The sequence below is a fragment of the Kitasatospora sp. NPDC059146 genome (genome assembly GCF_042786665.1).
GTDB lineage: Bacteria > Actinomycetota > Actinomycetes > Streptomycetales > Streptomycetaceae > Kitasatospora.
On the sequence record NZ_JBHZCY010000024.1, the window covers coordinates 46,341 to 89,488 of the forward strand.

Below are 43,148 nucleotides of genomic sequence, written 5' to 3' on the forward strand. Positions count from 1 at the left end.
CGGGCGATGGCGGGGTCTCGGTGTCGGGGGTCCAGGGCAGCTCGGGGGGCGGGGGGGAGGTTGTGCCGCCGGGCCGCCGGCCTCGCTGGTGCGGGCCGGCGGCCGGGCCGGGGTGAGAAGCGGTTCAGCGCGCCTGCGGGTCCTGGCCGCTGCCGGGCAGGGCGTCGGCGACGGCGTCCTCGTCGGCGCCGAAGACCAGGCCGTTCACGTCGCCGGCCTGGATGACGAGGCCGCCGATCCGGGCGGCGCTGGAGATGCTGTTGACGACGTCGCCGTGGGCGCCCAGGACGGTGGTACCGCCGGCGGTCTGGATGACGGTGCCGTGGATGACGGCGCCGGGCCCGATGTGGTTGGTGATCACGTGCTTCTCCTGACGGATGTCGGACTCCCGGGCCGTTCGGCGCCGGGAGGCTTCGTTCGGGTGGCCTCGGGTCCGGGGTCCGGTGCGCACCGTTGATGCGGTGGGCACCGGACCGGCCCGGCTCGGGGCGCGGGGGCGCTCGCGGCCTGGCTGGCCGTCCGGAGCGCCGGGGTGGAGCAGCGGGTTCACGGTGGTGCGGGGTGCGTGACGGCCGGGCCCTCGTGCCGAAGGAGGGCGGGTCGGCCGCTCACCGCCCGGCCGGGTGCCGGGTCGGACGCGCCTGGATTGAGCGGGGCGGCGGTGTCCCCGTGCCGAAGGTGCTGCGGAAGCAGTTGGGTGGTGCACCCCGGGGGCGGCGTCACGCTCGCGGGCCTCGGGGCCGTTCTCTGCGTTGTTCTCTGATGTCGCGCTGTGGAGTTGTGAAGCAACGGGCACTTCCTTGGCCTGGCCCCCTCGGGCCGGACTTCCGGGTGCTGCTGGTCGTGCGTCAGGTGCTGGGCCCCTGGGGGCCCGCCGCACCACTCCCGGCCCCGTCCAGGCATGGGCATGCCAGTACGGTTCCGGTGGCAGGCGGCGGGAGCCGAACTGCGAGAGAAGGGGAAGGGGTGGGACTACTCGCCGGAGCCGCCGGCCTTCGCGGCCTGCGCCCTCTCGTAGGCCTCACGAGCGCGCCGGAGCTGCTCGTCCTGCTGCTGGCGCTGCGCTTCCTCGGGGGTCACCGGCCGCCTCCCCCCTTCGGGGTGGCGGGCGGGGTCTGCGGCGGGGTGGGGGCCGGCGTTCCGCCGCCGGCGTAGCTGCGGCAGAGGTGGGTGATCGTCACCGCGCACCCCCGTCCGGGCTCGAGTACGGACGGCCGAAACCGTCCGCGCTGCTCGTCGTCCGGGGAGCGAAGAGCCGGCGGCCGTTGGCGCGGGCCTCGTCGTAGTCCGCGCCGGTCCACGGCCGTCCGCTGGCGTCCGTGTGGTCCGGGGTGTCGGTGCGCGTGCTGGGCCGGGACTCGGACCGGCGGGAGAACAGGCCCATCAGGCACCCCCCGCCAACTTCGCGCGGAGGTCCTCGGCCTGCCGGCGGGCGAGCTCGGTGGCGGCCTGGGCCTGGCGGATCCCCTCCAGGCGGCGGGCCAACGCGGCGTCGCCCAGGTGCTGGCTGCTCACTCGGTCACCGCCTGACCGGCCGACGGGTCCTGAGTGCGGGCCCTGTCGTCGGCAGCCGTGGCCTGGCAGATCTCGCGGATCTGGTCCGGGGTGCGAGCCTGGTGGATGGCGGTGTGGAACCGCTCCGCGCGCTCGGCGATCTGTCGGACCTGCTCGGGCGTCTGCGGCGTCATGGTCAGCACCCCACCGTCTGCGGCTTCGCCGCCGGCTGGACGAAGCGGCTGATGGCGTCCTGGATGAACCAGCTGATGTGGGTCCAGGTGGTGTTGGCGGTCTTCACGTGCTTCTCGGCCTGCTGCCAGACGTCGGCAACGAGCTTCATCACGACGCTCTCGCCGGCGGCCGGGGCGACGGTCGCCAGGTCGTGGATCACGAGCGCGAAGACCTTGGCCTCGTACTGGCCCTCGAGGCCCATGATCAGCTGGTGGTTGATCGTGGGGGCGGTGTTCCGGGCCCCGCGCAAGTCGGTCATGCTGGTCATTGCGGATCTCTCCTTGACGAGCTGGTCCGTGGAGGCCCCGGTGGAAGCTGTCCAGGCACACCGGGGCCTTGCCGTTTTCACGAGCACTTCCGTGTTGGCTTAGCCAGCTTAGCTGATACAGTTCCGACTGTGTCAACTAAGTCGGTGAAGCTATCTATGGCGGGGAGGTGCCTCTACGATGTGGCTCATGACTGATCAGTTCGCTCAGCCCTACCAGCGGATCGTGGAGGACGTGCGCGATCAGATCCGTCTAGGCAAGCTTCGACCGGGCCACAAGCTGCCCAGCACTCGCGAGCTGGCTACGCACTACGGCGTTGCCCACGGAACGGTGCAGCGGGCGCTCGCAGAGCTCCGCTCGGCCGAGCTGATCTACTCGCACCAGGGGAAGGGAAGCTTCGTACGGCAGTCGCCGGACGAGGGTCACCAATCCTCTGAACTTCAGGAGCTGCAGCGGCAGGTTGCGGACCTGACTGCTCGCCTTGAGCGAGTCGAGCAGGCGCTCTTCCAAACGTGATCAACAGGCACTCCCTTCAGCCGGTTCTTGATGCTTCGATCAAATCCGACTCCCAGGTGAGTGACCATCACATCCCCGTGGTGAGATCCGTACCCAGCTCCATCAATACGTTTTCAATGTCCGCGTATACATGAGTTTTCGGACTCGAGTCCTACGCTCCCGAGTATGAAGACAGCGGAGGTACAGGCCATGGTGAGGGCTCGGCCCGGATGGCGGCCGGACAAGCTGCGCGACCAGCGGGAAGCTCATGGCCTCACGCTCGAGCAGGCCGGCGAGCGGCTGCGGATCGTGGCTGAGCAGGCCGGGCTGAAGAGCGTTCCCGCTGCTCACGCCCAGACGATCTGGGGACATGAGCAGGGTGAGATTTACCCTGGCCCGGACTATCGGCGCGCGTACTGCGCCCTCTATCGCGCAACCGAGCCCCAGCTCGGCTTCCGGAACCCTCTGCCAGGAGAGGATGCTGCGGCGTTCGTTCTGACGCCGACTTCAGAAACGCGTAACGGCGCGCACGTGCTGGCAGTCGAGCGGGCGCTTCATCGCATCGCACCGGGCACCGCGGAATCCGACAACATGATGCTGCAGCAGCGGATCATGGACGCGTGGCGCCGACGGCACACCGGCGGAGACCCGCACCGTCCCACGATCGTGCTGGTCGGAGGTTTCGCTGGCTCTGGGAAGTCTGAATTCGCGAGGTTTCTGACGCAGCTGACCGGGTGGCCGCTCCTGGACAAGGACCCTCTCACCAGGCCGCTGGTCGAACAGCTCCTGATCTCTCTCGGCTCGGATCCGAACGACCGGCACTCCGAGGTCTACCGGACGCAGGTGAGGGGGCTGGAGTACGACTGCCTGATGCAGGCCGCCTACGCCAACATCGCCTGTGGCATTTCCACCGTGCTGACCGCCCCGTTCATCGCTGAGATGACGGACGAGGGCTGGATGACCCGCTTCGCCAACCGCTGCCGCTCCCAGGGCGTCGACGTCTCGCCGATCTGGGTGCAGTGCGATGCCGAGAGCATGCGCGACTACATCACTTTCCGCTCCGCAGCCCGCGACGCGTGGAAGCTCGCCAACTGGGGGGAGTACATCGCCACCATCGATGTCGAAACCCGGCCCGTGGTCCCGCACCTGGTGGTGGACAACCGCATGGGCACGGCAATCTCACTTGCCGACCAAGCACGCCTCGCGCTCGCCGAGGTACGCACATGACCAGGACACAGCGGGGAGTGCTGCTCTACGGCCCGCCGGCCGCGGGAAAGGACACCGTCACCCAGGCCCTGAGCTGCCTCGACCCCAACTTCCAGCTGTTCTCGCGATTGAAGGCCGGGCCCGGCCGATCCGCTGGCTACCGGATGGCCACGCAGGAGCAGCTGGACGAGCTGCGACGGGCGGGCTCGGTGGTGTACGAGAACGCCAGGTACGACAGCACGTACGTAACGGACCGGCCGGGCCTGGACGACGCCTTCGCGGCCGGGGTCCCGGTGATGCACCTGGGCCAGGTCGACGGAGTCCAGGCGGTGCTCTCCGGCTACGCAGCTGGCTGGCTGACCGTTCTGCTGTGGTGCCCGCGGGAGGTGACCGAGGCCCGCTCGATCGGCCGGGGCGACGCGGACACCCCGGCTCGGCTCGCCGCGTGGGACGCCACACAGGCCGACCTCAACACGAACCCAGACTTCAGGTTCGACATGGTGATCCGTACGGACGCCACCTCGCCTGAGCAAGCGGCCGAGCAGATCAACCGGGCGCTCACCGCTCCACGCGGGCAGATGCTGATGATCGACCTAGACGACACACTGATCGATCGGCTGACAGCGGTAACTTCCTGGGTGGCCCAGTACTGCACCGAACACTGCCTGGGACCGGAGCCCGAGCAGCGGATGCTCGACGCGATGCGCGTCCGCACGGACCTGAGCGTGTTCGAGATCTTGTGCACGGAGCTCAGCCTGCCGGAAGCAGCCAACGAACTCTGGGCACGCTACGAGAAGGAACTCGCCGAGTTGGTGCGGCCGTTCCCTGGCGTGCCGGAAGCGTTGGCCGCCGCACGAGACTCCGGCGACCAGGTCATCGTCGTCACCAACGGCGGCGGACCGATCCAGCGCGCCAAGATCGCCACATCCGGCATCGCCGATGTCGTGGACGCCGTCTGCATCTCCGAGGAGATCGGTACCCGGAAACCGCACGCCGGGATCTTCGAAGCGGCTGCAGTAGCCGCCAGCCGGGACCTTTCCCAGGGCGGGTGGATGATCGGGGACAACGCCGAGCTGGACATCGTCGGCGGGCGTGGCGCAGGGCTGCGCACCATCTGGATCTCGCACGGCCGACCCTGGCCGGGCGGGCCGGAGCCGGACTTCATCGCCGAGACCGCCCTGGACGCGCTCGCGCACGCTCGAGGTGGACCGCGGTGACATCGGATCAGCCAATTCTCGGAGTACTGCACCCAGGGAGCATGGGGGCGGCCGTGGCAGCCTGTGCAGCGTCGGCTGGCGCGCGAGTGCTGTGGTGCCCGGCCGGACGCAGCGCGGCCACCGTTCGGCGCGCCGAGCAAGCCGAGCTCGAGCCGGTGGGCATGCTGCCCGAGCTGCTGGCGCAGGCAGAGGTCGTGCTGAGCCTGTGCCCGCCGGCTGCTGCCGAGGACGTCGCCCGCAAGGTTGCCGAGCACCAGTACACCGGCGTGTACGTCGAAGGCAACGCGATCAGTCCGGAGCGGACCGATCGCATCGCTGACCTTGTGGGCCACAGCGCTCGGGCGGTCGTCGACGGCGCGGTGATCGGATCACCTCCAGTCGGCGGCAAGGCCACCCGGCTCTTCCTCTCAGGCCCAGCCAGCGCGACCAGCCTGGTTGCACGGTTGTTCGCCAGCACCTCGGTGTCGACGCCGGTCCTGGGCGAGGAGATCGGTCAGGCCAGCGCGTTGAAGGTCGCCTACACGACATTTCAGAAGGCGAGCCGGGTCGTCGCCGCGCTGTCCTACGGCCTGGCGTACCACCATGGCGTAGACCAGGCGCTGCTGGATGTTGCCCGCGCGCGGCCGGGCAGCTACCTACTCGAGACCGACTACATCGCCAAAACCGCAACGAGGGCGTGGAGGTGGGCACCCGAACTGGAGGAGGCCGCCGACACCCTGATCGCGTCGGGCCTGCCGGACGAGGTGATGCGCGCAGTTGCCAGCACACTGCGGTGTTGGACGGATGCGAAGGACACCGTCGGGCTCTCGGTGGAAGACGCTCTGGAGATGCTGCGGGACTCCACCGGATGAGGCGCCTGTCGGGCCATCGGATCGTTGGCGCGTCAGATCGACACGGTGTGCTGGCGGCTACGCTCAGCGTTGTCCACAGGGGTACGCTTTGCCATGCAGTGATCAAAAAGCTTTGCCGTCCGGGCCTTGGACAAGCCCGGACGGCATCAGAGTGGATCGGCGCCCCTGGCCGGGGGCCCGTCCCGGTCGACCACGCGGAAGGTGGTGACGCAGTGAAGGGTACCCGTACCCAGATCCAGGCACACGCGCGGCACCCCGCCGTGGAGGCGACCGGTTCAAGGTCGCTCCGGCGGGGTGCCGTCGTCGTATCCGGATACACCTCTCCCCCGGAGGGGGTTGGCGTGGTGACTTAGACCATCGGGGGCGCCGGCCTTTGGCGAGGCCAGCAACCCCAGGGCCGCTGCAGTGGGTGAAGCCACGAGCAAGCGGTCTTACGTGATCCGTCCGATTTGGCGATCGGACGAGGGCCCGGAACGGGTCTCGGCTTGGCGGCCGGGACCCAGGAAGGGCGGCACTACAGGTTCTGCGCGAACCCGGACCCCCGAGGGGGCCCGTCTTGCTGTACCGGCTCCCGGCGGGAGCCGTCTTGCCGTACCTCCGCGAGGGGGTGCGGTTGCCGTTCCTAGATGCGAGTAGGAGGGCTCTGTCATTTTGCAGCAGCTCACAGCCCCGTTCCAGTCCCGCCGTGTCCCCGTCGCGGCGAGTGGTGTCCCCGGTTTGAGCTCGGACGATGCGATCCGAGAGGGGGGCGATCTCTCCTCCCCCGGTCCTGCCTTGGGTTCTGTCCGGGGACCGGTTGGCGGACCGGTTGTCGAATCCGCCGCGCGCGCCATCAGTAATGTGATGCACATCACTCGTTCGGGTGAGGCGCCGAGTGTCACACAGTCGGGTCCGGACCGTGTGGTTCTGGCCGCTCCGGCCGTTCCTGGCCAGCGACACAAGCCGGTCGACGTCCCGTCGGCGGGCGGTGCGGTGGTGCCGAAGTCCGTCCAGCGGTTCGTGCCGTGCGTGCCGGTGCTGCCGCGGCTGCTGGTGCCGGCGGCCGAGCAGTGGGTGACGACTACCCGCGGCCGGGTCGCGCTGGACCCGTACAGCTGGATGCAGGCGGTGCACTGGGTGGCCTCGTCGGGCTGCTACCGGCCGTCACGCTCGCACGGGCCCCGGGAGATGGGCCGCACCGCGATCCGCACCGCGCAGCTGCTCATGGAGTTGTCGCCGTGCCGTCCGGGTGTGGAGTACGTCGCCCGGCGCCTGGGCGTGACCGAGCGGACCGCGCAGTACCAGCTGGACATGCTGCGCGAGGCCGGCCTGCTCGCCTACGTGGCCAAGGGCACCCGGGTCCGCGGCGAGAGGGCCAAGGCGTCGGAGTTCGTCCGGGTGATCCCGGCCGAGTTCGACGTCGCGCTGGGCGTGCGGACCGTGGGGGAGAGCACCGGTCGGCGGGTGGTCGGGATCGCGGAGGCCGGGCGGGCGGCGATGGCGCTGCTCGGCAAGCGGGCCTCCCGCAAGGTCCGGGCCGCCCGGACGAAGACCTCCGCGAAGGCCTCGGCGACGGCCGCTCAGGCCGCCCCGGCCGGTGCCTCGTCCCAGGTGTCACAGGCCGCTGACGGCACCTCAGCGGCCGACAGCCGTTGCACCCCAATGGGGGGTGGTTGCTGTACTGCTCTTGCTGACCGCTGTACTCACCTCCCCTCTGAGACAGACGTCGCGAGCGGGAAGCCGAAGTCCACCACCGCGAAGAAGTCCACGAAGGGCCGGGGCAGGCGCACCGTCAACCGGGTCGGGCGCCGCTACCAGCTGGCCGCCGAGCTGGTCCGCCAGGTGCCGTGGCTGCGCCGCGCCCTGGTGCCCCGGATCGCCTGGGTCGTGCAGGAGGTCGCGGACGCGGGCTGGACGGCGGAGGAGGTCATCTCCTGGCTGTCCACCCTGGAGGAGCCGCAGCGCGGCACCTTCCGGCCCTCCGGCCTGCTGGCCTTCCGGTTGCGCGGCATGACCCAGGTGCCCGGCTGGCGCACCCCGGCCGAGCGCGCCGTCCAGGTCGAGCACTGGCGCGAGTCCCGCTCCGCCGAGAAGGCCCGCCACGACCGCACCTCGGCGGAGTGGACGTTCACCGACTGGCAGGACCCGGCCACCCGCGTCGCCGCCCGCCTGGTCGACGACGCCTTCGCCCAGGTCCGGCAGGCCGGAGGCCAGGGCGCCGAGGAACTGGCGCTCTTCGCCCAGGACCAGGACGGCCTGACCGACCTGCACCAGCTCACCCGCGAGGACCTCCTCGAGCTGCGCACCCTCGGCCAGAAGGACCCGGAAATGGTCCTGATGGCCATCCGGGACTGCGGCGAGGCCTACGCCCGCCAGCTCTACACCCACGGCCTAGTCGACCAGGTCCTGCGCCTGCGGCACACCGGCCGAATCGTCATCCACCAGCCCTGGAGGTCCGCGTGACTGAGACGTCCACCAGCGGTGTCGACATCGCCCGCGTCGCCCTCAAGGCCGCCCGCGAAGCCGCCCGCAACCGCGGCGCCGACGCCCCCGGCGGCCGCAGCTCCACCACCCGACCGACCCGCCGCACCATGGTCCGCACCGGTGGCCGCGACCCGATCGGGCTCGGCGCCGCCCTGGCCGGCCTGGTCGCCGACCGGGCCTGGGACGCGCCGACCGCCGGCGGCGGCGTCCTCGACCAGTGGGCCGAGATCGCGCCCGAGCTCGTCGGCAAGGTCGTCCCCGTGCGCTTCGACGCGCGCACCGGACGGCTCGACCTCCAGCCCGCCTCCCCGGCCTACGCCACCCAGCTGCGCCTGCTCGGGCGCCAGCTGGTCGCCCGGATCAACGGCAAGATGGGCCGGACGGTCGTTCGGGACCTGCGGGTCCTGGCGCCCCGCGCCATCGCCGCCGGCCCCGGCCAGCGGACCGAGCACCACCAGGCCGTCGAGCAGCCCGAGGCCCCGGTCCGCACCCGCGACGATGCGAGCGCCGGCTACCACCGCGCACTCGCCGAGATCCGCCGCACCACCATCGTCGTCGACCCGGCCATCGCCGCCGCCATCGCCCGCCAGGAGCAGGCAATCCTCAAGCGGCGCGAACCCGAGGACCAGTTCGCCCAGGGCCTCGCCGAGAAAGCCAGCCAGGAGGAAGCCGCCGCCCGCACCGCGGCCGCCACCAGCAGCCAGGCCCTCGCCGAACGCCGCGCCCGCCAGGACAAGGCGCTTCGCGCCGGCGCCGTCCCGCTGCGCCCGGCCCGCCCGCCGATGACCCTCAGCGGTGCCGCGTGACCGGTGCTGCTCCGCCTTGGGAGAGGGCCGGCCATTCCACGCATTCCCCGGACGCCATGGCTGACGACACGTCAGCCTGATCAGATGCTGCCGCGGCCACACCGCTTCACGAGAGGACTGCATGTGACCACTGACCGGGAGAGCATCGACCCCAAGCTGCTGAGCGCGCTGGAGAAGACCTTCGGCGACTACCTCGCCGACGTTGCCGAGCTGCTGCTCACGGCCGGGTATCCGATCGGGACGACGCTCGTGGACTTCTACGGCATCGAGTGGACCGACACGCCCAAGGACCTCTCCGACATCCTGGACGAGGGCCGGCTGGTCTTCCCGTGCGACGTCGCTCGCCGGTTCGGCGGCGGCAAGGGCTTCGAAGACCTGGGGCTGTACTGGTCGGCCATCTCCGGCTGGAACGTCGGCGGGACGTTCGACGACACCGAGACCACCCGCTGGATGAACGCCGGCCTCACCCCGGACCCCAGGGCCGTCGCGGAGTTCTTCACCGAGGCCTCGACCGACATCCTCGCCGCCGGACACCCGGACCGTCGCCTCTACCGGCGCCCGGGAACAGACCTGCCCGGCCTCGTGAAGCAACTGCAGGCGGTGGTCGGCCTCGAATACCGGAGCGGCAAGTACCGGATCAGTGACCTGCGCCGCGACGCGTGCTGGAGCAAGGCCAGTCGGGCCATCCTCGCCGAGGACACGAGGACCCAGATCACGGTGACCGGCGGCGAGCTGAAAGCCCTCCAACACCTTGTGGACTACTACGTCGCGCGCGAGCTGGGCGAGGACCACCTACGGGGCTTCGCCGTGTCCCTGGTGCGGGACTTCCAGGCCCGCGCCGCCACGAAGGGCGCCGCCGTACCGCTGCGGGCCAACGCCCAGGCGTACGCCCGCCAAAGCCGGGGCTGAACAGCAAGCGGCCCGACAGCGACGAAGCCAGCAGAGGCACGAACTGCGTCTCCGCCGGCTTCGTCGCTGCCGAGTGGTCAGGCCCTCCCAAGATGGAAGACGGTTACGGTCACCGTCTGGTCATGGACCTCGTACTGAACGCGGTAGAAGCCAACCTGGATGCGGTAGATCCCGCTGCTCCCGACCGTGAAGTCCTCGGCCAGCGGCACTGATCCGCGGGCGCCGGGTCAAGGGCGCCGTCCTTCGGGAGACCCTCACACGCTTCGCCCGGCAGGGACTCGCCTGGGTGTGCACCCGTGCGCCGAGTCGAGCGCGGGTGCTGAGGGATTCGCCGCGCTCGGCCCCGCGGGCCGAGGAACACCGTCGGCACCGCCCAGGAGCATGCCGACTCCGCCGCTCCGACCCCGCGGTGGGTGGCGCACTTCTGCCCCGGACGGCCTGTCGAGGGCTTGTCGAAAACCGGGACGCCACGGCGGGAGAGCTGGGAGGATCCAGGTGACATCACTCTCGGGGAGGTATCGGTGACGCTGCGTCGAGACGCATGGGTGATGCTGGAGGCCGTCGCCGTCCAGGGGCCGGAGGGCTGGCTGACCGGCAGTCAGCCCCTGGAGACCCGGAACGCGGAGGTCACCGTCGTTCGCAACCTCGTGGACGCCGGCCTGTGTGAACTCGCACCGGCCGACGTTCTCGGGTGCCTCCCCCTCGACGAGGCACGCCGGACCTGGGCCGCGCGGATCACCGCGCTCGGGCAGGACGCCCTGCGCTACCGGCACCACCAGGAGAACCCGACCGAGCGCCTGGCCGGGTCCGGGCCCGACCTGGTGCTGGACACCGCGATCAGCATCCGCGGCACCGACCTCGACCTCCTGCGCCGTGCCCTCGCCGATGCCGAAGCCGGCGCCCTCACCGGCATCGACACCGTCGCGCTGGGCACCGCGATCGCCAAGGCACGCCCCGTCGACGGCTCCCGCCGCCACACCGTGGACGCCACCGACGCCGAACTCGCGGCGATCATGCGGGTGCTGTACCTGGAGTCGCTGTACCGCGACGCCTCCGGCTACCACCACGTCCTGCGCCACTCGGAGCGGGCGCACGCCCTGCGCTTCCACCAGGTGAAGCCACGGCCCGTTCCCGCCGCGCAGGCGATGGCCGGTGCCCGGATCCCGGCGTCGGTTTCCAGCCCTTGACCGAGTCGGTTGGCCTGGGCAACCAGGCTGCTGTGCCACAGCTCCGGGGGCGACGACAACTGGAACGGCCTGTTTGCCATCGCCGTCCACGGCCTGCACCGTCCGTCGCATTCCGCGCATTCCCGGGATACTGAGGGTGATGGTGCGTCAGCCTGGTCGGAAGCCGCTGCTGCCCCTGTCCAGCAGCGGTTCGGCCGCACCGGTCGCCGGCTACCGGAGGGAACTTCATGCGCAAGATCGTCACCGTGGCTGATGACGCCGACCTCGCCCACCTGGTTGACCTGATCGACATGCTCCCGGGCCCGGACACGCGGAGTTTCTGGGGCGAGGGATCGAACAGCATCGGCTCCAAGGTCGGGCACCGCCTCCGCGAGATCCTCAGCGGCCGGGGCGACTCCTCCGACGTGGACTACCTGGCCATCTACGTCCTCAAGTACCTCGGCCGCGGCAACCGGCACATCCCCGAGGACCGGATCACCGCGAACCTGCGCGGCGCGAGCGGCCTCCCGGCGGCCGGCCACGCCTGGGTCGAGGACGCCACCCGCACCGCGTTCACCCTGGTCACCCGCTACAGCCTCCCGGTCTGGAACGGCGCGCACCGCACCCGCGGCAGTGCGTGGCTCCAGGGGTGACGGGCCGCCGACGGCGTTTACGCAGGTCAGCAGGTGGGGCTGGGCAGGCTAGGCTGAACAGTGGACGGCTCGGCGAGGGAGGGACCTGGACAATGGCGGATATGAGCGAGATGGACGACCTTCGGGGTCGGCTGGCCGCGTTGGAGGCGGAGGTCGACCGGCTTCGGGAGGAGTCCGCGGCCACGCGCACGATGGCGGCCATGGCCGACCGGGACAGCGCCGAGGTTCGCACCTCGTTGCGTGGGCACACCCAGGTGCTGAACGCGATCCGCGAGGACCAGATCGAGCAGCGCCAGGCGATGACCAGCCTTGCCGAGGCCGTCGGTGCCCTGGTGGCCGGGCAGGTGGAGCACGGCCGGATGCTGGAGGAGCAGGGTCGGGCGCTGGAGACCCTGGTGACGGGGCAGACGGCGGTCCTGGAGGAGCTGCGCCGCCTGGGCGGCAAGCAGTAGATGCAGGCGTGAAACGGCGAGGAGGCCCCCGACCGGGGGCCTCCTCGCCGTTTCAGCGCGCGGTGCGAAGGCGGTCCTGCCGTTCGGTGACGAGGGCGCGCCAACGGTCCCGGACGGCCTGGTCGCTGTCGAGCCAGCGTGCGGGGGATGGGTACTGGAGGTCGCGGCCGGCCATGAACGCCGCGATGTCGGTGTAGTAGGCGTAGTCGCGGTCGCGGGTGAGCTGGTCGAGGTCGCGGATCACGGTGTCCAGGCCGTCGTTGTCGTCGAGGACGGCGTGGTGGAAGCAGCGGGCGAGGGCGAGGGTGGTGCGGGCGGCGCGGACGCCGGAGGCCCTGACCTCGGCGTCGAGGACGCCAACACGGTCGGAGAACTCGTCGCCGGGGGTGCCGGCGTCGCGGATCAGGGCGGCGATGCGGGTGGTGAGGGTGGTGGCGCGCAGGTCGAGGCCGGTGAGGAGCTGGGCGGCGAGGTCGAGGTCGTCGCCTGCGGTCTCGGGGTCGGTGAAGGCGCGGGTGAGGGCGAGCTGGGCCTGGCTCGTGGCGCGTTCGCCGGCGACGGCGTGCTGTTCGGCGTCGGCGCGCGCGGCCTCGTAGTGGGCGGTGGCCTGGTTCATCTCGGCGTGGACCCAGGCGAGGTCGCCCAGGACGCGGTGCTGGCGCCCGGCCCAGCCGAGGGTCTGCGCGGCCTCGTGAGCAGCGGGGAAGTCGCCGTCCAGGCGGGCAAGGTGGGCCAGGCCCCGTTGGGCGGCTGGGGCCAGGCGGGTGGTGCCGGCGGCTACCTGCCGCATGCCCTGGCGGGACGCGCCGGTGCGGCCGAGGTCGCGGTGGGCCTTGGCCCGGTAGTAGAGGGCCATGTCGGTCAGGTCCTCGGGCAGCAGGGCGCTGTCGATGACTCGGGTGAGGCGGTCGGCGGTGTGGGTGCGGTGCTCGCGCTGGCGGGCGGCGAGCGTGCTGAGGGTCTCCACCAGGGCGTCGGCCGGGGTGCCCAGCACGGCGGCACCACCCGGCCCGCCCGCAGGGGCCTGCCCGGCAGGGCGGGCGGGGGCGGGCGGGGCGAGGGGCTCCCAGATGCTGTCGGAGACGTAGGCCCAGGCCGCGGCGGCGAGCCAGCCGAGGCCGAGGCGGTGGTCGCGGGCGAGGATCAGGCCCTGGCGCAGGCAGGCGACCAGCAGGATCCGGCTGCGGCTGGTGCTGCTGGTCCACTGGTCGCCGAGCGCGTCGAAGGCCCGGACGGCGGCGCTCGCCCAGTCCTGGTCGGACCAGCGGTCGTCGGTGTGGTCGTCGGCCCGGCGGATCGTCGAACGCACCACGGCGTGCAGGTGGTAGGGCCACAGGGCGAGCGGGTTCTCGCGGACGAAGGGCCGCTCGGCCAGCCGAAGCGCGGCGGCCTGGTGGGCCATGCCCGAGGCCTTGGCGGCGAGCGGGATGTCGAAGGCGTCCAACAGCGACACGGCGCGCAGCACGTGCCGCTCGTCGGGGGTGAGGTCCTGGAGGGTGCGGGCGACGAGGGCCGGGAAGTCGTGGTCGAAGTCGGCCGGCTCGGGTTCGCGGGTGCGGCGGATCTCCAGGAAGCGCATCACGGCGAGGTCCAGGTACAGCGGCAGGCCGTGGGAGCGGGCGGTGATGACGTGGCGCAGGGCGTCGCCGATGAGGGGCTGGCCGTCGGCGGCGGTGAGGCGGCGGGTGAGGTAGTCCTCGCAGTCCTCGGGGCTGAAGTCGCCGATCAGGACCTGCCGGTCGTCCGCCGTTCCGGTGCCGGTCGGTGCGGGCTCGGGCTCGGCGGCGGTGCGGGCGGAGGGGATGTGGGCGGCCAGCTGCGGCCAGGCGGCGGCGCCGGTGTAGTCGAGCTGCCCCTGCAGCGCGTCGTCGGCCCATTGCAGGCGGGAGCGGCCGGTGACGATGAACAGCGCGTTCGGCATGAGCCACACCACGCGCTGGATCAGGCGCTCCAGGTCGCGGTTGGTGCGGTCGCCGGTGTCCTCGAAGGTGTCCAGCAGCACCACCGGCACGACCGCCTGCTTCGCTGGCAGCCGGTCGACCTCGTAGGCGAGCAGGTGCGGGTAGTAGGAGAGCGCCTCCAGGTCCGGATCCGCCTCCAGCAGGTCCGCGAGCCGCGGGCAGCCGGCCAGAGCGCGGGCGGTGGTGCGGCGCTCGCGCACCGCGCGCACGACCGCCGTGGCGACCTGGCCGACGGCGGAGCCGACCGCGCCGGGCAGCGCGAGTTCCTCGGCGGCCTTCGACAGGGCGGCCTGCACCTGGCCGGGTAGCGCCTTGGCGAAGCGGCTCACCAGCCCGGCACGGCGCAGGTACTCCTCCAGGCTCTCGCCGGGGTGGTTGTGCTCCCAGTACCGGCCTAGTGCGATGTCGAACGCGGGCAGTGCACGGTCGAGGCCCGCGAGCGCCAGGCGGAGGGTGAGGACGAGGCGTTCGAAGTCGCCGCCGGCGGAGCGGGCGAGGTCGATGCGCACCGGCAGCAGCCGGGGCGCCGCCGGCCAGGCGGGCTCGCCCCACTGCGCGGGCCGGTGCTCGGCCGCGGTGAGCGCGGCCTCCAGCTTCCGCGACAACGTCGTCTTGCCGACGCCGCCGATGCCGTGGAACACGATGATGTTGTGCCGCGCCGCCTCCAAGTCCTGGACGTCGAAGCCGGGAGCGGTCACCCGGGCCAGGTGCTCGGCGAGCGCAGCCGCGACCTGCCCCCACTGGCCTTCCCGGTTGGTGAACGCCTCCCCGGTGCCCAGGCTCCGGTCGTTCGAGCCGAACAGCGCCCGCAGATCCCGCCCCGCCATCGACGACTCCCCCTCCGCACAGATCTGACCGGGTATCAACCTACGCCGTGGCGCCGCCGAGGGGCGCAGCCCGTCGGCGTGCACATGAATGTGCTCAGCCAGGTCGGCCAGGTACGGGTGTACGTGCTCGGTCCTGGGCACCTGCCCGGGGTGGCGCAGGGATGTCCGATGCCGGCGAGTGGGGTGCGGGCGCCGCCGGCAGGCCGTCCCTGGCTCACCAGCGCGCTGTTCGCCGGCATCACCGAGTAGCTGGCTGCGGGACTGACGTTATGCTGTCAGATGGTCTACGGACCGTATCGGGGGATGGGGGAGAACTATGGGTAACGATGGTGTCGGGACGGGGTTCAGCGCTCACCCGGAGAAGCTCGGGGACGCGGGCGACCGGCTGATCACGGCCAGTGGGGACGTGGGCGGGATCAAGGGAACTCTGGACAAGCTGAACATGTCCGACCCGGCGACCTTCGGCGAGTACGCCGGTGACGGGGCGAAGGCCTTCTGGTCGGCCTGGCAGGACGAGCTCCAGGTGAACATCGACGCGCTGTCCGACCTCGGCGGCAAGGTGCACACCACCGTGGCCAACTACGCCAAGGCGGACCACGGCGTCCAGCAGCAGTACCAGCAGGGGGCCTGACCGTGCCGGACCATGACGCGCACCCGCTCGGCCAGGACGCCGGCAGCCAGCGGCAGCAGGCCGAGAAGCTGAAGAAGACCATCGACGAGTCCCACGGCATGTGGGGCGCCGGCGACCTCAAGTACGCCGTCCACGACGCCCTGCAGCTGCCCGCTCCCAAGGGCGACTCCGGCAAGCTCGGCGAACTCGCCGCCGCCTACAACACGGCGAGCAGCCAGGTGGACCAGGTCCAGATGAAGGTGGCGCAGGTCAGCTCCCAGCACCTGCCGGACGCCTGGACCGGGCAGGTCGGCGAGAAGGCGGCCGAGGTGGTCAAGGCCTCCGCCGACGACCTGACGCGCTGCCGCGACATGCTGGGCAAGGGCCGGGACCAGCTCAAGGCGCTGGCCGGCGCGCTGAGCGAGGCGCAGACCCTGCACGGGCAGGGCGCCGCGCCGCTGAGCGAGGCGCTGAAGCTGCTGCACGACATCACCGTCGCCGGCGCGCCGGACCCGATCCACTGGGACGACGACAAGATGCACAGCGCCCACGCGAAGGCGAAGGAGGGCATCAAGTCGATCTACGACGCCGCGGTGAAGGCCGAGAGCGCGGGCCGCGCCGCCGCACGGGAACTCAACGCGCTGGCGGGCAAGGCGCTGGCCGGCAAGTTCAAGAACAAGGGCCTCGGCGCGGAGGACAAGCTGGTCATCGCCGATGCCGCCCTCGACGGCAACCCGGGCAACGGCGGCATCCTCACGGCCAACGACGTGACGCGGGCGGGCCAGTTCATGGACAAGATGAGCGACGCGGACCGGGCCCGGTTCGACCAGCTGCTGGCCGGCAGCAAGTCCGCCGAGGAGCGCGCCTACCTGATGAAGGCGCTGGCCGCCGGGCACAGCTACGACGAGGTCAAGGCCTTCGACGACCAGATCCGCCCGCATGCCGACGACCCCCGCTGGCTCGCCGACCGGATCTCCCCGGTGCAGCTGGAGGCGGTCTCGGCCCAGACGGCGGGGACGGGCTACAAGGGCGTCAACTGGGACCAGGGCCAGCACGAGACCTGCGTGGCGGCGTCGACGGTGACCGCCCGGGCGATGGTCGACCCGCTCTTCGCCTTCCAGCTCACCACCGGCGGCCACCCGGACGACCCGGCCTACGACAGCGGCCCGGCCTCGAAGGAGCGATGGGACAAGGAGACCAACCGGGTCTACGACACCCGCTCCGTCATGCACTTGTGGAATGGCGGGATGTGGGACTGGGAGTCCAACGACATCGCCGACGACGAGATCGCCAAGCACACCGGCGCGGACTACCACGACGTGGACCTCGACAGCCACGACAAGCGCCAGAACGCGCTGGCCGAGATCGAGCAGAAAGTCGACGAGGGCAAACCCGTCCCACTGTCCGTCCACGGCGGCACCCTGCTCGACCCCCACGGCCACCAGATGATGATCATCGGACACCGCGGCGACCAGCTGGAGATCTACAACCCCTGGGGCTACACCGTCTGGGTCAGCGAGAGCGACTTCATCAACAACCACATGCAAGGCGCCTCCGACGACCGGCACCCCGAAGTCCGAAGCGTGCGAATGCCCAAGTGAGGCCCCAGATGAACACCCCACACCCCCAGAGCGACAGCCTGCTGGCCGAACTGGACGTCGAAATCCTGCTGCGCTTCGGCCTGCCGACCCCGGGACCGCACCGCTCCACCCTGTTCGGCGACGGCGCGGTGGCCGCCGCGATCACCGCCGACCGGCTCGGCGTCCTGCCGCGCGCCCTGGTCTTCCTCGGCGAGGTGGTCCGCTCCGGCGGCACCCGCTTCGCGGCCGAGCTGCCCGAACCGCTCCCCGGCCCGGCGGCCGCAGCAGCGCGCGACTGGCTGCAGGCAGCCGCCATGGTCGTGCAGGACCCGACAGGCGACCAGCTCGTCGCCCGCTGGCTCGACGCGGTCGCCGCCGTCCTCGCGCTGCGCGTCACCCACCGAGAGGCGACCCCATGACGAGGCGGTGGCGCCGAGTCCTGCTGACGGTGGCCGCGGTGCTGGCCGTCGCGGCCACCGTGGGCGCGGTGGCGGTCCACAAGATGACCACCGGAAAACTCGACCACGGCACCGTGTTCACCCAGACCTCGGGACAACTCGCCGTCAAACCCGGCGAACTCTTCTCGATCGAGGTGTTCGCCTACCGGGAGGCGGGCGACAACTGGACCATGGCCACCCCCGCCCCCGACCCGGCCGTCGCGCAGTCCACCGGCGACGAGTACGTCGACAACTTCGGCATCAAGGACTTGCCCGGCCTGGGCGGCACAGGAGCCCTCGGTACGGGCGGCCACTACTACTTCACCTTCCGCGCCCAGACCCCCGGCCGCACCACCATCACCCTGCACGTCGGGTTCCGGGACCACGAAGGGATGTCGTTCTCCGGCGGGCCGGACCAGACCAAGCGCCAGTTCACCATCGACGTCCGCTGAGCCGCCTCCGGCAGGCAGCCCGAGTCCGGGGCTGCCCGCGGCCGGCGGCTCGTCGGTGCGGGCGATCTCCCGCATCGCCTCGACCCCGGCGCCGTCGAGCCCGGCGAGCGCGTCCTTGACCGCCGTCGAGGTGACGCCGTCGACATCGGTGGTCGTGTAGAAGCCGCTCTGGACAGCGAGGTTGATCGGGCTGGTGAGGTACGGGGCCCTGCCGCCGCGGCGCCGGACCCGGACCTGGGTGCCGTCGCCGAACCGGGCGAGGTAGGCGCGCGGGACGAAATGGTGGCGCTTCGGCGATGACATGCCGACGAGGGTATGGCCGAGGCCGCATGTGACACTTGCAAACGCAATCTCTGTCCACTACCCAGGCGGTGTCCCCGTGCACGACCCTCGTCCCGAGGAAGGCCGCACCGAGTGCTCCGGCACGGCCGGCGCCGCCGGCCCGCAGGAGCAGGCAGACCGGTGGCAGCAGGCCGAGCAGGCCGAGCGGGCCGTTCGCGCGGTGGTGGCCTGGTACAGCTCGGGCATCCGTGACCTTCGCCGCGCAGTCCGGGAAGGCGCCGGCACGGCGGACCTGGACGTCCTGCTCGACGCCAGGCAGCAGGCCATGGCCGATCTCCAGCGCTTGGAGGACGGCGTGGACGCCGATGAAGCCGCCCGGCTGGCCGCCCACTACACGGCGGCCCTTCGGGAACTGACCGCCGGGAACTGACCGCCGGTCAGGCGACCGGCCCGGCGGGCACCGGCCCGACGGGCGGCACCTCCAGAGAACGGGGCCGCAGCCGAGGCGGCAGGAGCGGGCGGGCCAGCGCCGAGATCTCCTCCAGCTCCCTGCGGTGCTGCGGCAGCGCCCGGCGCACATCCGCCTGGACCGCGAGGAAGCGCAGCGCCTCCGCCTCGGTGTAGGGGCGGGTCCGCTCGGCGGCCAGCGCCCACCCCGGCGCGCCGTCGGAGAAGCCCCGGCGCCACAGCGCCCGCCCGTCCCGGCCCATCACCACCAGCTCGTCCACCACGCTGGAGAGTGAGGCATCCTCGACCACGGCGGCCACCGCCTCGAAGCACCGGTCGTGCCCGCCCGCCGTCGTGAACCGCGCGGAAGTGCCCTCGCGCTGGGCGTCCGCGTAGCGGCTGGCGGTGCCCTGGCGGCTGTCGGCGGCACGCACGGCCAGGGCCAGCACCTGGACGCGGTACCCGGCCCGGTGGAAGGCCCCGGCCTCGGCCAGGACATCCTGCACGCTGCCCGGCGCGGTCTCGACGACCACGTCGCCGCGCCGCTCGCGCACGTACGCCTGCGCCATCGAGAACCACGCCTTGTAGTCCGCTCGGATCGCCGCCCCCGCCTCGCGCGCGTCGCCGCGCAGCAGGTCGGAGTAGTCGGGGTGCAAGATCTTGAGATTGTCACCGACGAGGCGGACCGTGCCCGGGCGCATCGCGCGCCTGACCATGCGGGCGGCCCCGCTCTTGCCCGCACCCGGCTGGCCCACCACGAACACCGCCACTGGGCGTTCCTGGGCGACGGTGCCACGCAGGAGCGCGGGCACGATGTCGAGGTCGAAGATCTCGCGGTGCTCGGCCGGGGACAGCCGGTGGAAGTCGACGCCCGGCGGTCGGCGCAAGGCCTGCGCGATCCGGCGCACCGGCTCGGACAGCGCGGCGGCACGGCGCGCGTCCCGGGCTACCGCCAGCACGCGGTCGGCCGGAACCTGGTCCTCGGCGCGCACCAGCGCCCGCTCGGTCTGGGACAGTTCCCGCTGAAATTCCGCGCTCTCCGCCGCGCCCCACCACCGGACCCGCTCCGTCTCCACCGCCCGTGCCGCACCCGGAGTCCTCGTCCAGACACCGTCGACGAGCTCGTTGCCGTACAGCGGCACCATGCCGCGCCGCACCACGGTGACGCGGTCGGCGAGCATTTCCTCCTCGACCACCCGCAAGGTGTCGACGAGTAAGGCCGAGCACCTGTCGTGGTTCTCCCAGGACACGTACCGGCCCGCACCCGTCGCGACGGTCTGCTCGATGTACCGGCTGAGGACACCGAGCTGACTCCACGCCGGAGAGCACGCCAATGCCACCACCTCGACCCGGTACCCTGCCGTCCGATAGGCCGAGGCCTGCGTCCGGGCCTCGTCGGCGTCGGCGAACGCGGTCTCCACCAGCGCATCGAACCGGTGCTCGCGCACACGCTCCTCCACGGCGGCCTGCCAGCGGCGCGTGTCCGCCCGCACACCCGCACTGGCGGTGCGCACGTCCTCGGCCAGCAACCCGGGGTAGCGCCGGTGCGCGGCCTTGTACAGGTCGGCGCCGACGCGCACCGCCCCGCCCCGCAGATCGAGGACGGCGTGCAGCAGGTCTCCGAGGGTGGTCTTGCCGCTGCCGGGCTGCCCCGCCACGAGCAGTACCACCGGCTGGTCCTGCGGTACGGCGTTTCGGGTCCAGGCCGGAAGGATGACGCTGTTCAGTACGTCGCCATGCTCGGCGCCGGACAGGTCCGCCGTGTCGGCGTCCCGCTCCTTGTGCACTGGGTTTTCCGCCTCGCACTCGGTGTAGGAAGCCCATTGGGTCAATGGGACAAATCTAGTATTGATTCGCGATGTGACGGCCGTCAAATAACGCCTACAGTTGTCCCATGGATGATGAGCCGGGGGCCGAACCGACCACCGCCGAGCAGGCGGAGCTGATCCGCGCGGTCGAGCAACTGGCCCGGGACTGGGCTGGCATGCAGAACCCGTCGGCGACCGGGGAACCTGACGGCGAGCTCCGCCTCCTGGCCGTCCTCAAAAAGATCGACGAGGCCTGCCAGGCCGCGGCCGCCCGCGCGGCCGTCGCCGCGCTCAAGCAGGGAGCGGGCTTCGAAGACCTCGGTGAGGCCTGGGGATTCAGCTGGCAGGCCGCCTCCAAGCGCTGGGGCCACCTCGCCCGCGGCGAGCGGGTCGCCGTGGTCATCTCCCGGCGCAACCGCGTCCACCGCGACGGCTACGGCGAAGTCGATGGCGACGGCCAGTACGACATGGACCGCGGGGCCTGGCCAGTCGGCGACGAAGTCCGCCGCAAGGCCCGCTACGCCGTCATCGCCGTGGACGGCACCGTCCGGCGCGTCTACAAGATCACGGACGGCTGGGAGCCCGACCAGCACTCCCCGAAGTGGCACTTCACCGGTACCCTCCTTGACGACCCCGAGATCGAGGCCGCGCACGCCGCCGGCGACCTCCCCCTCAAACCCGGTGACTCCTGCCCGACGCAGCGCGGCCGGGCCTACCGACCGCACTGGTTCTGACCCACGCCCTCATCAGGAGATCCGCCGGAAGTCGCGCCTGGCGTGCTCGCGGCTGGAGAACCGTCAGGCAGTGCCTGACGCTCTGACAGCCACGGGCCGGCAGGATCGTACGTTCGAGCTGCGTTCGTCGGGTGGCCGGAGCCAAGGGGCACTGACCTGGGGGATCCGGACGTCAGCGCAAGGCCGGGCCCTTGGTGCTCACGGCTGCTCGGTCGGCGGCTCCGGCTCCCGGCCGTCCTGGTCTTCGGGCTCCGTCACGGTGACGCCGCCTCCGGCGGGCAGCAGGCCGGCGGCGAGCAGGGGGATGCCGAGCCGGCGGGCGGCGGCCGTGCACAGTGCGTCCGGCATCGTGAGGTCGACGCCGCCGTCTGCGGCCTGGGCGGTGAGCTCCAGGGCGAGAGCGGTGTCGGCGGCCAGGGTGGCGCGGTGCTTGGCGGGGCCGGGCTGGCGGACTCCGACGACGGCGAGCTCGGCGAGCAGGGTGTCGGCCTGTTCGTGGGCGCCGGCGCGGGCGAGGACGGTGACGAGTTCGGTGACAGCGGGCTCGGGCAGTACGGCCTGGTAGAGCCAGGTGTTCGCCCGGGAGCCGGGCCCGCCGCCGATCCAGGCGAGGATGGCGCCGGCGGTGAAGACCACCCGCTGGTCGCTGGCGGGCGAGATCCGGATGCCGTCCGACAGGGGGAGAAGTGCGGTCGGCAGCGGGCCGGAGGCGTCGTTCTCGGGCAGCGGGTGGCCGCCGACGAGCATCTGGGCCGGGTCGGTCGGCAGGTAGCCGGCGAGCAGCGGGGCGAAGCTCTCCCGGAGCCGGTCGCGTACGGCCCAAAGGGGCTCGATGGTGACCGTGCCGTCGCTGGCGGTCCGCAGGGCCACCAGGGCGCCCTCGGTGATGTGGGCGGCGCGCTGGATCTGGGTGGGCAGGACGAGACGGCCTCGCTGCCCGACCCTGGCCGTGGCGATGACGGGCTCCGTGGTGGTGGTCATGGCCGGCACCGTAGCCCGCAGGTGTCGCCGGTGTGGGCGGTCTTCAGATCTGCTCACCCAAAAGCGTGGTGAGCCCTATAGAGAGGATCGGCCCACACACCGGACCCCGGCGACCACCAGGGCCGGCGATCCCGCCCGTCGTCTGAACGTCTTCCGCGCCGCCCGGCATGCTGAACCCTCGAGCGGGGCACGGCCCACGACCGGCTGAGCCATATCCGCGGTGCCCCGCTGACTTCCTGACCCTTCGCATCCGACCGCCAGCACGCCCGCACGACCCATCAAGGGCCCGTCACCCCCGACCGGGGGCGACGGGCCCTTTCGCATGCCCTGACGAAGGAGACCGATGCCGACGCTGCACTACACCCCCGCCGCCGCCCGGACCCTCGCCCGCCTGGAGAAGGGACGCCGCGCGGACCCGCGCTGGCTGCACCGGGTCCGCCAGGCGCTGGAACGCCTGGCCGCCGACCCGCACCACCCGGGCCTGCGCAGCCACCGCTACGCGACCCTGCCCGGCCACCGTGGCACGGCGGCGTGGACGTCCTACATCGACCAGGGGCCAGGTGCCTGGCGCATCCACTGGGCATGGGGGCGCGACGGCCAGGACGGCGGCGCGGTCACCGTGCTGAGGGTGGGACCGCACCTGTAAGCGGGGCGCTTCCTGCCCACGAAGCCGTCCAGCGACCATAAGTCGGTCGCGCCTGGGTGGTCGGGCACCGGTGTCGACGCCACCACGGCGTCGATCGTCCGGTCCTCACGGCACGACCGGCCCCGACGTTGCTACCGGGGGGAAACGGGTGGCTGCGGCGGGTGTTCAATGGGCCGGTCACCGCACGCTGAGCTGGGAGGGCACCAACAGTGGGACGCAAGAAGCCGGGCAAGCCGCGCCGGGAGCGGGCCGCCGCCGAGTACACCCTGCAGCAGCTCCAACCGCCCGGCTACGACCAGTGGATGACCCTCGCCCCCGACGCCGCCACGAAGGCCGCCACCGATCCGCGCCTCAGCCCCGAGACCATCGACATGACCCGCCGCCTGACCCAGCTGAGCCCCGTCTACGGGCCCAAGATCCCGGTCCAGGCACTGTGGCTCGACCTCGCCGTCGACCAAGGCGCCCTGCGGCTGCGCCGTCCGGACGGCACGGTCGGGCGGCTGCCGGTCGCCGAACTCGCCGGCATGCTCGGCGGCCGGAGCGACGGGCAGGACGTGCGGGCCTCGGTGCACGAGCTGCACGCCATCGGCATGCTGCTCGTCGAACCGGATGGCGAGGAGGACTGCGTGCTTCGGGTGGTCATCGGCAAGCCTGCTCGGCCCGGCGACCCGTGGCTGTTCGGCGGCGACCTCGCCAGCGACCTGGTCCCCAAGACGTGCATCCCCGGCGGCCCGCAGACCCTCGGTACGGAGGAGTTCGCCGCGCTCGGCTACCTGCGCTCCCACCTGGCCGAGGGCACCACCGGCACCCCGGAGGAGTACGCCGGCTTCGAGGGCGTCGGGTCCGTCGAGCGCGCCCAGGAGCTCTTCGACGCCGTCGCCGACCTGGTCGACGTCCGCGGCTGCCCGGCCTGCCCCACCGCCCACCTGTGCACCCGCGACCCCGAAGCACGGTCGGCCCTCTGACACGGCCCCGACCTGCCCGCGGCCATGCACCCGGCCTCGGCCTGGCATGTTCGCGGCCGAAAACTCGCAGGTCACAGCCCTGTTCACCACCGACACACGGGTCTACCATTCCCGGCACGGCAACCCCACCGTCCCCAACACCGGGGCTGCCGAGCAGAACGGCCACGCCCACGCGCGGCCGAAGCCTCCCCCGGCCGGGACCCCGGGCAACCCCCCTGCCCCCGCGGTCCCGGCCGGCTGCGCGCCGCCACCCTGTGTGGGCCTGCAGCTGGCTCTGCCAGCCCGCAACCGACTGAACCACCGGGCGAATCGGTGCCCGGAGAGGGGGCGACTCGTTGGTATCGGCATGGACGAGGACACGCTGGACCTGGAGAAGCTGCCCACGATGCCGTGCCTGTGCGGTGCGAAGGACATGGTCTGCGACGAGTGCGGCGGGTCGGGTAAGGCCGAGGAACCAGTTGACCCGGACGACGACGAGTGCGACGAGTGCGAAGGCGAGGGCATCGTCTACGGCCTCCACGACGAGGACTGCCCGGCGAACGAGGAGTTCTTCGAGGCCCTGTGACGCCGCGCCGATGATCGCCCGGCAGCCTCAACCGCTGCCGGGACACCGAGCGTGCGGTGGTCACCTGCGAGGTGCGCGGGCGCTGAACCGGGCGAGGTAGGCGCCCGGCGTGCGGTCGCCAGCCGCGCGTTCCTGCGGGGTTATGGCGCGGCGGGCGCACCCCTCGCTGGCGGTCCCCGCTGTACAGCTTGCTGGTGGAGGTGTACCCGTCGGTCGGCGCGGCCGGCACGTTGTAGCCCACCCGGTGGGCTGTGTTCCGGCCATACAGCCTGCCTGGGTATGCCCGTTTCGCCCTGTGGGGTCTGTGTCATTGGAGGTGTGTTTGCCCTGGTGGAGGGGCCTGCTTGTAGGGGATGTGTTCCCTGTAGGACGGATCCGGGTGATGCGGTTGTCCCGTGACAAATGATCTTGACCGTTTGCCATTCGATCTTGACCACCGAGGCTGGCGCCGCCAGCCCTTGACATGGCCTGTACGGGAAGGGCCGCTCGTGGATACCGTCGGTTCGACGGGAGCAGGTGCACGCCTGCCCAGGGGGAAGCGGTGAGCGATGCTGGTGTGGCAGGCATGCCTGTGGGGGCTGCTGGGAGTGGGATTAGTCGAGGTACACGGCCTATGGTCGGCCGCACGCCCCAACAGAGCTCCGAAATGGCCATGGGTGGACAGCCGCGGACGGCCCCAGGTCTGGGCCTACGCCGTAGCAGCAACCTGCCGCAGCGTGATGGGCGTCGGCCTGAACGCCGTCTACGCCGCCTCGGGCCAGATCGCGGGCCCGCTGGGTGCGCTTACCTTGGGCATAGCCGCACCGTTGATCATTCAGCAGATGGCCGCCCGGGCTGACGTTTCTCCCCTCACAGCGCCGGACGTCCCCGATGGCCAGCCCATCGGGCTGGCCTCAACAGCCGCCTCCGACGGTGACCAAGCGCCACAGGGGAGCACCAATGCCCGCTGACGCTGACGGCACGAGTGTCCTGCAAGACGCCCTCCACCTCCTCGGTGCTGCCCGCCCGCAGGCGCTGCCGCCGCAGAAGACCACTTGGGGCTGGATTCGGGCCGCGCTGGCATTCCAACCCGCTCACCCTGCCCCGGACCCGCAGGCCCAGCTCCGGTCAACGCCGTTACCCGCTCCTGCGGTTGCGCCGACGTGGTCGCACGCCGCAGACCGTCCCAGGAGGACACGGGCACGACGACTGATTGGGGTGATCGTCGCCGCCGTTCTGATTGGTGGGCTCGCCACGACGATGCTTGAGTCGAACGGACAAAACGAAAAAGCCGCCCCGCAGAACCATCACCCGGCCTTGGCCGCCACCCTGGCCGCGGCTCCCGGCATGGGCAGCAACATTCCCTCCTACGCCTACCCCGACAAGCCGTCGGTGCCTTTGCAGAACCAGCCGGTCAGCGCATTCTGCACAGACACTCGGATTTTCCCACAGTCTGGGGGGCGGCAGGACGAAGACGCCAAGGCGGCTCTCGTGCGGCTGCGGGGCACCGACGATTTCCGGCTTGTCCCCCTGGCCAGCGTTCAGCTGCAGGAGGGAAGTTCCACGGCAGAAGCCCAGTTGCCAGCATGCGGGCCGGCGGACTACACCTTCTGGGGCATCAACGTGCGAGAGCTGGTTCTGCGGCTGATTTGATCAGGAGCCAGCGATGCTCCAGGCGCGGGGCAGGGCCAGGGCGCAGGCCGCACACCAGGCGGTCGAGGTCGCCTGTCAAACGGTCAAGATCATTTGTCGGAGGACAGCGGTCGTGACCCGTCTCAGCGGAGTTTGACGAGTCTCGCCGAAGTTTGACCGGCCGGTAGTTGTCTCACTGGAACTCGAACGCCGTGTACGAGGGGTGGTGGGCGTCCAGGTCTCGGATGGGCGGAGGCTGTCGGAGGCAGTTCGTAGGGTGCCCGGGTGAACATCGATGATCTTTCTTGGCAGGCGCGTCACCATGGTGGCGTCTACCCGCGGATGGTGCAGGCCCTCCTCGATCTGGGGCGGGTGGAACTGCTGGTCCAGGCGGCGCGGGAGCGCGGGGACTGGAACTGCGCGGAGGCGTCGGCCCGGGAGTTGTGCGCGGCCGGGGACTACGGTCGGGCGTTGGCGCTGATGGACCCGTTCACGGACATCGGCTGGCGGGCCGCCGAGTGGATCACCGCCGAGATCATGATCTATCAGGGTGACGGCGACGAGGCGCTCGCGATGGTGCGCCCGGACGCGACCGAGCTGGGCGACGGCCACGTGTGCGCCCGCTACGCCGAACTGCTGTCGAAGGCCGGCCGGGTCGAGGAGGCCGTCGACCTGCTCACGCCCCACCTCGGGGAGTACTGGCTCCGCTCCCGCCTGGTCGACATCACCGAGGGGCGGGGGTACGACGACCTGGTCCTGGAGGTGCTCACGCGGGAGGCGGAGCGCCTGGAGGCCATCGAGAGCGCTGCGTGCACGCGGTGCGGCGGGTCCTGCGGCGCGGGCCGGGCCGACCGGTGGGATGTGCTGCTGCTGATCTCCCGGGTGCTGGAGCGGGCCGGGCGTACGGGCGAGGCAGTCGAGGTCCTGCGCGCCGAGCGGGCCTCGGGTCGGCGCCACCCCGGCAACTTCCCGGAGTACTACGCGGAACTCCTCGCCCGGCAGGGCCTGATCGAGGAGCTGGGGGTCCTGGCCGCCGAAGACCACCGCTCGGCCCTCGACGTGTACGCGAAGGCGCTGGAGGACGCGGGTCGGGCCTTTGAGGCGGAGACCGTCCTGCGCGACGGAATCGAGGCCCATGACCATCCGAAGGAGCGGGCGGCGCTGATGCGCCTCCTCGTCCGCCAGGGGAAGGTCGACGAAGCCGTCGAGACCGGCCGGCCCACCTACGAGTACTACGACTGCTGGAACCTCCTCCACTGGGCGCTGGAACTGCTCGTTGACGACGGCCGGCCTGGCCGGGCACTCGAGCTCCTGGACGGGATCACCGACGAATACGTCAAGGAACACCCGGACCAAGTCCACCGCCTGCGGCTCTGGCTGCTGGGCGAGGCTGGCCGCTGCGAGGAGGGCATCGCGGAGGCCACCGCCCTCAACGAGCGGGAGCCCGGCGAGTGGGACACCGAGCTGGCCCGGCTACTGGAGCGGGACGGCCGGACGGAGGAAGCCCTCGCACTGCTCCGCTCCTCCACCCACTACTCGGCCCACATCGACTTGGCCGACACGCTGATCAGGCACGGCCGCCCGGCCGAGGCTCTCGACGCCATTCCCACGATCGCCGAGGGGCGCGCGGCCGCCGAACGGCGGGAGCGGCAGCGGGAACGAGAGGCGGCGGAGCGGCGGGAGCGGGACGAACCGGGGGCCGCTGCGGGCTGGTTCAGCGTGGAGCCCCCGTTCTAGCCAGGGCGCCGCGGTCAAACTTCGTTGAGAATCGTCAAACTCCACTGAGACGGGTCAGTCGAACGGCGATGGGACGGCACCGGTCGAGAGGCTGGGACAGAGGTTGTCTCAGGTATGTCCCAGCCCTCTCAGCCTGTCCGGTTTTGACCGTTTCGCTAGGACGGTCCCAGGCCATTTCCCCTGGTGGCGGTGTTCTGCGTGCGGGCTGGGACAGTGCTGGGACCGGGTCGGCCGGCTACCGGTCGGGTGCGGCGCCCTCGATGGCGGCGACCAGGAGGGCATGGACAGCGGCGGCGGCCTCCTGGGTGGCCGGGTCCGGGTCCTTCAGCTGGGGGGCGATCAGCTCGGCGGCTGCGGCGAGGACCGGCACTGGCACGGTCGCCTCGCGCAGGTGGAGAAGCTGAGAGGCGGCCCGTTCGCCGGGGGTGGCCTGGGCGCGGGCGTCGGGGATCAAGGAGGTGAGGCCGCGGGGGAGGGGCTGATTGCTGGTCACCTGTCCTATTCTTCCGTGCTTCGGGGGTCGGTGATCACCACGGCCGGTTAGCCAGCGTCCGGGAGGTCAGGATGCCGTGGTGGTGACGGGCGACGGCCTCCAGCAGCGCCTGGCGGGCTTGGCGCCAGCGGACGTCCTCGGTACGGCCGGCGTCGGCGGCCCACTCGGGCAGTGGCCGGTCCTGCGCGGCCGCGGTGAGCGTACGGCCGAGCTCGCCGATCGCATGCTGCCAGTGGTCGAGCTGCCCGACCAGCCCGTGTACCAGCTTGTCGACGGCGCCACCCGGGTCGGCCCCGAAGGAGCGTGCCTCGGCGGCGGCCTCGGCGAGGACGTCCTCGTCCAGCCCGTCGAAAGCGTCCCGCCACGGTTCAGCCCGCTGCTCGAACTCCTCCAGCACGGTGCGCAGCGCGCCGTCGACGGCGGCCGGTGACCACGGCGGCGGAGTGCGGGGCGCGCGGACGGTGTCGGCCAGCACCCGGTCCGCGCCGGGCCCGAGCGCCCGGCGGGCCCGGCCCGGCCACTGGCCGGCGCTGCTGCGATTCACCGGCGTGGTTCGGCGGCGCGGCCGGCGGCGATCGCGTCGTCCATCACCTGGGAGAGGTGGGGCAGCTCGCGCTCGTACCAGGTCACCGCGGTGCCCGGCATGGCCAGGGCCAGCGCGGCCACGGCGGCCAGCGCGATCCGCTCCCCGCGGGTGAGCTCCGGGAGCGTCTCCAGGTTGGTCGCGCCGAGCAGCACGCCGCCGTCCAGGCGGTAGCGCAGCTCCGCGGCGAGGTCGTCGTCGTTGCCGGGGATGATCTCGCGGGTGCAGGTCTGCTCGATCGCCTCGGCGGTCAGCTCCAGCACCCGCCCGTGCACCTCGACCGGCTGCCGGCGGGCCAGCTCGCGAACCCAGGCCGCCGCCCTCTCCCCGGCCGCCGCGGCCAGCTGCAGTCCGGCGCGCTCCTCCTCGGTCAGCTCCTCCTCGGGCGCGGGCTCGGAGTCGAGCGAGGAGGGGATCGGCAGCCAGGACAGCGGAGAGGGCGTCATACCGGTGCAACCCCCGCAGCGTCCGCCCGGTCACGGGTGCAGCAAGGGTGGCCTTGCTGCTCTCCGTGTAGCAAGGCGGCCCTTGCTGCACGCTGCTGCTGCGACGGCCCCGTGCAACCGCCGGCTGCGCAGCGGCCCGCCCGGACTGCGACGTCGCGACCCGTGGTGCAGCCAGCCACGCGAGGGCGGTGAGTTTGCCGTGCAGCGGGTGCGACGGAAACTCCCCACCGCAGGTGGGAAGCGGTGCGACCGGAGTTGCAGGCCCGGGTGCCGCAGACCCCGGCCGCCCGCCCTGGCGGGGTCGGCGGCGCACGGGTCGGGCTCCGGGGACGCGCATGCGCACCACGGTGTGCGGGCCGTTGCACATGCGCAAGAGCGGGTGTGCAGCGCTGCGCAACCGGCGCTGCACTGCTGCGATGGGCCAACGCTGCCCGTCGAGGGCGCGGCGTTTCACCCCGGGGTAAAACCCCAGCTCACCGCAGGGATAGCATCCCGATCATGAGTTTCTCCCCGGGGCAAAAGGTCATGGCCGAGCCGATGCTGTTCGGCGCGCCGACCTGCACGGTGTGCGGCAAGGAGATGGAGCCGAGCGGTACGGGCCGCCCGCGGAAGTACTGCTCGAAGGCGTGCTCGTCGAAGGGCGACCGCATGCGGGAGAAGGAGAAGCGCGCGCAGGCGCTCACCGCGGCCACCGAAAACCCCCGGGGCGAAACCCCGCCGCCCGTCGGCCTGCCCGTCGGCGACGGCGAGGGGGCAGAGCTGCTGGAGTTCGGCGAGGCGCTGCGCCAGCACGACTCGCGCTTCCTTCTTCAGCTGGAGCGCGCGGAGCGCGAGGGCGGCGGTGTCCTTGCCCGCCAGGCCCTGGACGACCTTATCCGCGCCGTCGACGGCCTGGTCGTGCGTCACCGCGAGGTCGCCGAGCGGATGCTCGCCGCCCACCCCACCCAGGTCGCCACCCCGGAAGAACCCGCCCCGGAGCCCCTCGTTTCGCCCCGGGGTGAAACGAGGGGTCCGCTCGGCGACGCCCAGGATCCGGTGCCGGCGGCTGCGACCGCACCGGCCGCGGCGACCGGCGTTCCCGCCTTCGAGGATCGGCCCGCGCCCGCCGCGCCCCGGGGCGAAACTCCGCCGACTTCGGACCCTGCCGGGGACCAGCCGCAGGCCCCGCCGGCGCCCGTTCCTCCCCGGGGGGAAACCGCGCCCTCTGCGCGGCCCGCCGCTGCGGGGCCTGTTCCTCCTCGGGGCGAAACCCCGCCCGGCGGCGAGTGGCTGCGCGAGCTCGTTGGCCAGCGCCTCGCCCAGCAGGGCCAGCACCGGCCCGCCCCAATGCCGTCCGCACCGCAGCGCCCGCCCGTCGAGGTCGAGGTCGAGGTCCCGGTCCCGGCCGATCCGATGCACCGGCGCCTGCCCCCGAGCGACGCGCGCATCGTTCTCGACCCGAAGCTGTTCGGCGACTGGTGGGCGCTGGCCGGCTGGACGGTCAACCCCGACGTCTACCTCGTGACGGGCGAGGGCCATCAGGTCGGCTGGGTCGAGCGCGGCCTGCCCGGCATCGGAGACCGGTGGGTGGCGGTGTGCGAGAACTACTTCATAGGCGACCCGATCACCCAGGAGGCGACCTTGCACGACACCCCCGAGCAGGCCGCCTTCACCGTCCACACCGCATACCTGCAGAACCTGTAGCGGCCTCCTGCCGAGCGTTCCGGTCCCCATCGCGGTACGGGTCGGCGAGCAGCGAACCGTCCGGACGTCAGCCATACGATCTCGTTATGCACCCGGCATCGGACGGCTTGCGAACAGTTCCGGACAGTGGTCGTGATGCGAACGGCGCAGGCGCGCGAAGCATGGATGGATGTTTGTAGGCGGCCGCTGGGGCCGCCGGGGGAGGGACCACATCATGCTTCGCAAGCTCGCGACAGCGGCGGCCGCAACGGCGCTCGCCGCGTCGGCCCTGGCCGCAACCGCACCGGTGGCGGCGGCCGACACCGCCACGCCACAGCCGTCTGCCGACCGCATCGAGGTCGGGATGCTCTTCAAGGGCTACGACAAGGCGGCAGCCGAGGCCAACGGCCACACCATCAAGACCAGCCCCCAGGGCTTCGAGTACTCCGTCAAGAAGAACGCCACCGAGACGGAGGACGCCGCCGCGCAGCAGCTCGCCGCCGCGCGATGGGGCATCAAGCCGGCCGCCAAGCCAGGCCACGACGTCGCGGACGACTACAGCGACTACTACAACCCGCAATGCGGCACCGTCTGGCTGTCCGGCAACGCGGTGGGCAACCTCAGCGTCGACATCTCCACCGGGTTCACCCTCAACCCCAACCAGCGGGCGATCTTCTACTACTGGGAGGTCGGCCTGTCCGACTCCGGCGGCGTCAGCCACATCCCCTTCGGCCCGAGCGGCCTGTTGGAGCGCCAGAGCTGGAAGGGCGACAAGCACGTCCCCGGCCTGTCGCCCAGCAACGGCCTGGCCTGGGTCGAGAACACCAGCTACGCCACACTCGACGACGGGTCGGTCTGCTACCCGGCACCGAACTCGGTGATCGTCCACTACGCCATCTTCTGATCCGGCAAACCGCCATCGGCGCGGGGCTTCTCCTGGCAGGCTGCCAGGAGAAGCCCCACCCGCCAGGAAGGACAGCACCGTGTTCCGCATCCCGCCGGGAGCCGACCACCCCAGGCGCGCCATCCCCACCCACGAGGAGACGCAGCGGGAGTTCGCCCGCCCCGTCGCAGCGCTGGCGAGCCCCGAACCCGGGTGGACGATCCTGCTCGGCCGCGAGGGAATCGACGGCTACCTGACCGACATCGACCTGGACTACGCCCACCAACGCACCTACCGCGTCCGCGTGCGCACCACCCGGCCGGCACCGGAACACTTCAGGGTCAAGCCGCTCACCCGCCTGGAAGACGTCCTCAACAACACGATCTCCAACTTCAGGAACGAGAACGAATCCGGCCCCCTCGCATCAGCCGCGGCACACCTGAACCCTGCCCCCGCCACGACCGGGGAAGCGGTGCTGCGCCTCGACGGCCAGGAGCACGGCGTCCGTACGGCCACCCGGGACGGCTTCTGGGCGGCCGTGCTCGAAATCGGCGACCAGACGATCGTGGTTGCCGCGCCCGAAGACCTCAAGGCAATCGCGCTGGACCTGACCTGGATCCAACCCGGCCAGCCGCTACAGCCGTGAGACCCCGTGGCCCCGTGAACCCGGGGAGCGGCCGGGACGGCCGACAGCAGGCCACCCTGTGGCTCCGGCTCGCCGCCTACGGCTCCGTCCACCCGCACGCACGCCCGCCCCGACCGCCGAGCGGGTGCCAGACCGGGGCGGCAGGGCCGCGCTGGACCAGATCCTAGATCCGGGCAGCGTCGGCCGGGACGGCGGCCAGCTGGTCCACCTCACCTGGCCCGGCAAGCCCGGCATCCAAGCCCTGGAGCGGCGCGGCCCCGGTCGGCTGGACCGAGGTCTACGACGACCTCGGCAGCTGGACCGCCCTCCTCGGTGGCCGCCCGGTCGACGACGCCACCGACGGTGTGCCGCTGCTGTCCGCCAACCCCGCCGACGCCCTCACTTACGCTGCGCCTGGCACTCGACCAGGGCCTCGAGAACGGGTGGCCCGCCACTCACGCGGCGGGCGGTGCCGGGCGGAACTTGGTGAGGCACACCCCGCACAGCAGCGGCCCCTGCTCGAAGGAGAAAGGCGTGATCTGAAGACGGCGGGGCGGCGAGCACTCCGCACACACGACGGCGAACCGGTTGCCGGAGCGCGGGCTGCGAGGGGTGGCGGTGGACTGCACGGCGGCCTCCAGCCGGACGCCGGCAGCCGCGTCCAGGACGGCGATCACCTCGCTCCACCGGGTGGCCTCGGCGTCACCGAGGCGGCAGTCGGTCATCCCCACGACCGGGGTCGCACGCCGCGGCGGGGTGAGCCCGAGCTCGCGGGCGATCCGCGCGAAGTGCTTGTTGTGCCACCGGTAGCCGCTGCTCACCTCCTTCACACCGCGCCGCCTGGCCAGGCCGTGCGCCGCATGGTGCAGCAGCGCCTGCAGGTTGGCCTGGCCGCCGTGGCGCAGGGTGCCGGCGCAGAACCGGAGCTCCATGGTCAGCACGCCGTCGCGGGTGAACTCGCGTCCGGTGCGCAGCGTCGCGCAGCGGGTCGGGTCCGCACCGTTGCCGCTCGCGGTGGTGACCGCGAGCTCCGGCACGTCCGGGTGTCGTCGCCGGATCTCCTGCCAGGCGGTCTCCACGGTGCTGATGATGACCGCGCCGTGGACGAGCGCGGCGGTTTCCGACTCGTCGTGGGCCACCGGCGCGGGATGAGGGATTGTCATGCCGGGTGAACCCGTACGGCCCTCGGCCGGTTACGACCGTGCGGGACGGATCGTGATCCCGGTCACGGACAAACCGGGAGGACAAGGCCCTTGACCAGGGCAAACAGGACAGGGCAAGGGGGCTGGTCAAGGGGTGGCGTCAGACCGCGGACAAGGGGGCGGCGTGCAAGGTCGGCCGCGTCCGGGCACCCCGCCCGGGTGCCGGGCGGCCATCGCGCCCGCACCGGCCTCCTGCTGACGGAAGACCACCTTGATGACCGCCACCACCCGCCCGGCGCCCGACCCCGACCACAGCCCCGGCGACGGCGACCAGAGCGCCGACCGTCTTCCGGCGCACCCGGGCGAGGCCTCGCCCGGCCGGGGCAACGGCCCCGGTGCCGCCTCCACCGCCACCTCCGCCCGCACCTCCACCGCCCCGCCCGCGGTCGGTCCCATTTCCGCAGGCCAGCGGCCCCGGACAAGGGGCCGCCGCCATGGCGACAACCCTTCTACCGCTGCTCCTGGAAGCCGGGGGACCAGGAAGCGTGCGTCGGGTCCAGCCCGGAGGAACGTCATGGTGGCGCTCGTCCTGTTCCAGCGCGCCACCGGCCGTGAGCTCTGGCATCTGGCCCTGCCCGGCCAGGCCTCCGACAAGGCGACCCGCGACGCGCTGCTCGACCTGCAGGACGCGGGCAAGGCACGCCCGGACGGCTGGGCCCGCGGCCGCAAGTTCTGGTGCCTGACCAAGGTCGGCCACAAGGAAGCCGCCCGCCTGCTGCCGCCCGGCACGAAGCTGTCCGCCGTCCGCGAGCAGGCGCCGAGCGCCGGCTACGACGAGCACGCCCTGGACGTCGCCGCCACCGCCGGACACCTCACCCGTGCCGGCCACGGCTCGCCGCTCACCCTCACCACCGAGGTCCGCCACCCCGTACCCGGCCGCACCGCCCGCTACGCCGACCTCGTCCTGCGCGACCCCGGCGCCGACGTGCCGGTGCTCCTGGTCGAGGTCGACCGAGACAACGAGACGGTCGGCCAGCTCGTCGAGAAGCTCTCCACCTACACCGCCTGGTGCGAGCGCCTCGCCAAGGGCGCCGACAAGATCCGGGCGAAGGCAGCCCGGCACCAGGGGGCCGCCGTCCACGACCACCGGCACTGGCGCACCGTCTACCCGCCCACCGGCCACGAGGGCTACCCGCCCGTCGCCCTGGTCCTCGTCCCCGGCCGCAAACGCGACCGCCCCGGCACCCGCCCGCTCACCCCTGAGCAGCAGGCTGCAAAGGCCGAACGCGACCACCAGCGGCTGCTGCGCCGCCTCGACGCGGTGGAGGACGGCTCCGCCGCCTACTGGAGCCCGCGCCCGTACCCCTTCGCCGGGGTGACGGCCGGCAACTACCACCTGGCGCTGCCGGTGGTCGCCACCACGCTGCACATGCTCGACGCCCACGGCGCCGACGCCGCGGTGTGGCGGCGCTTCGGCAGGGACGGCTGGCACACCCTGACCGGCGCGCTGGACAACCCGGACGGCGACCGGCTCCTGGCCGTCGAGCGCCGGGCCGCGGCTGCCGCCCGCCGGGCCCGCGAGCAGGCCGAGCGGGAGGCGAGCCGTCCGGTCTGCACCCGCTGCGAGGCCAAGCTCACCGACGCCGAGTGGGACCGGGCGCGCTGGGGCGAGCTGGTCTGCTCGTCCTGCCAGCAGGAGGAAGCCGACCGGAAGCGGGCGCAGCGAGCCGCAGCCGACGCCGAAACCGCAGCGGCCGAGGCTGCCAGCGCGAAGAACGCCGGCTCCTGGTGGCGCCGATCCTGACTGACCGGCGTCCGTCAGCTGCAACACGAGGTGCAACACGACCGCAACGCACCGGCCTGCCAGGCCACCGCGTTGCACCGCTGACCTGCGAAAACACCAGGCGATCCGGACCGGAAGGGGGGCGTGTTGCACTCCGTGTCGCACCCGGCCAGGCCACTGTGGCCTGCACCGGGGAGTTTCGCTGGCGGACCGGTGAGTTCGCCCCGGGGCGGTGGTGAGTTCTCCCGCCCCGGGCAGCCGACCGCCGGTGAGTTTCGGGAGTTCGCGCAGCTCAGCGGCCGGTGAGAATGGCCGCCACTGGTCCGTTCGGGTGGCGGTCAGGTTCGGCGGGACGGCTGGGTGGGCAGAGCCTGCGGCATGACGACACCTCAGACCAGGCGCCCTCGTCGACGGCGCCGTCCGGCCGCGCGCACCGTCCCCGTCCCCGCTGCTCCGGTCCGCGCCGCCAGGCCGCCGGCTCCGGCCCGGCCCGGCGGCGGGTGCTGCCGGACCTGGTCCAGCGAACACCTCACCCCGGGCGGGGTCGTCATCCGCACGACCTGGCACGAGCCCGCGTGCCCGACCTGGACCCGGCGGTGACCATCAGCGCGTGACCGAGTCGGGCCGGGGTGGGTTCGGCAAACTCCGCCCGCGGTGGACAGCCTCCGGCCGTCGAGCGGCGCGGGCTTCGCTACGCGGCTGCTGCCGCGGCCGTCTCCTCGTCGATGTGCTGGAGCTGGCTGCGTGCGGCCACACGGTCCTCGACGGGCAGCCTTGCCCAGTAGTGGTCGGCCCACACCGCGTGAGCCGCCTGCCGCTCGGCCTCCTCCAGACGGGCGGACTCGGCCAGCTGCTCCTCGCTCAGCCCCTGCCGGGCGGCCTCCAGGTCACCGCCCCAGGTCGGCAACGCGGCCAGGAACGCGCGCCGCTCGGCCTGTACGGCAGCCAGCTTGAACTGCGCGCCCGTCAGGTTGAAGGGGAACTCGAAGGTCTTCTTCTCTTTGCCCACGGCACGGAATCGTACGTGCGACCGGAACCGTGCTCGGCCGCGCCCCACCGATACCTTGATGCCCGCCCCGGACTAGGCACCGATACCTTGGCGACTTGGTCACGGATCAATAACGCCGCAGGTCAGAACATCGGTGGGAGCGGGACGAGTACCTTGATGCCCGCCCCTTCCGGGACGGGCATCAAGGTATCGGTCAGGACTCGGTCTCGGTCTCGGTCAGCCCCACCAAGGGCCCGGCCCGGCCTCGAGGTCGGCGATCGACCACCAGACGTCGGCGCTGGGGCCTTCGTCCTCCAGGTCCTCCAGCTTGGCGACCAGGGCCGGGACGGTGCGCAGCATCCTGGCGACGTAGCGGGTGCGGGCGATGAGTTCCAGGTCGTCGGCGCGGTGGGCGAAGCCGGCCTGCCCGGTGCCGGTGAGGACGAACAGCAACCTCGGGAAGCGCACGTAGCGGCGTTCCCACAGCGGCACGCCACCGCCCTCGGCTTCCATGGTGCCGGGCCGCACTCCGGCCGGCAGCGGCGCGGTGGCCCAGTAGCGGGCGTAGGCGTTCAGTTTGGCGGCCAGCCGGGGCCCGCCCATGGTGCCGCGGTCGACCTCGACGAACGCCAGGTTGGTGACCCGGGCGTCGTCCGCGCTGGTGCGGCTGTAGTAGAGCAGGCCGTCCGGGCGTACCGTGCCTTCGCGGCCTTCGGCGAAGCGGTGGGTGATCTCCGGGATGAAGTCGAACGGCCCGTAGGCGTCGTCCCGGCGGCGGGCGTCGGCGAGGAACACCAGGTGGGTCCGTAGGACGGCGAGCTGGTGCCACAGGGTGTACTTGAAGGCGCTCTTGTCGCCGGGCAGGCGCGGGGCGGGGATGTCCGCCAGTTCGGGGAAAGCGCCGGCGACCCGCGCTCCGTGCTCGGTCAGGTACCAGCCCCTGGCCCGCCCGGACTGGGGCAGCACCAGTTCCTCGGCCAGGCCCTCCTCGCGCAGCCGCCGCAGCCGGGCCCGCATCTTCTCGATGCCCGCGTCCGGGGCGGTCAGCCGCCGCAGCTGCTCGGCGGTGGCGATCCGGAACTGGAACAGGGAGGCGAGCACGGCCCAGGTGATCTCCACCTCCCGCGTCTCGCTGTCCGGCTCCGCCCCAGTCCTCGCCCTGCTCTTCGGCCTGGCGCCGTCGTTCTTCGTCATCGCGGGGTTGCCCCTTCGGCTGGGCGCGGAGCCGGTGCTCCGCGCGGTCGCCGAAGGGAACCCCGCGAACCTTGGCGGATACCTTGGCGATCCACCCTCTCTGCGGCAACGATCACGTAACGGCCCCTACCAACGTTGGCAGCCATCACCTTGATGACGGGCTGGACACCTTGGTGACCGGCCCGGGAAACCTTGATGCGTCGCGCGGACCTTGGTGGCCGGCTTCGTACACCTTGATGCCGCCTGCCCGGACACCTTGATGCCGGGGAGGGAGTCGGACAGAACCCGATCGTCCCGGTACTGGGCATCCCTCTACGGTGAGCCCATGACTGCTGCTGCCACCGGCTTGGTGGGTATCGCCTTTGATGGCTTCAACCAGGCCCGGGTCCGTCTCACCCGCACGATCGAGGAGACCACGAACCTTTACACCGTCACGGTGCCGACGATGGAGACCGCCTACTGGGCCAGGGCCCTGGATGAGCAGCTGGTGAAGGCCGACCCTGCCTACAGGGCAGCCCGTCAGCAGCCGGAAGGAACCGTGATCCGCGGCCTGCAGTGGCTGCGCAACCGCACCACCCACGCTCTGCCACTGACACTCCGCGCCGTTGGCGGGCTTTCCGCCCCGATCACAGGCCCGATTACTCTCCAGCCCCTCTCAATCATCTGGCACCATGCTGACCAGCTGCCGCCCGAAGAGCCCAACCACACGTCGCCCGCCGGCCGGAGCGCCTACAACACGGCCTTCGCGCATAAGCCGCTGCTGGGCCCGCTCGACGATGTTGCCCAGTGGTTCGCTGCGGAGCGCTCCCGCGCTGGATCCGCGCTGACCGAGATGTAGGTGGCGGGGACGTAGGGGATCCCAAGACCAGGCTCGGCTCTCCCGGTACAGTCGCGCCATGAGCAACACGTACGGCATCGTCATGGACGAACAGCCCAGGTACCGACACCAGTTGGACTCTCGATCCACCCGAGGCGACCGCTCGCTCTGCGGGAAGCCCTTGGTGATCGTTCCGAACGCCACCCTCTACACCGACGACTGCGTCCTCTGCTTGGAAGAACAGGTCAAGCGGAGCAACTGATCCTGCGCACTGGTCTTGCCCTCCACACGGCATGGGAGGGAAGACCAGGCTCGTGAGGAGGCCGTTCCTACAACTCCCAGGCCCCGCGCCGGGCCCGTGTGTGGTCGGCGAGCGCGTGCCACACCGGGCCGTTGACGCCGTGCTGCTCCAGATCAGCCAGGCGGGCCGCGCCAGCCTTCACGCTCATCAGCATCCGGGCGACCAGCGGGTGGGCATCGGCGACGCCCTGGAGGTCGCGGATGCGCTGCCGGGCGGCCTGCTCGCCGGTGTCCGCGAGGAGGAACAGCAGCCGCGGGAAGACCACGTAGTGCTGCTGCCAGGCGGGCAGGACACTCAGGGCGCCGGCGGTGCGCCGCAGGTGGGCCGGGATCGGGTGGTGGTCGTGGAAGCGGGCGTAGCCGATCAGCTTGGCGGCGAGCTTCTCGCTGGCCATGGTGCCGCGGTCGACCTCGACGAACGCCCGGTACAGCGCGCGGCCAGCCCCGCCGGTCGCGTAGTGCAGCAGGCCGTCCGGGATGACCGCGCCGTCCCGCCCTTCGCCGTAGCGGTGGTAGACCTCGGGCAGGAAGTCCAGCGGCGCGCACTCGTCCCCGGCCGCGCGGGCGCCGGCCACGAAGGCGACCTGGGTGCGTACGACGGCCAGGACGTGCCCGAGCCGCAGCCGCGCCGCGGACTTGTCCTCGGGCAGCGGCGGGGAGGTGACGCCCTCCAGCTCGGGGAAGGTCGCGGCGATCCGGGTGCCGTGCTCGGTCAGGTACCAGGCCCGCAGCTTCCCGGCCTGCGGCAGCACGACGTCCTCGACCAGGCCCTCGTCCTTCAGCCGGCGAAGGCGCCGACGCATCAGCTCCGGCTTGCTGCCGGGGGTGTGCAGGACGCGCAACTGCTCGGCGGTGGCCATCCGGAACTGGTACAGCGCGGCCACGACCTGGTGGTCGATCTCGGGCGGCATAGCCATCACGGGCTCCTCACGATCAGGTGCCCGCCACCCCGGTGGCGGCGAGCACCCGTAGGGAAGCCCGCGGTTCTCACCACTTTTCTCACCAAGACCGGTCCCTGCGGTCACGATCCGACAACGGGTGCACTAACCGGTGCGCCAACCGGTGGTGAGAACCGGCGCACCAACCGGCGCCCGACCCTCCCGACCGCTGCGCCTGGATTCCGGGCAAACACGCAGGTCAGGTGTCGTGGTGAGTGGCCGTCAAGGTGGAACTCACCACCCCGACAACCCTCTCCTTCCCCTTCCTGTCCCTGGCTTTGTGAGTGGTGGTTGGTTGGGTGGGGCGGTGGCGTTGAGGGTCTGCTGCGCCTGCGGCGGGCCTCTTCTTCTCTCGCGTCCGGCTGGTGCCGGCCGCTCGCGGTGGGGCGGGCTGGGGCGCGGCGGCCCCAGAATGGCCGCCAGGCCGCCTCCGCACCGCCCGCCCGCCGCGTTCCTCCAACGCGACGGGCACAGGCGGCCGGAGACGGCCTGGAGCACTTCTCGGCGGGCACCGGACCCAGCCGGGTCAGCGCCAGTCGAGACTGAGTGCGGCTAGCCGGTCGAGCTGCTCGCCGGTGAGCTTGGCCCGGCGGCTCTTGGTGTTGGAGATCCACACCCCGAGCTTCACCTCCACCACGCCCTCGCCCTCCCTGATCTCTTCGACATGGCCGCGCGGCACGATCACCGTCCCCGTGCGCTCCCGGTACTGGGCGAGAGCGGTGAGCCCGCGGTCGAACGCGCTCACCTTCCCGCCGGCCTTCTTCTTCGGCGCGACCTCCTCGGCGGGGGCCGCCAACGGCTCGACGCCGAGCCCGGCCAGGCGCCCTTGCTGCCCGTCCATGAGGCCCTGCCACACGATGTGCTGACACTGGCGCTCCAACCACCTGCCGACGTCGAGCCCGTGGAGCGTCACTCCCGGCAGCAGGTCCGTCAGCTGCGCCCCGCCCTGGACGCACTCGCGCACGGCGGCGTAGTGGCGCTGCCAGTCCAGGGGCCAGTCCGGGTTCCAGTCCGGGTCGATCTCAGCGAGCGCCTCGATCCGGTCGGGACGCTCGGCCAGTACCCCGGGCCGGCGCTGGTTGGACAGCCACTGCCCCACGGGCTTGTCCAGCGAGGTCGCCGTGCGCGGCGCCGCGAGGGTGTGGTGGTCCTTGTAGTACTCCCGGGCTGCGGCGAGGTTCTCCTCCCACGCCGCGTCCAGCGGATCCCACACCATGCCGAGCGACTCCAGCCGCTCGACCCGCTTGCCCTCCATCTCCCCGGCCGCGTACGCCTTGCGCTGCTCACTCACCCAGTGCCCCAGCGGGTACATCTGGTGCGGGTCCAGCCCGGCCCGGGTCGCCTCCCGGTGGTCGAACGGCACCCGCAGGTGCCGCTCCCGCTTGTAGTACTTTTCGGCGGCCGACCATCCCCGGGCCCAGTCCTGACGCTCGGTGTCGATCACGTTGAACGAAACCCACTGAGCGACCATCACCGGATCACGCGGAGCCGAAAAACGGAGCAGCATCCGGCTTTCCTTCTCGCCTTCCTGCGGCTCCGGACCGATATCCGTGGACGGCTCAACCTCGTTCTTCTGCTCGACCTGAGGAATCGCCAGCAATTCCACGGCCTCCTCATCGTGAGCCCGCAAAGCCTGAAGCACATTCACCAAAGGCCGGTAACTCCCCGAGGTGAACATGTCCTGAGGCGCCTCGCCTTCCTTGAGGAATACCGGCACGATCAGCGACGCCAGTTTCCCCTCGTTCGGCTTCTGCCTGAGGGCTCGTCCGATCGCCTGGACGATGTCGTGCGGCGCCCCCTTCGGGTCCAGCAGGGCGACGCTGTCGACGGCTCGGATGTCCACGCCCTCGCCCAGCACCCGGCAGTTACACAGCACCGCCCACAACGCGCTGCGCCCGAACTCTCCAATGGTTCTCGACCGCCGCTCGCCGGCGTGCTCCCCCTTCAGCCAGCCCGCCCAGATCCGCTCCGGGTACATCTCCGGATCGCTCTCGTGCAGCCGCTGCGCCACCTTCGCCAGACCCTCCGAGAACGCCTGCGCCTCGACCGTCCGGTGGTGGAACGTGATCATCGTCCGCAGCCTGTGCTCTGCCATCGTCCGCAGCATGGCGGCCTGGAGCGCGCCGAGTCGCTGCCCGCGGATCTCCTCCTGGCGCCGCTCGGGGCTCATCAGTTTCTCGGGGGTGACGACGGGGTCGGTGAGCTCGACCACGATGATCTGGTACCGGGCGAGCAGGCCGCGCTTCACCGCCTCGGACAGGGGGAGCTTCCACGCGACGGAACCGAAGATCGCTTCGTCGTCCATGGACGCGGCCATCTCCTCCGGCAGCCGCTCGTACCGCTCGCCCTCCCGCAGGTCCCAGGTCGGCGCTGGCCGCTCCTGCCAGATCCGCGGCGTCGCCGTCGCGTACAAACGCCGGGCCGCCGGGACGCACTCCTGATCGTGGACCCTGGCCCACTTCTTCCCCAGCGACCCGCTGGTGCGGTGCGCCTCATCGACCACGACCAGGTCCAGCGGCTTCAGGATCTGCCCGTAGGCACCCTCGAAGGCGTCGACCAGCACCCCGAGCGAGCTGTAGGTGGCGAACATGGTCACCGGCCCGGAGCTGTGCCACATCGCCAGACGGATCGGGTTGGTGGTACACCGCACGTCCATGGAGAACAGCTCGACGTTGTCCTCCATGGAGCACACCGCGACCGCCGGCCCCGTGTGTCCGACCTCCCGCCACGATTTGATCGTCTGCTCCAGCAGGGCCAGCGTCGGCACCAGCACCAGCACCCGGCCGCGCGGCACCATCCTGCGCGCGGCCTCTGCGCAGATGTACGTCTTCCCGGTCCCGCAGGCCGCGTGAATCTGGGTCCTCAGGCCGTTCCAGGGAATCGACCCGCCCGGCGGGATGTCCAGCGCGCGAATGATCGCGTCGACCGCCTCGATCTGGTGGTCACGCAAGTCGATGGGCATGTCCCCAATCCTTCCATGGAATGTTGGAGGGGATTTTCTTGATCGCACAACCCGCACAAGAGTGCCGAACACTGGGGGTGCCCCTGCAACACTGACTCTACACAGTGCATCACGGTGATGCAGCAGGCTTGTCGAAGGTTTCGCTCCTCAGGGTGAAGTACGGCAAGATTCGAGCATGAACCCGCGCTCCGGGTGGTACACTCCTCTCGTGTCGACGGTTCTGGAGGTGAGCCGTGACGGGCGTTCAGGGTGGCGGAGCGAAGCGGAGCCACCGGGCTCGACAAGGGTGCCGGCCTTGACCGACGATGAGGTTACAGGGAGTGAACTTCCTGAGATAGCCCAGTATTCCTGGGCCTACACAGTGTTCCGCGTGATGCACCCACCCCTCCCAGTCAGCTATCGGATTCCCGCTTGCGGGAATCCTGGAAATCTCGCGAAGCGGATTTTCCGACAGTTTTAGACTTCCGCTTGCGGAAT

At 71.6% G+C, this 43,148-nt stretch carries 42 protein-coding genes and 1 pseudogene; 27 read left to right on the plus strand and 16 right to left on the minus strand.

The annotated features are described in order from the left end of the window. Positions 1 to 124: 124 nt before the first annotated feature. The 4 genes from ACFXPX_RS13725 to ACFXPX_RS13740 all read right to left on the minus strand — a co-directional run bounded on the left by ACFXPX_RS13725 (position 125) and on the right by ACFXPX_RS13740 (position 1,996). Positions 125 to 361 carry a hypothetical protein gene (locus tag ACFXPX_RS13725; RefSeq protein WP_380641210.1) on the minus strand — a complete coding sequence of 79 codons (237 nt, stop codon included), beginning with the start codon at positions 359 to 361 and terminating at the stop codon, positions 125 to 127. 1,022 nt (positions 362 to 1,383) lie between these two features. Further along, positions 1,384 to 1,515, minus strand: a complete 132-nt coding sequence (locus tag ACFXPX_RS13730; RefSeq protein ID WP_380641212.1) for a hypothetical protein — start codon at positions 1,513 to 1,515, stop codon at positions 1,384 to 1,386. After that, positions 1,512 to 1,688, minus strand: coding sequence for a hypothetical protein (locus tag ACFXPX_RS13735; protein ID WP_380641214.1), 177 nt, complete (start codon positions 1,686 to 1,688; stop codon positions 1,512 to 1,514). The genes ACFXPX_RS13730 and ACFXPX_RS13735 overlap by 4 nt, the downstream gene beginning before the upstream one ends. A 2-nt stretch (positions 1,689 to 1,690) precedes the next feature. Then, positions 1,691 to 1,996, minus strand: a complete 306-nt coding sequence (locus ACFXPX_RS13740) for a hypothetical protein (protein ID WP_380641216.1) — start codon at positions 1,994 to 1,996, stop codon at positions 1,691 to 1,693. Positions 1,997 to 2,183: 187 nt separating this feature from the next. Between ACFXPX_RS13740 and ACFXPX_RS13745 the strand changes: the two genes are divergently transcribed. The 10 genes from ACFXPX_RS13745 to ACFXPX_RS13790 all read left to right on the plus strand — a co-directional run bounded on the left by ACFXPX_RS13745 (position 2,184) and on the right by ACFXPX_RS13790 (position 12,212). Then, positions 2,184 to 2,510 carry a GntR family transcriptional regulator gene (locus ACFXPX_RS13745; RefSeq protein WP_380641218.1) on the plus strand — a complete coding sequence of 109 codons (327 nt, stop codon included), beginning with the start codon at positions 2,184 to 2,186 and terminating at the stop codon, positions 2,508 to 2,510. Positions 2,511 to 2,675: 165 nt separating this feature from the next. Beyond that, on the plus strand, positions 2,676 to 3,716 hold the full coding sequence (locus ACFXPX_RS13750) for an AAA family ATPase (RefSeq protein ID WP_380641220.1): 1,041 nt from the start codon (positions 2,676 to 2,678) through the stop codon (positions 3,714 to 3,716). Beyond that, a complete protein-coding gene (locus tag ACFXPX_RS13755; RefSeq protein ID WP_380641222.1) occupies positions 3,713 to 4,912 on the plus strand; it encodes an HAD hydrolase-like protein in 1,200 nt (399 codons plus the stop codon). Before ACFXPX_RS13750 ends, ACFXPX_RS13755 begins: the two co-directional genes overlap by 4 nt. Before the next feature lie 41 nt (positions 4,913 to 4,953). Next, entirely contained in the window at positions 4,954 to 5,763 is an 810-nt protein-coding gene (locus tag ACFXPX_RS13760) for a DUF1932 domain-containing protein (RefSeq protein ID WP_380641224.1), read from the plus strand. A gap of 975 nt (positions 5,764 to 6,738) precedes the next feature. Next, positions 6,739 to 8,205: a transcriptional regulator gene (locus ACFXPX_RS13765; RefSeq protein ID WP_380641226.1), complete on the plus strand. Its 1,467-nt coding sequence runs from the start codon at positions 6,739 to 6,741 to the stop codon at positions 8,203 to 8,205. Then, on the plus strand, positions 8,202 to 9,032 hold the full coding sequence (locus ACFXPX_RS13770; RefSeq protein WP_380641228.1) for a DciA family protein: 831 nt from the start codon (positions 8,202 to 8,204) through the stop codon (positions 9,030 to 9,032). The genes ACFXPX_RS13765 and ACFXPX_RS13770 overlap by 4 nt, the downstream gene beginning before the upstream one ends. Before the next feature lie 123 nt (positions 9,033 to 9,155). Further along, complete coding sequence (locus ACFXPX_RS13775; protein WP_380641229.1) at positions 9,156 to 9,941, plus strand: hypothetical protein; 786 nt, start codon at positions 9,156 to 9,158, stop codon at positions 9,939 to 9,941. A 521-nt stretch (positions 9,942 to 10,462) separates the two neighbouring features. Further along, positions 10,463 to 11,128 carry a hypothetical protein gene (locus ACFXPX_RS13780; RefSeq protein WP_380641231.1) on the plus strand — a complete coding sequence of 222 codons (666 nt, stop codon included), beginning with the start codon at positions 10,463 to 10,465 and terminating at the stop codon, positions 11,126 to 11,128. 227 nt (positions 11,129 to 11,355) lie between these two features. Further along, the gene (locus ACFXPX_RS13785; RefSeq protein WP_380641233.1) at positions 11,356 to 11,760 is read left to right on the plus strand and encodes a hypothetical protein; all 405 of its coding nucleotides are present in this window, start codon (positions 11,356 to 11,358) and stop codon (positions 11,758 to 11,760) included. A gap of 101 nt (positions 11,761 to 11,861) precedes the next feature. After that, entirely contained in the window at positions 11,862 to 12,212 is a 351-nt protein-coding gene (locus tag ACFXPX_RS13790) for a hypothetical protein (RefSeq protein WP_380641235.1), read from the plus strand. 52 nt (positions 12,213 to 12,264) lie between these two features. On the opposite strand, the gene ACFXPX_RS13795 is transcribed toward ACFXPX_RS13790, so the two are convergent. Next, the gene (locus ACFXPX_RS13795; protein ID WP_380641237.1) at positions 12,265 to 15,000 is read right to left on the minus strand and encodes an ATP/GTP-binding protein; all 2,736 of its coding nucleotides are present in this window, start codon (positions 14,998 to 15,000) and stop codon (positions 12,265 to 12,267) included. Positions 15,001 to 15,316: 316 nt separating this feature from the next. Between ACFXPX_RS13795 and ACFXPX_RS13800 the strand changes: the two genes are divergently transcribed. The 4 genes from ACFXPX_RS13800 to ACFXPX_RS13815 are packed head-to-tail and all read left to right on the plus strand — an operon-like array spanning position 15,317 to position 18,079. Beyond that, on the plus strand, positions 15,317 to 15,631 hold the full coding sequence (locus ACFXPX_RS13800) for a WXG100 family type VII secretion target (RefSeq protein ID WP_380641239.1): 315 nt from the start codon (positions 15,317 to 15,319) through the stop codon (positions 15,629 to 15,631). Positions 15,632 to 15,633: 2 nt separating this feature from the next. Further along, complete coding sequence (locus ACFXPX_RS13805) at positions 15,634 to 17,211, plus strand: hypothetical protein (RefSeq protein WP_380641241.1); 1,578 nt, start codon at positions 15,634 to 15,636, stop codon at positions 17,209 to 17,211. Positions 17,212 to 17,219: 8 nt separating this feature from the next. After that, positions 17,220 to 17,609, plus strand: coding sequence for a hypothetical protein (locus ACFXPX_RS13810; protein ID WP_380641243.1), 390 nt, complete (start codon positions 17,220 to 17,222; stop codon positions 17,607 to 17,609). Continuing rightward, positions 17,606 to 18,079: a protease inhibitor I42 family protein gene (locus tag ACFXPX_RS13815; RefSeq protein ID WP_380641245.1), complete on the plus strand. Its 474-nt coding sequence runs from the start codon at positions 17,606 to 17,608 to the stop codon at positions 18,077 to 18,079. The genes ACFXPX_RS13810 and ACFXPX_RS13815 overlap by 4 nt, the downstream gene beginning before the upstream one ends. Before the next feature lie 75 nt (positions 18,080 to 18,154). On the opposite strand, the pseudogene ACFXPX_RS13820 reads toward ACFXPX_RS13815, so the two are convergent. Further along, a pseudogene (locus tag ACFXPX_RS13820) lies at positions 18,155 to 18,382 on the minus strand (DUF4238 domain-containing protein); the annotation flags it as partial. A gap of 76 nt (positions 18,383 to 18,458) precedes the next feature. On the opposite strand from ACFXPX_RS13820, the gene ACFXPX_RS13825 reads away from it, so the two are divergent. Then, positions 18,459 to 18,791: a hypothetical protein gene (locus ACFXPX_RS13825; protein WP_380641247.1), complete on the plus strand. Its 333-nt coding sequence runs from the start codon at positions 18,459 to 18,461 to the stop codon at positions 18,789 to 18,791. A gap of 7 nt (positions 18,792 to 18,798) precedes the next feature. Here ACFXPX_RS13825 and ACFXPX_RS13830 read toward each other — a convergent pair whose 3' ends face one another. After that, the gene (locus tag ACFXPX_RS13830; protein ID WP_380641249.1) at positions 18,799 to 20,595 is read right to left on the minus strand and encodes a zeta toxin family protein; all 1,797 of its coding nucleotides are present in this window, start codon (positions 20,593 to 20,595) and stop codon (positions 18,799 to 18,801) included. A 107-nt stretch (positions 20,596 to 20,702) separates the two neighbouring features. Here ACFXPX_RS13830 and ACFXPX_RS13835 point away from each other — a divergent pair, with 107 nt between their 5' ends. After that, the gene (locus tag ACFXPX_RS13835; protein ID WP_380641251.1) at positions 20,703 to 21,350 is read left to right on the plus strand and encodes a hypothetical protein; all 648 of its coding nucleotides are present in this window, start codon (positions 20,703 to 20,705) and stop codon (positions 21,348 to 21,350) included. A 198-nt stretch (positions 21,351 to 21,548) separates the two neighbouring features. On the opposite strand, the gene ACFXPX_RS13840 is transcribed toward ACFXPX_RS13835, so the two are convergent. Continuing rightward, on the minus strand, positions 21,549 to 22,331 hold the full coding sequence (locus ACFXPX_RS13840) for an AbrB/MazE/SpoVT family DNA-binding domain-containing protein (RefSeq protein WP_380641253.1): 783 nt from the start codon (positions 22,329 to 22,331) through the stop codon (positions 21,549 to 21,551). Positions 22,332 to 22,674: 343 nt separating this feature from the next. Here ACFXPX_RS13840 and ACFXPX_RS13845 point away from each other — a divergent pair, with 343 nt between their 5' ends. The 5 genes from ACFXPX_RS13845 (at position 22,675) to ACFXPX_RS13865 (ending at position 27,855) form a co-directional block, all read left to right on the plus strand. Continuing rightward, positions 22,675 to 22,977 (plus strand): hypothetical protein, encoded by a 303-nt coding sequence (locus ACFXPX_RS13845; protein ID WP_380641255.1) that lies wholly within the window; start codon positions 22,675 to 22,677, stop codon positions 22,975 to 22,977. A 209-nt stretch (positions 22,978 to 23,186) separates the two neighbouring features. Next, positions 23,187 to 23,942, plus strand: a complete 756-nt coding sequence (locus tag ACFXPX_RS13850; RefSeq protein ID WP_380641257.1) for a hypothetical protein — start codon at positions 23,187 to 23,189, stop codon at positions 23,940 to 23,942. A 346-nt stretch (positions 23,943 to 24,288) separates the two neighbouring features. After that, positions 24,289 to 24,507: a hypothetical protein gene (locus ACFXPX_RS13855; protein ID WP_380641259.1), complete on the plus strand. Its 219-nt coding sequence runs from the start codon at positions 24,289 to 24,291 to the stop codon at positions 24,505 to 24,507. 1,197 nt (positions 24,508 to 25,704) lie between these two features. After that, the gene (locus tag ACFXPX_RS13860; protein WP_380641261.1) at positions 25,705 to 26,139 is read left to right on the plus strand and encodes a hypothetical protein; all 435 of its coding nucleotides are present in this window, start codon (positions 25,705 to 25,707) and stop codon (positions 26,137 to 26,139) included. A gap of 264 nt (positions 26,140 to 26,403) precedes the next feature. Next, complete coding sequence (locus tag ACFXPX_RS13865) at positions 26,404 to 27,855, plus strand: hypothetical protein (protein ID WP_380641263.1); 1,452 nt, start codon at positions 26,404 to 26,406, stop codon at positions 27,853 to 27,855. Positions 27,856 to 28,090: 235 nt separating this feature from the next. Here the strand turns inward: ACFXPX_RS13865 and ACFXPX_RS13870 are convergent, their stop codons facing one another. From ACFXPX_RS13870 to ACFXPX_RS13880, 3 genes are read right to left on the minus strand one after another with little or no spacing between them, the layout of a single operon-like run. Further along, a complete protein-coding gene (locus ACFXPX_RS13870) occupies positions 28,091 to 28,348 on the minus strand; it encodes a hypothetical protein (RefSeq protein ID WP_380641265.1) in 258 nt (85 codons plus the stop codon). Between the two features lie 34 nt (positions 28,349 to 28,382). After that, positions 28,383 to 28,892: a hypothetical protein gene (locus ACFXPX_RS13875; RefSeq protein WP_380641267.1), complete on the minus strand. Its 510-nt coding sequence runs from the start codon at positions 28,890 to 28,892 to the stop codon at positions 28,383 to 28,385. Continuing rightward, positions 28,889 to 29,377: a hypothetical protein gene (locus ACFXPX_RS13880; protein WP_380641269.1), complete on the minus strand. Its 489-nt coding sequence runs from the start codon at positions 29,375 to 29,377 to the stop codon at positions 28,889 to 28,891. Before ACFXPX_RS13880 ends, ACFXPX_RS13875 begins: the two co-directional genes overlap by 4 nt. A gap of 525 nt (positions 29,378 to 29,902) precedes the next feature. Here ACFXPX_RS13880 and ACFXPX_RS13885 point away from each other — a divergent pair. From ACFXPX_RS13885 to ACFXPX_RS13895, 3 genes are all read left to right on the plus strand, one after another. Next, positions 29,903 to 31,060: a hypothetical protein gene (locus tag ACFXPX_RS13885; RefSeq protein WP_380641271.1), complete on the plus strand. Its 1,158-nt coding sequence runs from the start codon at positions 29,903 to 29,905 to the stop codon at positions 31,058 to 31,060. 214 nt (positions 31,061 to 31,274) lie between these two features. After that, positions 31,275 to 31,943, plus strand: coding sequence for a hypothetical protein (locus tag ACFXPX_RS13890; protein ID WP_380641273.1), 669 nt, complete (start codon positions 31,275 to 31,277; stop codon positions 31,941 to 31,943). A gap of 79 nt (positions 31,944 to 32,022) precedes the next feature. Beyond that, a complete protein-coding gene (locus ACFXPX_RS13895; RefSeq protein ID WP_380641275.1) occupies positions 32,023 to 32,568 on the plus strand; it encodes a hypothetical protein in 546 nt (181 codons plus the stop codon). Positions 32,569 to 33,002: 434 nt separating this feature from the next. On the opposite strand, the gene ACFXPX_RS13900 is transcribed toward ACFXPX_RS13895, so the two are convergent. Then, a complete protein-coding gene (locus ACFXPX_RS13900; RefSeq protein ID WP_380641277.1) occupies positions 33,003 to 33,710 on the minus strand; it encodes a hypothetical protein in 708 nt (235 codons plus the stop codon). A 553-nt stretch (positions 33,711 to 34,263) separates the two neighbouring features. Between ACFXPX_RS13900 and ACFXPX_RS13905 the strand changes: the two genes are divergently transcribed. Beyond that, entirely contained in the window at positions 34,264 to 35,493 is a 1,230-nt protein-coding gene (locus ACFXPX_RS13905; RefSeq protein ID WP_380641279.1) for a hypothetical protein, read from the plus strand. Between the two features lie 670 nt (positions 35,494 to 36,163). On the opposite strand, the gene ACFXPX_RS13910 is transcribed toward ACFXPX_RS13905, so the two are convergent. Together ACFXPX_RS13910 and ACFXPX_RS13915 are read right to left on the minus strand one after the other, a co-directional pair. Then, the gene (locus ACFXPX_RS13910; RefSeq protein WP_380641281.1) at positions 36,164 to 36,481 is read right to left on the minus strand and encodes a hypothetical protein; all 318 of its coding nucleotides are present in this window, start codon (positions 36,479 to 36,481) and stop codon (positions 36,164 to 36,166) included. A 216-nt stretch (positions 36,482 to 36,697) separates the two neighbouring features. After that, positions 36,698 to 37,654 carry a replication-relaxation family protein gene (locus tag ACFXPX_RS13915; RefSeq protein WP_380641283.1) on the minus strand — a complete coding sequence of 319 codons (957 nt, stop codon included), beginning with the start codon at positions 37,652 to 37,654 and terminating at the stop codon, positions 36,698 to 36,700. Positions 37,655 to 37,979: 325 nt separating this feature from the next. Between ACFXPX_RS13915 and ACFXPX_RS13920 the strand changes: the two genes are divergently transcribed. Together ACFXPX_RS13920 and ACFXPX_RS13925 are read left to right on the plus strand one after the other, a co-directional pair. Further along, positions 37,980 to 38,492, plus strand: a complete 513-nt coding sequence (locus tag ACFXPX_RS13920; RefSeq protein WP_380641285.1) for a hypothetical protein — start codon at positions 37,980 to 37,982, stop codon at positions 38,490 to 38,492. Positions 38,493 to 38,550: 58 nt separating this feature from the next. After that, positions 38,551 to 38,733: a hypothetical protein gene (locus ACFXPX_RS13925; protein WP_380641287.1), complete on the plus strand. Its 183-nt coding sequence runs from the start codon at positions 38,551 to 38,553 to the stop codon at positions 38,731 to 38,733. A 67-nt stretch (positions 38,734 to 38,800) separates the two neighbouring features. On the opposite strand, the gene ACFXPX_RS13930 is transcribed toward ACFXPX_RS13925, so the two are convergent. Beyond that, positions 38,801 to 39,688 (minus strand): replication-relaxation family protein, encoded by an 888-nt coding sequence (locus ACFXPX_RS13930; RefSeq protein ID WP_380641289.1) that lies wholly within the window; start codon positions 39,686 to 39,688, stop codon positions 38,801 to 38,803. A gap of 547 nt (positions 39,689 to 40,235) precedes the next feature. Further along, positions 40,236 to 42,671 (minus strand): Helicase associated domain protein, encoded by a 2,436-nt coding sequence (locus ACFXPX_RS13935; RefSeq protein WP_380641291.1) that lies wholly within the window; start codon positions 42,669 to 42,671, stop codon positions 40,236 to 40,238. Positions 42,672 to 43,148 lie beyond the last annotated feature (477 nt).

Excerpts from the sequence above, each read along its gene's own strand:
- ACFXPX_RS13840 (WP_380641253.1), bottom strand. The coding sequence starts at position 22,331 with ATGACCACCACCACGGAGCCCGTCATCGCCACGGCCAGGGTCGGGCAG.
- ACFXPX_RS13750 (WP_380641220.1), top strand. The coding sequence starts at position 2,676 with ATGAAGACAGCGGAGGTACAGGCCATGGTGAGGGCTCGGCCCGGATGG.
- ACFXPX_RS13925 (WP_380641287.1), top strand. The coding sequence starts at position 38,551 with ATGAGCAACACGTACGGCATCGTCATGGACGAACAGCCCAGGTACCGA.
- ACFXPX_RS13795 (WP_380641237.1), bottom strand. The coding sequence starts at position 15,000 with ATGGCGGGGCGGGATCTGCGGGCGCTGTTCGGCTCGAACGACCGGAGC.
- ACFXPX_RS13880 (WP_380641269.1), bottom strand. The coding sequence starts at position 29,377 with ATGACGCCCTCTCCGCTGTCCTGGCTGCCGATCCCCTCCTCGCTCGAC.
- ACFXPX_RS13790 (WP_380641235.1), top strand. The coding sequence starts at position 11,862 with ATGAGCGAGATGGACGACCTTCGGGGTCGGCTGGCCGCGTTGGAGGCG.
- ACFXPX_RS13915 (WP_380641283.1), bottom strand. The coding sequence starts at position 37,654 with ATGACGAAGAACGACGGCGCCAGGCCGAAGAGCAGGGCGAGGACTGGG.
- ACFXPX_RS13745 (WP_380641218.1), top strand. The coding sequence starts at position 2,184 with ATGACTGATCAGTTCGCTCAGCCCTACCAGCGGATCGTGGAGGACGTG.
- ACFXPX_RS13900 (WP_380641277.1), bottom strand. The coding sequence starts at position 33,710 with ATGACAATCCCTCATCCCGCGCCGGTGGCCCACGACGAGTCGGAAACC.
- ACFXPX_RS13740 (WP_380641216.1), bottom strand. The coding sequence starts at position 1,996 with ATGACCAGCATGACCGACTTGCGCGGGGCCCGGAACACCGCCCCCACG.
- ACFXPX_RS13815 (WP_380641245.1), top strand. The coding sequence starts at position 17,606 with ATGACGAGGCGGTGGCGCCGAGTCCTGCTGACGGTGGCCGCGGTGCTG.
- ACFXPX_RS13845 (WP_380641255.1), top strand. The coding sequence starts at position 22,675 with ATGCCGACGCTGCACTACACCCCCGCCGCCGCCCGGACCCTCGCCCGC.
- ACFXPX_RS13935 (WP_380641291.1), bottom strand. The coding sequence starts at position 42,671 with ATGCCCATCGACTTGCGTGACCACCAGATCGAGGCGGTCGACGCGATC.
- ACFXPX_RS13760 (WP_380641224.1), top strand. The coding sequence starts at position 4,954 with ATGGGGGCGGCCGTGGCAGCCTGTGCAGCGTCGGCTGGCGCGCGAGTG.
- ACFXPX_RS13785 (WP_380641233.1), top strand. The coding sequence starts at position 11,356 with ATGCGCAAGATCGTCACCGTGGCTGATGACGCCGACCTCGCCCACCTG.
- ACFXPX_RS13855 (WP_380641259.1), top strand. The coding sequence starts at position 24,289 with ATGGACGAGGACACGCTGGACCTGGAGAAGCTGCCCACGATGCCGTGC.
- ACFXPX_RS13800 (WP_380641239.1), top strand. The coding sequence starts at position 15,317 with ATGGGTAACGATGGTGTCGGGACGGGGTTCAGCGCTCACCCGGAGAAG.
- ACFXPX_RS13890 (WP_380641273.1), top strand. The coding sequence starts at position 31,275 with ATGCTTCGCAAGCTCGCGACAGCGGCGGCCGCAACGGCGCTCGCCGCG.
- ACFXPX_RS13885 (WP_380641271.1), top strand. The coding sequence starts at position 29,903 with ATGGCCGAGCCGATGCTGTTCGGCGCGCCGACCTGCACGGTGTGCGGC.
- ACFXPX_RS13735 (WP_380641214.1), bottom strand. The coding sequence starts at position 1,688 with ATGACGCCGCAGACGCCCGAGCAGGTCCGACAGATCGCCGAGCGCGCG.
- ACFXPX_RS13755 (WP_380641222.1), top strand. The coding sequence starts at position 3,713 with ATGACCAGGACACAGCGGGGAGTGCTGCTCTACGGCCCGCCGGCCGCG.
- ACFXPX_RS13920 (WP_380641285.1), top strand. The coding sequence starts at position 37,980 with ATGACTGCTGCTGCCACCGGCTTGGTGGGTATCGCCTTTGATGGCTTC.
- ACFXPX_RS13930 (WP_380641289.1), bottom strand. The coding sequence starts at position 39,688 with ATGGCTATGCCGCCCGAGATCGACCACCAGGTCGTGGCCGCGCTGTAC.
- ACFXPX_RS13810 (WP_380641243.1), top strand. The coding sequence starts at position 17,220 with ATGAACACCCCACACCCCCAGAGCGACAGCCTGCTGGCCGAACTGGAC.
- ACFXPX_RS13835 (WP_380641251.1), top strand. The coding sequence starts at position 20,703 with ATGGATGATGAGCCGGGGGCCGAACCGACCACCGCCGAGCAGGCGGAG.
- ACFXPX_RS13905 (WP_380641279.1), top strand. The coding sequence starts at position 34,264 with ATGGTGGCGCTCGTCCTGTTCCAGCGCGCCACCGGCCGTGAGCTCTGG.